The organism is Xanthomonas nasturtii, from assembly GCF_001660815.1.
In the GTDB taxonomy this organism is placed as follows: domain Bacteria; phylum Pseudomonadota; class Gammaproteobacteria; order Xanthomonadales; family Xanthomonadaceae; genus Xanthomonas; species Xanthomonas nasturtii.
Genome location: NZ_LYMI01000004.1, coordinates 57,672 through 115,342, shown reverse-complemented (window position 1 = coordinate 115,342; position 57,671 = coordinate 57,672). Strand labels below are relative to the sequence as shown.

Sequence of the window (57,671 nt, the reverse complement as noted above, 5' to 3'; positions counted from 1 at the left end):
GAGTTCGAGACCCAGCAGGGGCGCGCGGTGAATCTGGAGCCGCTCAAGCAGCAGCTCGCGCAGATGGAACAGGTGCTGCAGCAGATGTTGCGTCAGCTGCCCAGCAAGACCGAAATGCCGGATCTGATCATCGACATCTCGCAGACCGCGCTGTCCAGCGGCCTGTCCAACGAGCTGTTCCAGCCGGGACCGGAATCGCCCAAGGAGTTCTACGCCGAGAAGCCGATCGCCCTGCGCATGGTGGGCAGCTACCACCAGTTCGGCGCCTTCGTCAGCGGTGTGGCATCGCTGCCGCGCGTGGTGATCCTGACCATGCACGACATCAACCTCAAGCCCAAGGATCCCAAGGCCGGCATCACCCCGCGCGGTGCGCTGGAGCTGTCCGGCACGGTCAAGACCTATCGTTATCTGGACGATGAGGAAATGGCCGAGCAGGAGAAGGCTGCGGCCGACGCTGCGAAGAAGGGCGGCCAATGACCATGAAACTGCTCAAGATCCTGTCCTGCGTGGCGCTAATTGCAGTATTGCCGGCGTGCACGCGCGGTGTGACCAGCACCCCGGGCGATGCGCCGAATCTGGAAGCCTGGGTGGCCGAGGTGCGCGCGCGTCCTGCGCCGCCGCTGGAGCCGTTGCCGGTGATGCAGCAGTTCGAGACGTTCGAATATGCCGCGCAGGTGATGCGCGACCCGTTCAGCGATGCCTGGGTCACTGCCGAAGGTGGCAATGGCACACGTCCGGATCCGAACCGGCGCAAGGAACCGTTGGAAGCCTTTCCGCTCGACGCGCTCGACATGGTGGGGACCATTGGCGGCGGCTCGGGCCTGATCGCGCTGGTGATGGCGCCTGACAAGGTGACCTACCGGGTGCGGCCGGGTGTGTATCTGGGACAGAGCGATGGCCGGGTGACCGGGGTCTACGAAGACCGCATCGAGCTGATTGAACTTGTGCCGGACGGTGCGGGTGGATGGCTTGAACGGCCGGCAGCACTCGCATTGGATGATCAATAAAGTGATAGGGGATAGCACGATGACGTTTTCCAATGCCCAGCGGCTGCGTCCGGTTCGACGCCACGCGATCTTCCAGGCCTGCGCGTTGGGGTTCGCGCTGGCCCTGGCGAGCGGCGGCGCGTTCGCTGCGGCGGCGCTGACTCAGCCTGCGCAGGACCCGGCCAAGGTCGCTCCGGCGAGCCTGGCGGTGTCCAAGATCGATTTCAAACGCGGCCAAGACGGCGCTGGCCGTCTGATCCTGCAGTTCGACGGCCAGGGCGCGAGCCCGGACCTGCGCACGCAGGGCGACAACGTGGTGGTGGACATCAGCAACGCCAGGCTGCCGGCCGAGCTGCAACGCCCGCTCAATGTCACCGATTTCGCAACGCCGGTGCAGCGCGTGGAAGTGAAGCCGTCCGGCTCCGGTTCGCAGCTGGTGCTGTCGACCAAGGGCGCCTTCGACTCGCTGGCCTACCAGACCGGCAACGAATACGTGGTGGAAATCACCCCGCGCAAGGGCCAGCCGGCCGTTGGCGGCGTGAGTGCTGCAGCGGTCACGCAGGCCGCCGCGCAGATTGCGGCGCGCGGCTACGCCGGCCGCCCGGTGACGTTCAACTTCCAGGACGTGCCGGTGCGCACCGTGCTGCAGCTGATCGCCGAGGAATCCAACCTCAACATCGTCGCCTCCGACACCGTGCAGGGCAACGTCACGCTGCGCCTGATGAATGTGCCGTGGGACCAGGCGCTGGACATCGTGCTGCGTGCCAAGGGTCTGGACAAGCGCCGCGACGGCGGCGTGGTGTGGGTCGCCCCGCAACCGGAGCTGGCCAAGTTCGAGCAGGATAAAGAAGACGCGCGTATCGCGATCGAGAATCGCGAAGATCTGATCACCGATTACGTGCAGATCAATTACCACAATGCGGCGGTGATCTTTAAAGCGCTGACCGAGGCCAAGGGGATCGGCGGTGGTGGTGGTGGCGGTCAGGGCGGACAAGGTGGTGCCGGTCAGCAAGATAATGGCTTTTTGTCACCACGCGGACGTTTGGTTGCTGATGAACGCACCAACACTTTGATGATCAGCGATATTCCCAAGAAGGTCGCGCAGATGCGCGAGCTGATCTCGCATATCGATCGCCCGGTGGATCAGGTGCTGATCGAGAGCCGGATCGTGATTGCCACCGACACGTTTGCGCGGGATCTGGGTGCGCGGTTTGGTATCACCGGTGCGACTGGTCGAGGGATTTTGAGCGGTTCGCTAGAAAGTAACGTCAACTACCTCAATACTTCTGCGCAAGCCGGCCTGGAGCGCGCTAATGGCGGCACACAAACTACGTTGCCGGCGCATCTGTTTCCGTCCGGGCTGAACGTCGATCTTGGAGCGGGCGGCTTCACGAACAGTGGTGCAGCAGGTCTTGCATACACCCTATTGGGTTCCCACTTCAACCTGGATATCGAGCTGTCGGCGATGCAGGAAGAAGGTCGCGGCGAAGTCGTTTCCAACCCACGCATCGTGACCGCCAACCAACGTGAGGGTGTGATCAAGCAGGGACGTGAAATCGGCTATGTGACGATCAGCGGCGCGGGCGTTGCAGGCGGCGGTTCGCAAGCTAATGTGCAATTCAAGGAAGTTCTGCTTGAACTGAAGGTCACGCCGACGATTACGAACGACAATCGCGTCTTTCTTAACATGAATGTTAAAAAGGATGAGGTCGCGCGGTTTATCGACCTGCCGCAGTACGGCACCGTGCCGGAAATCAACCGTCGGGAAGTCAATACGGCAGTGTTGGTGGGTGATGGGGAGACCGTCGTGATCGGCGGCGTTTACGAATTCACGGACCGTGAGAGCGTGTCGAAGGTACCGTTCCTGGGCGACATCCCGTTCTTGGGTAATCTGTTCAAGAAGCGTGGGCGCAGTAAGGAAAAGGCTGAATTGTTGGTCTTCGTTACCCCGAAAGTGTTGCGGGTGGCGAGCGCAGCGCGGTAAGCGCGACGTTTGAAGAAGAGGCCGCGACAGCGGCCTTCTTCTTTTAAGGAGCAATGTAGGCGGCGCGCTTCTAGGGGCGCTTTCAAACCTCGTGTGTGTCAGGTGACATACTCGCCTCGCCTTCTTCGAAGATGTCTGCCTGCGCTGTCCATCGAACCGAATCGTTGTTGGTGTGAGGCTGGCAGAGTGGAGCATGAACCCGGTCACTCACTGAACCTCTAGCCATCGCCAAGTGAACCAATCGCGTCCGGATCGGTCACACTGGACCTATGAACGCACCGCCACTGCTACCCCCCGAAGCCGTTGCCGCGCCCGCCGAGGACCGGCTGCATCGTCAATTCACCTCGCTGCGCGAGTCGCTGGCGCAGCGCATCGTTGGGCAGTCGGCATTAGTCGAACGGCTGCTGATCGCCTTGCTGGCCGATGGTCATCTGCTGGTGGAGGGCGCGCCGGGCTTGGCCAAGACCACCGCGATCCGCGCGCTGGCCTCGCGGCTGGAAGCAGATTTCGCGCGGGTGCAGTTCACCCCGGATCTGTTGCCGGCCGACTTGACCGGTACCGAGATTTGGCGGCCGCAGGACAGCCGTTTCGAGTTCATGCCCGGGCCGATCTTCCACCCGATTCTGCTGGCCGACGAGATCAATCGCGCACCGGCCAAGGTGCAGTCGGCGTTGCTGGAAGCGATGGGCGAACGGCAAGTGACTGTGGGTCGTCATACCTATGCGCTGCCGCAGTTGTTCCTGGTGATGGCAACGCAGAACCCGATCGAGCAGGAGGGTACGTTCCCGTTGCCCGAAGCGCAGCTGGATCGCTTTCTGATGCATGTGCGCATCGGCTATCCGCAGGCCGACGCCGAGGCGGAAATCCTGCGTCTGGCACGTGAGGCTGCCCGCGACACGCTGGAAAAGCACGAGACCGTGCCCGACAAGATTCCGCTGGAAGATGTCTTTGCCGCACGGCGCGTGGTGCTGGACGTGCATCTGGCGCCGCAGCTGGAACGCTATCTGATCGAAATCGTGCTCGCCTCGCGCGACGCCCAGCGTTACGACCCCGCCTTGGCGCGGCGGATTGCCTGGGGCGCAAGCCCGCGCGGTTCGATCGCGCTGGAGCGTTGTGCGCGTGCGCGTGCGTGGCTTGCCGGGCGCGACTACGTGACCCCGGACGATATTCGCGCCATTGCCCCGGACGTGCTGCGGCACCGCGTGCTGCCCAGCTACGAGGCCACGGCCGAAGGCTGGGATGGCGAACGCCTGGTTGCTGCATTGCTCGAAAAGATTCCGCTGCCCTGATCGGGTAGCGTCGCTGAGGTATGCCGCCCTCCCGCCAGACACCGATGTCTTCGATGCCGTTCTCGCCCCCTTCCACCACGCCGTCGCCTGTTGCCGGCGATGGTCTGCGCCCGACGCTTGCAGAGTTGATTGCGTTGCGCGGCACCGCGGCTCATCGCGGCCAACCCGGGCGCGGTCGGCATGGGTTGGTGGGGCCGGTGCCTGCGGCCACGCGCGGGCGCGGCATGGAATACGCCGAGTCGCGTGAGTACGTGGCCGGCGACGATGCACGGCATATCGACTGGCGCGTGACTGCACGTACCGGACGTGCGCACACAAAGTTGTTTCAGGCCGAGCGCGAGCGCTTGAGTCTGATCGTGGCCGACACCTCGCCTGCGCTCTTCTTCGGCACGCGGGTGCGCTACAAGTCGGTACAGGCGGCGCGCGTCGGCGCAGTGGCGGCATGGCTGGCGCAGCGCCAGGGCGACCGGATTGCGGCATTGCGCGGCACCGCCAGCGAGGCGCCGATTGCGCCGCGTTCCGGCCAGCGTGGCGTGTTGCCGGTGCTGGATGCATTTGCGCGTTGGTACGCGCAACCGCCCTCCGGCGATGCCGGGTTGGATGTGGCGCTGGATCATGCAGCGCGCCTGTTGCGCCCCGGCGCACGACTGACCGTGCTGGCCGATGCGCGCAGTGCCGATGGAATTTCTGCCACGCGCTGGTCGGGGCTGGCCTTGCATCACGAGGTGGTGGTGATCGTGCTGGTGGATCCACTGGAGCTGGCCCCGCCTGCGCGTGCACTGACCTTCGATGTGCGCGGCGAGCGGGTCGCCATCGATCTCTCCAGCCAGGCCGGACGCGCGCGCTGGCATGCCGAATTCGTCGCGCCGCTGGAGCGGCTGAGCACGCTGCTGCAGGCGCGTGGCGTGCGTTTGCACCGATTGTCGACCGACGATGCCAGCGATGCCTGGTTGGGCGGCAGCCCCGTCGTGCAGAGGCGCTGACGATGACGCCGCAATCGCTGCCGCTGCGTGATGTCCATCTGCCGTCGTCGCCGTCGTGGTGGCCGCTGGCGCCTGGCTGGTGGCTGGTGATCGCGGTCATTGTGCTGGTGCTGGGCAGCGCGTGGGTCTGGTGGTGGCGACGCCGTCAGCGGCAGCACCGTTGGCTGGCTGCCTTCGATGCGCAATTGCAAAGTGCCGCCACGCCCGCGCAGCGTCTTGCGGCGGTGTCGATGCTGCTGCGGCGTGCGGCGCGCCGCGTCGATCCACAGGCCGACCGTTTGCAGGGCGATGCCTGGTTGCAGTTTCTGGATGGCCGCAAGAGCAAGGACCAGCTGTTTTCGCAGGGCCCTGGCCGTGCCGTGCTGGAAGGCGGCTTTCAACGCACCCCTGCAGTGAGCGATCTGCCTGCGGTGGAAGCGCTGGCGCGGCAGCGCTTCGTAGCGCTGATGCGGGGCCGGCGATGAACTGGCTGCAATGGTCGCAATGGCAGGACGCGCTGGCCCACTGCGCCTGGCCGTGGGCGTGGTGGTTGATGCCGTTGCCGTTGCTGATGTGGTTTTGGCCGCAACCTCGTGCCAATGCGGCCGCGCTACGCGTGCCGTATGCGGAGCAGCTGCAGGCGGTGGCGCAAGCGAAAAGCATGCCGGCGCTGCGGATGCCGCGGTGGCTGGCGTGGCTGGGCTGGTTCCTGTTGTGTGCGGCGCTTGCACGCCCGCAGCAGCTGGGCGAGGTGATCCAGCCACCGCGCGAGGCGCGCCAGATGATGCTGGCGGTGGATCTTTCGGGGAGCATGAGCGAGCCGGACATGGTGCTCGGCGGCAAGGTGGTGGATCGACTGACCGCTGCCAAAGCAGTGCTGTCGGATTTCCTGGATCGGCGCGATGGCGATCGCGTCGGCCTGCTGGTGTTCGGTCAACGCGCCTACGCGCTGACACCATTGACCGCCGATCTGACCTCCGTGCGCGATCAACTGGCCGATAGCGTGGTGGGCCTGGCCGGGCGCGAAACCGCGATTGGCGATGCGATCGCATTGTCGGTCAAGCGTCTGCGCGAACAAAAGCAGGGCCAACGCGTGGTGGTGTTGCTCACCGATGGCGTCAACACTGCCGGCGTGCTCAATCCGTTGAAAGCCGCCGAACTCGCCAAGGCCGAAGGCGTGCGCGTGCATACCATCGCGTTCGGCGGCAGCGGCGGCTATTCCTTGTTCGGCGTGCCGATTCCGGCCGGTGGCAACGACGATATCGATGAAGACGGGCTGCGCAAGATTGCCCAGCAGACCGGTGGGCGCTTCTTCCGCGCCCGCGATACCGAAGAACTGGCCGGCATCTATGCCGAGCTGGATCGGCTGGAACCGGTCAAGGGGCTTGGCCCGTCGGTGCAACCGCGCGTGGAGCGTTATTACTGGCCCTTGGGCGCGGCAATCGCGATTGCGTTGCTGGCCTATGTGCTGCCGCGGAGGTGGCGATGAATGCGCTGACCGAAGTGGCAGTGTCGCTGCAGTCGCTGCATTTGCTGCGCCCGACGCTGTTGTGGGCGTTGCTGGCGATCGTGCCGGCGGCGGCGCTGTGGCACTGGCGCCGACGCGATGCCGATGTCTGGCGGCAAAGCGTGGATGCGCACCTGCTGTCGACATTGCTGGTCTCCGGTGGTCGGCGCGGATGGCTGGGATTCGTGCTGGCCGCGCTGACCTACGCGCTGGCCGTGGTCGCCATGAGCGGGCCGAGTTGGCGCCAGACCGAGCGCCCGGTGTATCAATTCAGCATGCCGCTGGTGGTGGTGCTGGATCTGTCGTCCAGTGCCAACGCGACCGACCTGCCGCCATCGCGCCTGCTGCAGGCCCGTGCCAAGCTGGCGACGCTGCTGCGCAAACGTGCCGGTGGCGAAGTTGCATTGCTGGTCTATGCGGGTGAGAGCTTCACGGTTGCGCCATTGACAGAAGACAGCGCCAATGTGGCCTTGTTTCTGGATGCGCTGTCGCCGTCGGTCATGCCGGTCGACGGCAAGCGCGCGGACCGGGCCATCGATGCAGCCGTCCAGCTGCTGCAGCAAGCCGGTTTCAAGCAGGGCGAGATCCTGCTGGTCAGCGATAGTGCCGATCGTTCCGCCGAAAGCGCCGCACGGGTGGCGCGTTCGCGCGGATTCGCTGTCTCTGCGCTGGGCGTGGGCGGCGAGCGCGGCGCCGCGTATCGCACGGCCAGCGGCGAGATCATGCAGGCGAAGCTCGACGAAAGCAGCCTGCGCGACCTGGCCGGGCAGGGCGGTGGCCGGTATGCGCGCATCGCACCGGACGATGCGGATCTGCGCGCCTTGGGTGTGCTCGACCCGTCGCAACAGCCGCTGGCAGATGAAACCGCCGAGTCCGATGGTGGCAAGACCTGGCTCGACGAAGGCTATTGGCTGGTGATGCCGGTGATGCTGTTGGCTCTGCTGGCGTTTCGACGCCGCGCGGTGGTGGCGGTGCTGGCAATGGTCTGCGTGCTGCCGCTGGCGCAGCCCGCGCGCGCTGCGGAAGGCACCTTGTGGCAACGTGCCGACCAGGTGCAGCAACAGCGCCTGGATGCCGGCGTGCAGGCGTACCGCAAGGGCGATTTTGCGGCGGCGCAGAAGGCATTCGAAGCGGTGCCAACCGATGAGGGGCTGTACAACCTCGGCAACGCGCTGGCGCGACAAGGCCAATACGACGCGGCGATCGCAGCCTACGACCGTGCGCTCAAGCAACATCCGAATCAGCAAGACGCCATCGCCAACCGCGCGGCGGTCGATGCGGCGCGCAAGCGTCAGCAGCAGAACAATAAGGACGGCAAAGGCCAGTCCAAGGATCAGAAACAACCCGGCCAGGATGGGAAGGGGCAACAGCAATCGGGCCAGAATCAACAAGACAAGCAATCCGGCCAGGATGGGCAGAAGCCGCAGGACGGCAAGCAGCAGCCCTCCGACGCGCAGACGCCGCAGGACGGCAAGTCGCAGGATGCGCAATCCAAAAACGGGCAAGGCGAGCAGAGCAAGCAGAGCTCGCCACCGCAGTCTGCCGACGCCAAGGCGCAGCAGCAGGCCGATGAGGCGCAGCGTCGCAAGATGCAACAGGCCATGGCGCAGGCGGGCGACAAGCAGACGGGCCAAGGCGGCGAGCAGGAGGCCGCCGCCGCAAGCGAGACGCCGGAACAGCGCGAGCAACGCCAGGCGGTGGATGCGTGGCTGCGGCGGGTGCCGGACGATCCGGGCAGCCTGCTACGCACCAAATTCAGGCTGGAATACGAACGCAGGCAACGGGACGGACGATGATCGGCAGACACCATTTGCGTCGCGCGGCGATCGGCATGCTGGCCAGCATGATGCTGTTGGTTGGCGCACCAGCCGGTGCGGTCACACGCGCGTGGCTTGATCGCGATAGCGCCAGTGCTGGCGACGTGGTGATGTTGAACATCGAAACCGACCAACGCGGCGTCGATCCGGATTACACGCCGCTGCGCACCGATTTTTCGGTGGGCGCCAAGAGCGCCAATCAGCAGATGCAGGTGACCAACGGTTCGGTGACGGTGCGTGCCTTGTTCGGTGTGGTGCTGACGCCGCGCAAGAGTGGTGAACTGATCGTGCCGGCGATACGGGTGGGCAATGAGCGCACCGAACCCCTGCGCCTGCAGGTGGTTGGGGCGGCGAACGATGCCGCCAGCAATTCCAGCGGCGCTGCCGGCGGGCCGAGTGCGGCGCAGGGCAATGAAGAGGCTTTCGTCGAAACCCGGGTGGACGACCCCCAGCCTTACGTGCAGCAGAGCGTGGGCGTGGTGGTGCGGTTGTACTTCGCCAATCAGCTGGCATCGGGCGAGCTGGATCTTGAGGCTCCCGATGGTGCATCGATGCAGCGCGTCGGCGATGACGTCAGCTCGGTCAAGGTACTCAACGGACGCCAGTACAACGTGGTGGAGCGGCGCTATCTGTTGGTGCCCGAACGTAGTGGGCGTCTGCTGCTGCCGCCGGCCCGTTTCAATGGGCGTTCGGTTGGCGGGTTCTTCGACGATTACTTCGGTCGCGGCAACGGAGAGCTGAGTGCGCGCAGCGCCAGCATTCCGCTGCAGGTACGCGCGCAGCCGGCCAACGCACCACAGCCCTGGCTGCCGCTGCGCAGCCTGCAGTTGCGCTACACGACCACGCCGCAGCGGGCCACCGCCGGTGAGGCGGCGCAACTCGTGGTGGAAGCCAGTGCGCGCGGTGCCACGCAGGCGCAGTTCCCCGAATTGCCCACGCCAAGCGTGCCAGACGCACAGGTGTTCGCCGAGCCGGCGCAGTTCGAGGAACGCTTCGTGGACGGCTCGCCGCAACTGCGGTTGACCCGGCGCTATTCGATCGTGCCCAACCGCGCCGGTCCCTTGGTAGTCCCCGGTCTGCAGGTGGCGTGGTGGGATGTGGCCGCAGCGGCGGCCAAGACTGCGACGTTGCCGGATCTGACGTTGGATGTTGCAGCCGGCAGCGGGGCCTTTGCCGCGCCACCGCCAGCACCTGCGCCAACGGGTCGTCCGGCAATCAACGACGCGGCGCCTGCGCCAACAGCCGGTACGCTGACGTTGCAGCAGCAGTCCGCTGCTATGCAACGGCCGTGGGGATGGATTGCCGCGGCGACCGGCTTCGCACTGTTGTGGGTAGTGACGTTGGTATGGGCGTTGCGACGTCGGCGCGGCATGCCAAACAGTGTTGACGGCACAAGCGTTGGCGCCACGCCCATGCCCGGCAAGCGTGCAACCCATGGCGTGGCCGAGCTGCGCCGCGCGCTGGACACCGGCGGAATGGACGATGTGGCAGTCGTGCTCTGTGGCATGGCCGGTGTTGCCGATATCGACGCGGTGTTGGCGGCGTTGGCAGACCCGGCGCAGCGGGCAGCCGTGGCGCGCATGCAACGCGCGCGCTGGGGCGGCGACGGCGATGTGGCCGGCGCGCGCGCAGCCTTGCGGGAAGCGTTCGCCAAGGGCCCCCGCTGGCAACATGCAAGCGCAGCAGAACCCGAAGTGCTGGCGCCGCTGTATCCGCCGGTGTCTTGATCGGCTGCGATGAATCGACGTCGATCGATGGCGACGATGGTTATCACCTTTACGTCGCAGTGGTTTTTTGAGCTCCATGCGCCTGGTTTGAAAACCGTGTCGCCGAGAAAAAAGTTACTGCTGCGAGTCTGCTGCATGGCCCTTGCCCGCCCACCATCGCAGGACACGCCGTGAATCCGTCCCTGGAGGCTCTGGCGCGGCATCCATGCCGCTCAAGGTCCCGCGACGGTGGGCGGGCAAGGACCAGTCGGGATGGTCGGTGTGCATGGTTTTCAACGAGCAACCGGCAAGCCGCGACGCGCTCCTCGCTCTTCACAAAACCACCAGCCAACTATCTGGTGCGGTGTCCTCGCTGATTGCGGGACCGTTGGCGGCATGGATGCCGCCACCGAGCCCCATGGACGGGTTGACGGCGTGTCCCACGAGCGGTGAGGGCACCGCGCACTCGACGTCTTTGCGTTTGCTGCAAGGCCCTTGCCAGCCCACCATCGCAGGACACGCTGCAAGTACGTCCATGTAAGCTCCGTGGCGGCATCCATGCCGCCAAGGGTCCCGCGACGGTGAGCGGGCAAGGACCAGGGGAGTTGGTCGGTGCGCAACGTGTTCAACAAGCACCCAGTAGTTGTCTGGCGCGGCGCCCTCATGACTGAGAGGCGCACCTGCTGAGAGGGGCACCTACCCGTAGCAGGCGCGCAAGTGCACCCGGGTAGGTGGCCGCATCCATGGCGTTTGTTAAGCTCCGGTCTTTGTGTCCAGAACAAGGCCGACCAGATGACTGCATCCCCAGCCGCGCGCCGCCCGGGCCTGCCCCTGCATTGGAAGATGGGGATTGGCTTCGCCGTTGGCCTGTTGTTGGGTCTGGCCGTTTATTACCTGGCCGGCAGTGATGCCGAGTGGGTGGGCTTGGCCACCAAGTACGTGACCACGCCGTTCTCGCAGATCTTCCTCAATCTGATCTTCATGCTGATCGTGCCGCTGCTGTTTTCGGCGCTGGTGATGGGCATTTCCGAGATGGGCGACATCCGTGCGCTGGGCCGCGTGGGGTGGCGCACGCTGGGCTATACCGTGGTGCTGTCCGGCGTGGCGGTGTTGCTGGGCCTGGTGCTGGTCAATGTGCTCAAGCCCGGTGCCGGCGTGGACCCGCAGCTGGCCAATCAGCTGATCCAGGAAAACGCTGAGCGCACCCGCGAGATCATCTCCAGCTCCGGCACCCAGCCGCAGGGGATGGACATGCTGCTGTCGATCGTGCCCAACAACGTGATTGCCGCCGCGTCCAGCAATGGTGCGATCCTGTCGCTGATGTTCTTTGCGGTGATGTTCGGCGTGGGCATGGTGCTGACCGCCGATGAAAAGGTCGCCACGCTCAGGCGCGGCATCGAAGGCATCTTCGAAATTTCCATGACCTTGATCGGGCTGGTGATCCGCCTGGCGCCGTATGCGGTGGCCTGCTTCATGTTCAACCTGGCGGCGTTGTTTGGCTTTGATTTGTTGATCCGGCTGGGCGCCTACGTGGGCGTGGTGGTACTGGCGCTGGGCCTGCACATGGTGGTCAGCTACGGGTTGGCTGTGAAGTTTGCCGGGCGCTCGCCGCTGGGCTTCTTCAAGCAGACCCAGCAGGCAACCATGATGGCGTTCTCCACTGCGTCCAGTAACGCGACCCTGCCGACCGCGCTGCGCGTGGCCGACGAGATGGGCCTGCCGCCACGCGTTTCACGCTTCGTGCTGACCGTGGGTGCCACCGCCAACCAGAACGGCACCGCGCTGTTCGAGGGCGTGACGGTGATCTTCCTGGCGCAGTTCTTCAACGTGGACCTGAGTATCGGCCAGCAGTTCATGGTGATGCTGGTGTGCATCCTGGGCGGTATCGGCACCGCGGGCGTGCCGTCCGGCTCGCTACCGGTGGTGGCGCTGATCTGCGCCATGGTCGGGGTCAACCCGGTGGGTATCGGCATGATCCTGGGCGTCAATCACTTCCTGGACATGTGCCGCACGGCGTTGAACGTGACCGGGGATCTGGCGCTGACGACCTTGGTGGCCAAAGGGGAGCCGGGACCGGGGACCGGGGACCCGGGACCCGCGAATGCCTAAGCAGTGCGATGAGCGGCCGACGGCATCCGTATCTGAAATGTCTTGGCAGGGCCGAGAATCCAGGGATTGCCGTAACGCGTGTTGACATCCGCTAAATAGAGACGAGGCTTCCCGGGTCCCGGGTCCCGGGTCCCGGGTCCCGGGTCCCGGGTCCCGGCCCTAGTCACACACTGTGTGGGAGAATACGGGGCTCCGCTTCCAGCGGTGTTCCCTTCCGCTTCCATAGACGCCCATGACCCAGCCCACCCGCCGCCAGCTGGCCAACGCCATCCGTTTTCTCGCCGCAGACGCGGTCGAAGCCGCCAAGTCCGGCCATCCCGGCATGCCGATGGGCATGGCCGATATCGCCGAAGTGCTGTGGAACGATTATTTCCGGCACAACCCGAACAACCCGCAGTGGTTCAACCGCGACCGGTTTGTGCTGTCCAACGGCCACGGCTCGATGCTGCAGTACGCGCTGCTGCACCTGTCCGGCTACGACCTGCCGATCGAGCAGCTCAAGCAGTTCCGTCAGTTGCACAGCAAGACCGCCGGCCACCCCGAGCGCAGCGAAACCCCCGGCGTGGAGACCACCACCGGTCCGCTCGGGCAGGGCTTTGCCAATGCGGTCGGGTTTGCGCTGGCCGAGAAGTTGCTGGCGCAGCGCTACAACCGCCCGGAGCTGGAGATCGTCGATCACCGCACCTGGGTGTTCATGGGCGATGGCTGCCTGATGGAAGGCATTTCGCACGAAGCCGCCTCGCTGGCCGGCACCTGGGGCCTGGGCAAGCTGGTCGCGTTCTGGGACAACAACCAGATCTCTATCGACGGCAACACCGCCGGCTGGTTCAGCGACAACACCCCGGCACGCTTCGAGGCGTACGGCTGGCACGTCATCCGCGACGTGGACGGGCATGATGCCGACAAGATCAAGGCCGCCATCGAGGCCGCGCTGGAAAACAGCGACAAGCCCACGCTGATCTGCTGCCGCACCAAGATCGGTTTCGGTGCGCCCACCAAGGCCGGCAAGGAATCCTCGCACGGCGCGCCGCTGGGCAAGGAAGAACTGGAAGGCGCGCGCAAGGCACTCGAATGGCCGTATGGCCCGTTCGAAATTCCCGAAGAAATCTACGCCGGCTGGCGCGCCGGCGGCACCGGCACCCTGCGTCAGGCCGAGTGGGAGCAGCTGTTCGACAAGTACAGCAAGCAGTACGCCAGCGAAGCCGACGAGCTCACCCGTCGCTCGCACGGCGAGTTGCCGGCCGACTTCATCGCCCAGGCCGATGCCTACATCGCCAAGGCGCAGGAAGACGGCCAGACCATCGCCTCGCGCAAGGCCTCGCAGTTGGCGATCGAAGCGTTTGCGCCGTTGCTCCCCGAGTTGATCGGCGGCTCGGCCGATCTGGCGCATTCCAACCTGACCTTGTGGAAGGCCAGCAAGTCGGTGGCCACCGACGACCCGGACGCCAACTACGTGTATTACGGCGTGCGCGAGTTCGGCATGACCGCCATTGCCAATGGCCTGGCGCTGCATGGCGGCTTCATTCCGTTCGATGCCACCTTCCTGGTGTTCAGCGATTACGCGCGCAATGGCGTGCGCATGAGCGCATTGAACCCGGCACATGCCATCCACGTGTACACGCACGACTCGATCGGCCTGGGCGAAGACGGCCCGACCCATCAGCCGGTGGAACACCTGGCCTCGCTGCGCTACATCCCCAATAACGATGTGTGGCGCCCGGGCGATGCGGTGGAGTCGGCGGTGAGCTGGAAAGCGGCCATCACCCGCAAGGACGGCCCGAGCTGCCTGGTGTTCAGCCGCCAGAACCTGCAGCACCAGCCGCGCAGCGCCGAGCAGATCAAGTTGATCGAACGCGGTGGCTACGTGCTGGCCGATGCCGAAGGTGGCACGCCGGACGTGATCCTGATCGCCACCGGTTCGGAAGTCGGGCTGGCGGTGGAAGCCAAGCAGACCCTGGACGCCGCTGGTCTGAAGACGCGTGTGGTGTCGATGCCGTCCACCGACGTGTTCGACCGCCAGGATGCGGCGTATCGCGAATCGGTGTTGCCGAATGCAGTGCGCAAGCGTGTTGCGGTGGAAGCGGGCGTGACCGGCTTCTGGCGCAAGTACGTGGGCCTGGATGGCGATGTCGTCGGCATCGACACCTTCGGCGCCTCGGCGCCGGCCGACCAGTTGTATGCGTACTTCAAGATCACCGCCGAGCATGTGGTTGCGGCAGCCAAGGCGTTGTAAGGCCTTGCGTGGTGCTTGAAAGAAAAAGCCGGCGAAAGCCGGCTTTTTTGTTGAGCCTCGTGAGCGATGCGCGATGCGTCATCGTTCAACGGAAGCGTGGTGTGCTTCGGTGCGCGTCGTTGGCCAGCGCCGAGGCGCGGATTCTGGTCAGCGCCTTCAACTGTGCCTCCATCATCGGCGGGTTGGGATCGTGCCCGGTGCGTGGCAGCAGCAGGAATTGCTCGCTCGGGGCAGAAAGACCATCGAAGTAGGCCTTGCTGATCTCCGCTGGACCAGATCCTGCGAAATGCGCTCCCATCCAGGTAGCGCTTGCTTATGTCAAGAAAATGCTAAAAAAATGTCAACCCAGCTATTTAAAATGTGAATCATTCCCATTAAAATAGCGCGCTGCCGCTGGTACGGCACACCGCTTCCTCCCCCTTGTTGCCGGCGCGGCGTCTTCGCAGCGCGTGGTCTGATTCCGTCTGCGTTGGAGTTCCCGATGATCCGTAGTACCGAGTTGCGTCATGTTTCCATGGGCGCGCGTCGTCATGCCCTGCCGCGCGCGCTGTTCGCTGCGCTGTGCACGCTGGCCGCTGGCCAGGCATTGGCCGAGACGCCCGTTGTCGCCGCCGATGCCGAGGTCACCACGCTGGACCGGATGATCGTGCAGGGCGAACAGGCCAAGGGCTATACGGTGGAGAAGACCACCGCCGGCACGCGCATGAACCTGGCGCTGCGCGAGATTCCGCAGTCGGTCACCGTGATCACGCGCGACCGCATGGACGACCAGAACCTGCAGAGCATCACCGACGTGCTCAACAACGTTACCGGCATCTCGGTGGCGCAGAGCGACAGCGAGCGGCTGGAATTCTTCGCACGCGGGTTCTACATCGACAACTACCAGTTCGACGGTATCCCGGCCTATATGGAGCAGGCCTGGAGCTATGGCGATTCGGCGCTGGACGTGGCGCTGTACGACCGCGTCGAGGTGGTGCGCGGCGCCACCGGCCTGCTCACCGGCTCGGGCAATCCGTCGGCCTCGATCAATCTGGTGCGCAAGCACGCGCTCAGCCGCGACTTCACCGGCACCGTGTCGGTCGGCGGCGGTGATTTCAACAAGACCCGCAGTGTGGCCGATGTCACCGTGCCGCTGAGCCCAGAAGGCACCGTGCGCGCGCGTGATCGGCGTGTATCAGGATGGCGAGTCCGACATGGACCGCTACGGCCTGCGCAAGAAGATCGGCTCGGCGATCATCGATGCCGACCTCACCGACAGCACCTTGCTGAGCGTGGGCTACGAGTACCAGAAGAAGGAATCGAACGATGTCACCTGGGGCGGCTTCCCGCTGTTCTACAGCGATGGCACCCGCACCAACTACGACCGCTCGTTCAACCCGGCGGCCGACTGGACGTTCTGGGATACGCGTCTGCAGCGCACCTTCGCCAGCCTGCAGCAGAGCTTCGACAACGGTTGGAACCTCAAGGCCAATCTGAGCCATGAGAAGACCGAAGCGGCCAATCATCTGTTCTATCCGTTCTATACGATCTTCGGCTTCGACCGCGCCACCGGTGGCGGCGTGGTGCCGTATTCGGGCAACTACCTGACCGAGCGCAAGGCCGATGGCGCCGATGTCTATGCGGAGGGCCCGTTCCAGCTGTTCGGCCGCGAGCATCATCTGGTGGCCGGCGCCAGCTACAACCGCCGCGAATACGTCAACAACGGCACCTTCGATTTCCCGGCGCCGCTGGACAGCTACCTCGGCTGGAACGGCGCGTACGCGGAACCCAACTGGAGCCCGCGCACGGTGCAGAGCGATGGCACCATCAAGCAGAAGGCCGCCTACGTGGCTGCACGCTTCTCGCTGGCCGACCCGCTGACGCTGTTGGTGGGCGCACGCTATACCGATTGGCAGATCGATGGCCGCAATTTCGATGCGGTGCAGGGGCTCGTACCGTTCTCCGACACGCAGACCGAAGTGACTCCGTACGCCGGTCTGGTGTACGACATCGACGATGTGTGGTCGACCTACGTCAGCTACACCGAAATCTTCAACCCGCAGACCCTGCGCGATGCCAATGGCGGCTACCTGGACCCGTTGAGCGGCAAGGGCTACGAAGCCGGCGTCAAGGCCGCATGGTTCGACGATCAGCTCAATGCTTCGTTGGCCGTGTTCCGCATCGAGCAGGACAACCTTGGCGTGGCCACCGGCGGTTTCGTGCCGGGCAGCAGCGAGTCCGCGTTCGTGGCTGCCAGCGGTGTGGTCAGCGAAGGCTTCGACTTTGAGCTCTCCGGCCGCCTGACCCAGGGCTGGAACGCCACCTTTGGCGCCTCGCACTACACCGCGCGCGACGACAGCGGCACATCGATCAACACGCATCTGCCGCGCACCACCATCAAACTGTTCAGCAGCTACACCCCGCAGGGTGCATGGAGCGATCTGACCGTCGGCGGTGGCGTCAACTGGCAGAACCGGTCGTACTACGTGGACCCGGTGTACGGCACCTTCCAGCAGAGCGCCTATGCCTTGGTGAGCGCCTTCGCACGCTATCGCCTGTCGCCGCAGTTCTCGGTGCAACTCAACGTCGATAACCTGCTCGACAAGCGCTACTACGCGCAGTTCAACGGTGGTTACGGCGCGTGGGGCGCATCGCGCAACGGCATGCTGACCTTCAACTACACGTTCTGATTGGGAACGACATCGGGCGCTTGGCCGGCTCGATGTGGTTGGTACGTGGCACAGGCATCTTGCAGAGATGCCTGTGCTTTTTTATGTGCGCCCGATTTATATGTACCCGACTTGCTACGGCTTGCGGCTATCGCGCAGGAGGATTTTCTGCGCGATCACTGCACTCACCGACAGGCAGGTTTGCAGCACGCTGTGTCGTCGCAACAACAACCGCGCAAGACACTGGCCAGCAACGACGTTGCGGGTGCGCTGCGAGGCATGCACTACCGAGCTTGGCTGTGCATGACTCCATCGCTCGCTCGCGTCGGGCTGCGCTATGGCGCGTGCTGTTCACTGCATAAGCGGCTGCAGATGCGGTGCCATCACCTTTGCCACCCAATCCATGAAGGCGCGCACGCGTTGCGGCAGATGTCGGCGCTGTGCGTAGAACAGCGTCCCTGGCATCGGTTCGGCAGCCAGCTCGGGCAGGATGTCCACCAGTGGGCCGCTGTCCAGGTACGCGGGTAGCGGGCTGGCCGGTGCCTGGATGATGCCAAGCCCCGCGAGTGCGGCAGCAAGATAGCCATCGCCGTTGTTCACCGTTACCGGGCCGCGCATCGGCAGCAGTTGATACGCCTGCCCGTCGTAATACTCGAAGCTCGAGGAGTACTGGCCCAGCGTGGGCGCGTAATGCAGCAGATCGTGCCGGGCCAGATCGTCCGGGCAGTGCCGGCGTGCCGGGCTCGGCGAGGTACGCTGCGCTGGCGCAGCTGACGATGCGAAATGCGCCAAGCGGGCGCGCCACCAGACTGGTGTCTTCCAGCGTGCCGACCCGCAGCACGCAATCAAAGCCCTCGCGCACCACATCCACCTGCGGGTACTGCGCCAGAAATGCCGGCAAGACGGGGATCACGAAGTTGCGTGCGATGCCGGTGGACATGTCTACGCGCAGGCGCCCACGCAATTGGCTGCGTTCGCGCTGGAGCATGCCCTGCAATTGGTCCGTGTCGTCTAGCAGGTCGCGGCTGCGCTGATTAGAACGCGGTGCCGTCGCCGGTAAGCTGCACGCGTCGCGTGGTGCGATGCAGGAGCTGGGTACCGAGCGAGGCTTCCAGCCGTTGCACGGCGGTCGAGACGCTGGCCTTGGGGAGCCCCAGGGTGTCGGCGGCGCGAGTGAAGCTGCCCAGTTCGGCCACGCGCAGAAACGCCCGCAGCGACTCCAAGGTGTCCATCGATCGGTCGGTGATCTTGAACGGTGCAATCAGGGTGAGTCGATTTATGCGGCGTCGCAAGCGCAATAGCTTAGGTGCTCCTTCTTGGCGGAACACACGCATGTCGACCACTACCACTGCACCCATCGCTGTGATTACCGGCGGCAGCCGCGGCTTGGGCCGCAACGCGGCGCTTGCGCTCGCTGCCGATGGCAGCGACATTGCGTTGACCTACCGCAGCCAGGCCGATGAGACCGCCGCTGTGGTGGCAGAGATCCACAAGCACGGCCGGCGCGCGCACGCGTTGCAACTCGATGTTGCCGACGCCGATTCCTTTGCCGCCTTCGCGCAGCTGAAGCAGGTGCTGGCTGGTTGGGGACCCAGCCAGTTCGATGCGCTGGTCAACAACGCCGGGACCGGCCTGCACGCGTCCTTCGCCGACACCACGCCGGCGCAGTTCGATGGCTTGGTTGCCATCCATCTCAAGGGGCCGTCTTTCCTGCGCGACAACGCGCAGGTCGATGCAATGGTTTCCTCGGTCACCGCGTTGGGTCGCCCCGGGCTGCCGGACGACATCGGGCCGGCGGTGGCCGCATTGCTTGCACCGGGCATTGCCTGGATCAATGCGCAACGTATCGAAGTCTCTGGAGGGATGTTGATTTAAGCGACTTACGAACCGACTGCGCTTACCGACTTGCGGGCGCGGCCGATGTCAGTGCGGCATGTGCCACGCGTGCATGCCGGTTGTTGCGCGTCGGCCTCACTCATCCGGTGACTGCTCGCTACGTTCCTGTCAGCAGCGCTAAGAGTGGCGGTTCAACCGCAAAGGGCGCTACGTCGCTCACTGAGATCGCAGCGCTCGTATGCGGATGCCTTTTTGTGCGTTTCATGCGCTGCCTACAGCGTAGGCAAGCCGGATACATAGACAGATCGATCGGATCGACGCCGCTTCTTGCCGTTGGCAAGAACTGCCCATAAAAAAGGCCTGCGCAAACTACACAGGCCTTTGGCGACATCCACTCGGGCAATTGTCTCACTGCAAGGCCTGGTCGCCATGCAATACCGGGTAGGGATTCAACGGGTCTCCCTTCCACCATTGTTTTTCCGGCCCCAGCCGATGGATCTCGAAGTGCAGATGCGGTGCGGCGGGATTCGCGTTACCGGTGCTGCCGACGTAGCCGATGACCTGACCGCGCTTGATCGATTGTGTCTCCGCCAGGCCGTCGGCGTAGCGCTCCAGATGCGCGTAGTAATAGCAATAATTGCCGCCGGGCTCGAACTGGTACACGGTCAGGCCGCCGCGTTCGCTGTTGAAGAGTTTTTCCACCGTGCCGTCGGCCACTGCAACCACCGGGGTGCCGGTGGGCGCAAGAATGTCGATGGCATCGTGCACGCGGCCTTCGCTACGCGCATCGGTATAGGTGTCCTGCAGCTGGCTGGCGCCGATGCCTTGTACCGGGATCAGCAGGCCGCTGCCCGGTGCCGTGGTCTCGGCAGCAGGCGCCGGCGTTGCTGCCACGGGCATGCCGGTTGGCGCGGCATCGGGTGCTGGCGCAGCGGCAACCGCGGGGGCCGCCGTGGGCGCCGGAGCAGGCGATGCCGCCGATGCGGAACCTGCCGCAGTGGGGTCCTTGGCGATAGTGGCAGCGCTGGATGCCGGCGCTACGTTTGCCTCGGGTGCGGTGCGTTCCAGCCACCAATAGCCGGCTGCACCCAGCAGCATGCCGATCACCAAGATCATCAGCAGTTTCATGCTTACTCCTGCATCACCACCGGCAACGACGGGCCGACCACGCTGGCCAGGTTGACCACGTCCCAGTTGGTCAGGCGCACACAGCCATGCGATTCGGTCTTGCCGACGTGGCCGGGTTCCGGGGTGCCGTGCAGGCCGTAATGCGGCTTGGACAGATCGATCCAGACGCGGCCGACCGGGTTATTCGGGCCCGATGGCAAGGTGGCTTTCTGATCGCCTTTTTTCGCGTCCCAGAACAGTTTGGGGTTGTACTTGAACACCGGGTCGCGCGAGGTGCCCAGGATCTTCCAGCGGCCGATCGGCAGCGGATCGTGCTTGCTGCCGGAGGACACCGGGAATTGCGCATAGACCTTGCCGTCGGCATCGAACAGCCGCAGCGTCGAGTCGGATTTGTCCACGACCAGCTTGGCTGGCTTGGCCAGCGGGGCAACGCCGTCGATGTTGGGAACCTGGATCGCGTTGCCGGCCTTGCTCAGATCCACGCCGGGGTTGAGCTGGCGCAGCAACGCAGGGTCGGCATGAAAGCGCTCGCCCAGGGATTCATCCACCGAGGTGTAGCCGAGCGAAGGCAGCTTGGCTTGTTCGGCCGGGCCCTTGGGAATCGCCTGGAACGGGCCGGCAACATCGGCATCGGTGAGCGTGTAGTGCACCAGCGCCGGTGTGCTGTCGGCCTGCAAGGCCTGCCAGGTGGCATCGTCCAGTTCGCCGGTCACCTTGATGTTGTGTGCGGCCTGGACCCCGGAGACCGCACGCTTCTGATTGGAGCCACGTTCGCCATCGATCTGGCCTGGGGAAAAATGCGCGCGGTCCAGCAGCACCTGCGCATGCAGGTCCGAGCGTGGGCCGGTGGCGACGGCCTTTGCGGCAGGCGTCGCCGTCGGCGCAGGGGCGGCAGCAGGCGCAGCTTGCGGTGCTTGTGCCAGCGCAGACAACGAAGTGCTCAACGACAGGGCGAGCAAACAGACGCGAGCGTAAGAGCGAGGGGGCATGTGCAGGTCCGCAAAGAGGCAAGCGCGCACAGTGCCGTAGCGGCCTGCGTTTGCTGCGTGAAATGGCTGCACCCGGACTGACTGAGGCGCGATGGCGCTGCGGTCCTTGCTCGATGAGGGCGGTGCGGTTCCGGGTTGCGCGGCGGTCCTCACGACGCCACCGCGTTGCACGCGGGTCATGAAGGCTGGCTTGCGAGACCTCGCAGCATTGATCGGAGGCCGACCGCCTGCATCATGCGCAGACAATCGACCGATGACCTGTGCGCCCACGTGCAAGAGCACCCGCCTGGTCGCCTACCGCCCTGGCCCGATGGTCAGTAGGTATAGCCCACTGTCAGCAGGTACACCCGCCCGGTCTGCACGTAAGCGCCATCGGCGCTGGGGTCGTAGGCCATGTAGCGCTTGGACTTGCCCTGGGTTTCGTAGAACGTGGCGGCGTTGAGCAGGTTCTTGGCCGAGACACCGACATCGATAGGTGCGGCAAATGGTAGGTCGCATTGAAGTCCAACGACTTCACCGGTTGCAGGTAGTCGTTGAGCCGGTCGCTGGTCAAGCCCAGCAATTGCAGGCCGGTGTAGTTGTAGCTCAGGTCGGTGCGCAGATGCGTATCGTCGTAGAACAGGTCCAGGTTGTAGATGCGCTCGGGCGCACGCGGTAGCCAGGTCTTTTCCGGCTGATCTCTGCGTTTGCTGTCTGCCTGGCTGCGTTGCAGCGTGAGGTTGGCAGTGACGCCCAGATTGCTCCAGCGCCCCGGCAACTGCTGCAGCCGTTTGCTTGCTGCCAACTCCAGTCCGTAGAGCGTTGCGGTGCCGCCGTTCTGCGGCATGGTCACCGGTACGCCGTTTTCGAAGGTCGTGCCGGTCGGCACCAGCCCGCCCAGAGTGTTGTCGTTGCCAGTGGCCGATTGGGATGTATAGATGAAGCCGCTGATGCGCTTGTAGTACGTCGAGGCGCTGAGCACGCCGCCGGTGTGGTCGTAGAACTCGGCAGACAGGTCGGCGTTGTCGGCAGTGCTTGCCTGCAGGTTGGGGTTGGGCTTGGAGATGCCGACCACCCTTTGGGTGTCGTCGATCGAATACACCGTCTCGCCGGAAATCAGCCCGAACGCCGGCCGGCTGAAACTGCGCCGCAACGCCGCGCGATACACGGTGAGATCGTTCGGCCGATAGTTGATGCCGATGCCCGGCAAGACCTTGCCATAGGTGCTGCCGCTGCCGACCAAACTGCCGGCGCTGCCATCGCCGCTGGATTGCCAGGATTGGGCCGAGTAGCGCGTCAGCTCGTAACGCACACCAGGCAGCACGCTCACCGCGCCGATATGCAGCGCGGCCATTGCGTAACCGGAATAGATCGCCTCGGTGCTGGAGGTGGTGTTGGCGTTGTAGTCGTTGGCGGTGTAACTGCCTGCGCCGTTCGGATCGGCAATATATTTGTAAGGCAGCGCCTGCGCGCGCATCCAGCCGCGATCCAGCAGTTTGAACGGCCCGGCGTAGTAACCATCGAATGCGTTGTAGGTGATGCGGCCGGGAATCGCGCTCAGCGGCGGGCCCCCGGCGGCGGGAGTAGCCACCGCGCACCGCCGTGGGTTGGTTGCGATAGGTTTCCAGGCGCGCGCTGGACTGGTCCTGGGTGCCGGTGACGCCGTAACTGCCGTAGATGGCACGCGCATACAGCGCGCTGGTATCGCCTTGCCAATCCAGCGACAGATTGCCGCCGTGGCGTTCGATCTGGCTGGTGTACAGGCTGTAGTTGTAGCGGGCGCTGATCAATGGGCCCACATCACGCAGGTCGGTGGCTGCGGCGGGCGCAGGGTCTGCCGGCACATATGTGCTGTTGGGCGCCGGTGCCTGCGCCATAGTGTTGTTCTTGCCGTAATAGGCCGATGCGTGGATCCCGAAGGCGTCGCCTTCCCCCGAACTTCCAGGCCAGCTCCTGCTGGAAGGTACCGCCGCCGTGCTTGCCGCCCAGATGCTTGGCCAATGCGTTGAACTGGCCTTGCGCGGTGCTCTTGGCATACACATCGCGGTCGAAATCGAACGCATTGGGGGTGCGCATGTCGATCGCGCCACCGATCGAATCGCCGGGCATGTCGGGCATGGGCGATTTGGACACCTGCACCGACTGGATGCCGAACGGTACCAGCATGTTCAACGAAATGGCGCGTGTCGACGAATCGGTCTCCGGCATGCCGAAGCCGTTGAGCGTGTACGCGTTGTAGCTGGCATCCATGCCGCGAATGCTGACGTAGACGTTTTCGCCGGTGGTGGCCTGGCCAAGATGCATGTCGCTGTAGGCCGATAAACCCGGCATGTGCGCCACCACATCGGCAATGCCGCCGGAGGGGATCGCATCGATCTGCTGCTTGCTCATCACGCTGTTGACGCTGTTGGACAGGCGCTGCTCATTCAGCGATCCCGGTGCCGCGGCGTGGGTGGCTTGCACGGTGACCGAATCCAACGTGGTGGTGGTCAGCTCTGCAGCGTGTGCAAACGCTGGTGCGGAAAGCACCACGGCAATGGCACAGCTCAGGCGATGGAAGGGACGGGAAGACTGCATGCTCAGGGCTCGCGGAAGTGGGAAGGAGTGCCCGCATCCAGTGAACGGGCACTGGCCTGGGTCGCCGACGCCTTCCATTGCGACAGGTCTGATGCGTGGGGTTAGCCGGCGCGTGTATGCGCGGCGCTGCGCTCAGTGGCGCAGGTCGAGGCCGCTGCAGTGCACGCTTGGTCGCTGCGGATTGCAGCGCGCCACCGCAGCGTGATCGAAGCGCACCACGTAGCCGTTTTCGGCCGGCTCGTTGATCGGGAAATCGGTACTGAGCAATTGCGCGCCGCTGGCCAGCATGACATCGCCCCGGGAGGTGTCGCTGCGCTGCGCTTCTTTCAGATCGGCATCGGTACGCGCACGCACCAGATAACCGGCCTTGACCAACTGCGCGATGTCATCGGCAGGGCGTCGTTGCGCTCGATAAATGCCGCATCGTCCTCGCCCGGCACCGCATTGGTGAAACACACGCGGCCGTGCAGTGATGGATGGCCGGGCAGGTAGCTGGCGCCTGCAGCGCGTTGGTCGAGCAGAAACACCACCTTGCCGCGCGCTTGATCCAACGATGGCCAGCCATGCGCGAGCACGCCGGCATTGAGGGTGCGCGCGCTGCCCCGTACCTGATCGGGGCTGATGTACTCATCGGGCTGGAACACCTAGCGCAGTTCGGCATCCAGCGCATCCATCGCTTTCGTGTCGAACGGTTCGGGTTACACGGTGGGGAACGCCAGCGCTATCGGCGTCTGCTTGGTTCCCAGCAGGATGAAGATCGGCACATGGCCCGGGTGCTGCTTCGACCAGGTGCGGATGTCCTGCAGGCAGGCAATCAAGGGTTGGCAATTGCTGCGCTGGTCAAGATCCTGCACATGCATGACCTTGAAGCCCGGCGTCTCCATCACCCCGGCCGGCGCGCTTGCCGGTGCGGCCGGCAGTCCGGCCTTGGCGATCTGCGCGACGATGGCCGGGTGCGCATAGCGCCCGCCCTGTGCATCGGCGAAGATGTCCCGTTCGAGTTGGCGCACGCCAGCGTCGAGTTGCTGCGTCAATGCGGTATGGCGGTAATCCAGTGCAGCAAACAGTGCCGGGTCCAGTTGCTTCAACACAGCCGCTTCGCTGGGTGCAACGCCGGCGTGGTAGCTGTTGTGGCTGCCGATGTACTGCAGATCGGTGAGACGCGGCGCAGCTTGCGCGGCAACATTGCTCAGCACCAGCGCGGTGAAGAAGACGATACGCGTGGTGGTTCTTCGCTTCGTGCGCACCAGCTTCGGTTTGTGGGTGATGCCTGACGTGACAGCAGTAAAAGCGCCAAAAAAATGCATGCAGTACAGCCGGGAAGCGACGAGGCCGCCATCATCGCGGCCCAGCTTGACGCATGTCTTTCCGCAGTGTGTCCGTGATGCGTCAGGTCTTGCTGCAAGGGGTTCGTGTTGGTTGCAACATCGTGACATTGTTTCTCACGACGGGGCGGTCTGTTGCAGCGCATAGGTCAGCAACCGCGCCTGCACGCGGTCGCCCAGGCTGCGTGGTGCATCCAGCGCCATGCGCTGCAGGCAGGCAACATCATTCGCATCCAACGCTTTGCGTGCGAGCAGTGCGCGGCACACCGTGGCGATTTTTCCGCCGGTGCCAGCCGTTGCGCATTTGAGCCAGCTCAATGCACGCAGCAGACGGTGCTCGATCTCGGTGAAGTCGCTGCCGAGCGGGTACTCGGGCAGGCTGCCGTCGCGTCGAAACGGCGCCAGCGCCTGTTCCAGTGCCTGTGGTGTGTTGCGTTGCGCACGTGCCGGCAGCACCGGGGCGGTGCGCAGCTTGCGCGACTGTTTGGGCTGGGCAAGCAGCGCGTCCCGGAAGCGCGCATCGCAGATGGCGGCCATTTCCACCACGCAGTCCTGGTCGGTCTTGTGGCGCAGATCGGCGATGCCGTACTCGGTGATATAGAGGTCGCGCAGATGGCGTGGAATGGTGGTGTGGCCATAGTTCCAGCGCAGGTTGCTGGCGGTGTGCGCGCCAGTCTCGCGGGTGGCACGCAGCATCAAGCTGCTGCGCGCCTGCGGCAGGGCATGCGCCATCGCCACGAAGTTGTATTGCCCGCCCACGCCGGAGACCATGCGGCCATCTTCCAGCCCGTCGGACACCGCCGCCCCCAACGCAGTTGCCATCATGCAGGAGTTGAAGAAGCGTGCGTCCTTGCGCTGCAACCGCTCCAGCGCCTCGTTGCCGCCGTAAAGCTGATTGATCTCGCTGATGCGGCGCATGCCGATTGCCGCGCGTGTCGGCGCATCCAGATCGCGTAGCCATTGATAGAACGCCGGCGAGCCGAGATAGAACGCGCCATGCAGGAACTCGCCTTCGGCTGCCAGCCGTGCATGGTCTGCTGCATCGGCGCTGCCATCGCTGATGCGCTGCATCAGCGGCAGATCGTCATGCACCTTGCGGCGGATCACGCCGCTGTCCACCAGTTGCTTGAAGCCTTCGTTGAGCATTTCGCTGCAGCCGTACAAGCCGATGGCGAACGGCGCCAGGCCGCCGCTTGCCTGCACGGCCGGGTGCTGTTCCAGTGCCGGATCCAGTGCCTGCAGCACGCGGCGATAGGTCGCGTTATCGGTATGCCGCAGCACCAACGCATGGCTCAGTGCATCGGCGAGCGTGCCGATGCCGATCTGCAAGGTGCCGCCATCGCGCACCAGGGTGCTGGCATACAGGCCGATGGCGTAGTCGACGCTGCTCACCGCCTGCCGCGGTAAGCCGAACAAGCGTGGGGAAGCACCGGGCAGGTCGATGACCAGATCGAAGAACGCGGCATCCACGGCGGCAGTGCCCCCCATCCACGGCAGTTGCGGGTCCACTTCGGCCACCAGCATCGGGCGCGGCAAGCCCAATGCCTGCACCGCATCCAGGGTGTCCTGGGTGATGTCGTTGTTGCACGACAGCGACAGCCGCGTGCCGCCGGGTTCGCGCGCCACCTTCTGCACGATCAGGTTGGGCGCGCGTTGCGCGACCGCGGCGGCAGCATGCGTGTAGTTGAGACTCGTGTAATCGGCCTGGGCCTGGGTGGAATGCAGCAACCCGCCGGACTGCATGTAGAACTCTTCCACCTGCACATGCGCGGGCAGGGCGTCGCGCAGCATCGCATCGACATAGGCAAGGCGCGGAAAATCTTCGCCGAAGTGACGCGCGATGAACGGTGCGGCAAAGCGTGCCTCCAGCCCCGCGCCCGGCCTGGGCGGATTGAGCGACAACGCCGTGTACACCGCCAGGGGCCGCGACGGCGTGTCCTTGATGCGGGCATACAGCGCGTTCAACAGGCGATGCGGCTTGCCGATGCCCAGCGGTGCGCCGACGCGCAGCGGGCCATCGATACGTTGCAGGATATGCGAAACGGCAGTGCTCAACTCAGTGACATGCGTACTCATGCACGAGAGCGTAGCCGAAAGCGCTGTCGTGCTGGCACCGACAGCTGTCAGGTGATACCCGACGCCGTGCAACGAATTGCCACGGCAGAACTTACAACTCGATAACACATGGCTCATGGTCACTTAATCGAGCCGGCCCAGCATGCACTGCATGATCACCTCCTCGCCTTCGCGTTTGTATTCCCGCCGTGGATTTGCCAGTGCCAGCCTGATCGGGGTCGGGCATGCGCAGCGCCCGGAGGTGGAACGCTTCATCGCTGCGGTCTACCTGCAGCGTTACGGTGCGCAACTGCGCAGCTTTCTGCCGCAGTTGCTGGTCTACCGCGATGCCGAAGGTGCGCTGATGGCGGCAGTAGGCATGCGGCTCGGCAGCGCCGGTCGTCTGTTCGTGGAGCAGTATCTGGATGAGCCCGCCGAATCGGCGCTGGCCGCCTGCATGGCTGCGCCCGTGGCACGCTCGTGCCTGGCCGAGGTGGGTAATTTCGTGGCGATCAGTGCCGGCAGCGCACGTGCGCTGATCCCGCAGATGACCCACGCGCTGCACGATGCCGGTGTGCGCTGGGTCTTGTTCGCCGCAACGCGCGGGTTGCGCAATACCTTCGATCGGCTCCAACTGCGGCCGCTGGCACTGGCGCCCGCGTTGCAGTCGCGCCTTCGCGACGACGACAGCGACTGGGGCAGCTACTACGCAACGCAACCGCAGGTGGTATGCGGCGACGTCGCCGCCGGCCATGCCTTTTTGCTCGCGCGGCAATCACTGCATCCGCAGGCCGCACGCCTTGGCATCGAGACGATGCCGTACCAGATGGGAGTAGGTGCATGAGCGCACGTTTCGTCGAGTTGCTCGATCATTTGCACGGCCATGCACCGCGGGTGCTGACCGCCACCGCGAGCCTGGGCGCGCAGGCGTTGGCCGATGCGGTGGCGCGGTTGGCGGCGAGCATGCAGATCGCAGGGCTGACACGGGTTGCCAGCCGGCTCGACAACGGCCCGGACTGGTTGATCCTGGATCTGGCACTACGTCTGATCGACGCCGTCCACGTGCCATTGCCGACCTTCTTCTCCGACTCCCAGGTGCTGCACGCGCTGACCTCTAGCGGCGCGCAATGCGTGGTGACCGACCTTGCCGCCGCCGCGCCGGCCGGCAGCAGCGGCCCGCTCCCCGCAATGCATGGCGATTCGCTGCGGTTCTGGCGGGTGGCTGCAGTTGTCGGGCTGCCCACCTTGCCAGAAGCCACTGCGTGCATCACCTATACGTCCGGAACCACCGGCCGCCCCAAAGGCGTGTGCCTGTCCGCCGACAGCCTGCTCACGGTTGCCGACTCGCTGGTGGATGCTTCGTCTGCGATCGCACCGCGTCGGCATCTTTGCCTGATGCCGTTGTCCACCTTGCTGGAGAACGTGGCCGGGCTGTACGCAACCTTGTTGTCCGGCGCGCAGGTGGCGTTGCCGTCGCTGGCGCAGATCGGCTACACCGGCGCCAGCGGGCTGGATGTGCCGACGCTACTGCGCTGCCTGCACCAGTATCAACCCGAGAGCGTCATCCTGGTGCCGCAGTTGTTGCTGGCCTTGGTCAGCGCTGCCGAGCAGGGCGTTGCCCTGCCGGCATCGCTGCGCTACATCGCTGTCGGTGGCGGGCATATCGGCCCCAGTCTGCTCGCGCGTGCCGCGGCGTTGGGGCTGCCGGTGTTCGAAGGCTACGGCCTGACCGAATGCGGCTCGGTGGTTTGCCTCAACCGGCCCGGTGCCGTGCGTGCGGGTAGTGTCGGTCAGGTGCTGGCGCATGCACGGGTGCAGATCGTCGACGGCGAGATCCAGGTCGATGGCGTGCGCGCACTCGGCTATCTGGGCGAAGAAGCATTGCCGCCGGGGCCGGTACGCACCGGCGATCTGGGATATGTGGACCACGACGGTTTCGTGCATATCACCGGGCGCCGCAAGCATGTGTTCATCACTGCCTTCGGCCGCAACGTGTCGCCCGAATGGGTGGAAAGCGAATTGCTGCAACACCCGCTGCTTGCACAGGCGGTGGTGTGGGGCGAAGCGCAGGCCGACAACGTGGCGGTGCTATGGCCACGACGGCCCGACAGCGACGACGCGGCAATCGCCAAGGCGCTGGCCGAAGTCAACGCCGGCTTGCCGGATTACGCACGCGTGGCGCGCTTCGTGCGCGCAGATGCACCCTTCAGCGCACTCCAGGGCCTGCTCACGGCCAACGGGCGCCCCCGCCGCGACGCGATCCTCGCGCGCTATCAATCCGCCGTCGATCGCAGTTACCGGTCGCCGGCTACCGTCGTCTCTCAAGGAATTTCTCCATGACGTTTTACACATCCCTGCTGGCGCAGACCGAGGCCGAACGCGAGCGCATGACTCAGGTGCCGATCATCCAGGCGGCACTGGCCGGCAACATCGCCCGCGACGATTACGTGGCGTTTCTCGGCCAGGCCTATCACCACGTGCGGCACACCGTACCGCTGCTGATGGCCTGCGGCGCACGCCTGCCGGCGCGGCTGGAATGGCTGCGCGAAGCCATCGGCGAATACATCGAAGAGGAGATGGGCCATCAGGAATGGATCCTGGACGATCTGGTGGCGTGCGGGCAGGCGCGCGAAGCGACCGTGCTAGCGGGGCCATCGCTGGCCACCGAGCTATTGGTCAGCTACGCCTACGACACCATCCAGCGTGGCAACCCGGTGGGGTTCTTCGGCATGGTGCTGGTGCTGGAAGGCACCAGCGTGGCGTTGGCCACGCGTGCGGCCAACAGCATTGCGCAGTCGCTGGAATTGCCACGCAATGCCTTCAGTTACCTGTTGTCGCATGGCGATCTGGATATCGAACATGCCGGCTTTTTCGAGACGTTGATGAACCGGCTCGACGACCCGTTCGACCAGCAGGCGGTGGTGCATGCGGCCAAGCGTTTTTACGTGCTGTACGGCGATCTGTTTCGCACCTTGCGCAGCGAAGGCGTGCGTCTGGCGGAGGCGGCGTAATGGATCTGCATGGCAAGTGCGTCATCGTGACCGGCGCCACTGGTGGCATCGGCGCCGCACTGTGCGCCGGCTTGGTCGGGGCAGGCGCAACCGTTGTCGCGGTGGGGCGAACGGAGCAGACGTTGCAGCGGCTAGCTGCCGCACACGCGCCCGGTCGCGTGGTGCCGGTGGTCGCGGATCTGGCCAGCGACGCGGGCCGTGCGGTGTTGCTGGCACGTGCGCATGAGATGCGCCCGGCACCGTCGGTGCTGGTGCTTGCGCATGCGCAAAGCCACTTCGGATTACTGCAGGACCAAGACCCGGCGGATCTGGCCGCAGTGGTGCATCTGAATCTCACCGTACCGATGCTGCTGGTGCAGGCGCTGTTGCCGGCCTTCGCGCGCCAGCCGGATGCAGCGATGGTGGCGGTCGGCTCCACCTTCGGCAGTATCGGGTTTGCCGGTTTTGCCGGCTACAGCGCCAGCAAATTCGGTCTGCGTGGTCTGTTCGAAGCGCTGGCGCGCGAGCATGCCGGTGCCAGCGTGCGTTTCCAGTATCTGTCGCCGCGTGCCACCGCCACTGCGTTCAATCCTGCGGCGGTGGATGCGCTCAATGCGGAGCTGGGGACCGCGGTGGATCGTGCCGAGGACGTGGCCGCAGCGCTATTGCAATCAATCGTGCGCGGCGATGCACGGCGTCAGTTGGGGTGGCCGGAAAAGCTGTTTGCCCGGCTCAATGGGCTACTGCCCGAACTGGTGGACCGCGCCTTGCGCAAACAGCTTCACCTCATCCGTCGCCATGCGCGGCCCAGCGGTACCGCCGCCACACAGGAGTTTTCGCATGAACCGCAGTAGCCGTAAATCGCGCATCTTCAGTGCGCTGGGATTGTGCATGATCGCCGGCGCCGGCTGGGCGGCCGGTCTGTCGCCGCAGGTGGCGCAGCTGCAGGACCGCTGGGCGGTGATCACCTATCAACTTCCAAAACCGCAGCGGGTTGTCGCATTGGAAGCACTCGCACAGCAATCCGATCAGGTGTGCCATGCCTTGCCGGACGATGCAGAGGCATTGATCTGGGACGGCATCGTGCGCTCGAGTCTGGCTGGGGAAAAAGGCGGTCTGGGCGCATTGGCGCAGGTCAAACGCGCGCGTACGGATTTCGAACAGGCCATCAAGCGCGCACCGCGCGCGCTCGACGGTGCGGCCTACACCAGTCTGGGCGCGCTGTATTACCAGGTGCCCGGCTGGCCGATCGGTTTCGGTGACGACGCCAGGGCGCGCACATTGCTCTATCAGGGCCTGGCGATCGATCCAGACGGACTGGACAGCAATTACTTCGTCGGTGACTTCCTGCGCGACCAGAAGGACTGGGCTGGGGCGGCAAAAGCGTTCGAAAAGGCCGCTGCCGCACCACCACGTCAGGGCCGGCAGGTTGCCGACGCTGGCCGACGCAAGGAAATTGCCGCCAAGCTGGCAGATGTGCGGGCGCAGCTTGCCAAGCAGTGAGCAGACTTACAGACTGGCGCACATGCGCATTCTGCTGGTTGAAGACGATCTCTCACTGGGCGAGGGCATTCGCACTGCATTGCGGCGCGCCGCCTATGCAGTGGACTGGGTGCATGACGGCGTCAGTGCGTTGATGGCGCTACAGGAGGAGACCATGGATCTGGTCATCCTGGATTTGGGCTTGCCGCGCATGGATGGCATCGAGGTCATCCGCACCGCACGCGCTCGTGCGCTGGACACGCCGATTCTGGTACTCAGCGCACGTGAGCGTGCAGCCGACCGCGCGCTTGGGCTGGATATCGGTGCAGACGATTATCTGGGCAAGCCCTTCGACACCAATGAACTGTTGGCGCGCACGCGGGCCCTGCTGCGCCGCTCGGCCGGGCGCGCACAGCCGGCATTGCAGGCCGGCGCACTGCGGCTGGACCCGGCCGGCATGTCGGTGCGCTGGCACGGCCGCGACCTGGATCTGACCCGGCGCGAGTTTGCCCTGTTGTGGCTGTTGATGGAGCAGCGTGGCCGGCCGATCGGGCGCGAGCGTATCCAGCAACATCTCTATGGATGGGACGAGGACGTGGCCAGCAATGCGGTGGACGTGCATGTGCACCAGTTGCGTCGCAAGCTGTCGGCAGCCGTGATCCGCACCGTTCGCGGCATTGGTTACGCACTGGACGAACAGGCCGCACAGGCCGCCGCGACCCCGCCGCAGGCGCCGCAATGAATTCGATTCGGCGTGTGTTGTTGCTGGCCTTGCTGGGCGTGTTGTCGTTGCTGATGCTGGCCGCAGCCGGGTTCAGTTATCGCGCAGGGCTGCAGGAAGCCGGTGAGATGTTCGATGCACGCCTCGTGCAGTCGGCACGCGTACTGCTGTCGTTGGTGGATCGACCCCTGGACGATCTGCGAGCAGGCGAGCCGATCGTGATCCGTGGATGGCATGGGCAAGCGCAAGGCGTGGGCGAAGCGTTGGCGTTCAACGACGGCCATGCCTACGAAACCAAACTGGCATTCCAGGTGCGCAACGCTGCCGGTGCGCTGCTATTGCGTTCTGACAGCGCACCGGCGCAACCACTGGCACCGCTACGTGCCGGCTATGCAGACGTACACCTTGCCGATGGCCAGTGGCGCACATTCACCCTGCGCTCGCCGGGCGGGCGCTGGTTTCAATCGGCCGAACGCGCCGATATTCGTGAGGAGCTTGCCGAAGACATCGCGCTGGGAACGTTGTTGCCGCTGCTGATGGCGTTGCCATTGATGGGGCTGCTGATCTGGGCCGTGGTGAATTGGGCAATGCGCTCGCTGGTACGTGTCTCCGACGAGATCGGCGAGCGCGACCCAAAGCGCTTGCAGCCGCTGCAGCCACAGCATATGCCACGCGAGGTGCATGGCCTGGTGCGCGCAGTCAACGGATTGATGGGCCGTGTTCAGGACGGATTGGAACGCGAACGCCGCTTTATCGCCGACGCCGCGCATGAACTGCGGACACCGATCGCCGCGCTCAAAGTGCACGCGGCCAACCTGCGCCTGGCCACCAACGCACAGGAACGCGATGAATCGCAGCAGCAACTCGATGCCAATGTGCTGCGCATCGAACGCATGATTGCGCAGCTGCTGGCCTTGAGCAGGGTCGAAGCGGTCGCTGCGCTACCACAGCGCAGCGTGAGCCTGGATACCTTGGTGCGGAGCGAGTCCGAAGATGTGCTGGCGCTGGCGGTGCAACGCCAGCAGAGCGTGGAGCTGGCACTGCAACCGGTGATGGTCATCGCCGATGAAACCGCGTTGTCGTTGCTGCTGCGCAACCTGTTGGAAAACGCCGTGCGCTACACCCCGGCGGGTGGCCGCATCCGGGTCAGCACGCACAACGCACCGCAGCCGACACTGGTGGTGGAGGATTCCGGTCCCGGCATCCCCGAAGCGGCGCGCGCCCGCGTGTTTCATCGCTTCCATCGCGAACTAGGCACCGGTGTAGAAGGCAGCGGGCTGGGTTTGTCGATTGTGCACGACATCGCTGTGGTACATGCAGCACGCGTGCAGCTGGATGAAGCGCCCACATTGGGCGGCTTACGTGTCAGTGTGCAATTTGCCGGTAACCCGATCCGCTGACAGACGATCCGTCGGCGAGGGTGGCACCGCACCGACAAACGGTGCTTGACAGCGGATTCGTTTACGCGCGTAATCGAAAAAAATTACGGGTGTAATCGTATGCCGATCAGTGATGCCGAAGCGGTGGTGATGCAGGTGCTCTGGGACGGCGCTCCGCGCGCGGCCGAAGAGGTGATTGCCGCGCTGGCACACACCGGCTGGGCCGAGCCGACCATCAAGACCTTGCTCAACCGGCTGCTCACCAAAGGGGCCGTTGCAGCAGAAAAGCATGGTCGCAAATACCACTACACACCGCTGCTGGCGCGTGAGCACTGGGTGCAGCAGCAGAGCGAAGGATTGCTGCAGCGGCTGTTCGGCGGGCGGGTTGCGCCACTGGTGGCCCACTTCAGCGCACGCGGGCAACTCAGCCGGGCCGACATCGCGGAATTGAAGCGTCTGCTCAAGGAGTTGGACGATGCACCTTGACCTGCCATCGCTGTTGCGCGTCACGCTGTACAGCAGCGCAGCGCTACTGACATGCCTGCTGCTGCGTCGTGCGCTGCGTGCCTGGCTTGGCGCAACAGCGGCGTACGCGATCTGGGCCGCCGTGCCGCTCGCGGTGTTGGCAGCGTTGCTGCCGGGGCCGCCGCCAGCGACAGCGTTGCCGAAGATGCCGGCGTTGGTTGCATTGCCGCTCACCCTGGAAAGCAGCCAGCCCGCATGGGCGGGTGAGTTGCTGGCTGCCTGGTTGGCCGGTGCCGTTGCGATGGCCGTTGCGCTTTGCTGGCGACAACGGCAATACGTGCACAGCCTGGGCGCGTTGCATGCGCTGGGCAGCGGGCTGTGGGCGGCAACGCACGATGTGGGGCTGCCGGTGTCGCTGGGCATCTGGCGCCCGCGCATCGTGGTGCCGATGGATTTCCACACGCGCTACACCGCCGCCGAGCGCACCCTGATCCTGGCGCATGAGCGCCTGCATCTGCGTCGCGGCGATCTGCACGCCAATCTGCTGGCCGCAACGTTGCTGTGCCTCGGCTGGTGCCATCCGTTGATGCATCTGGCATGGCGTGCGTTCCGGCTGGATCAGGAACTGGCCTGCGATGCTGCCGTGCTGGCGCGCTTCCCGGGCCAGCGCCGCAGCTACGCCACGGCGATGCTGAAGACCCAGTGTGGCGCAGGCTGGATGCCGACGACCGCCTGCCATTGGGCCGCGCCGCATGCCATCACGCAACGCGTGGCTGCATTGCTGAGCCCTGCGGTGGAAGTACCGCGTGCGCGTTGGAATCTACGCATGGTGGTCGCGATGGCGTTGATGCTCAGCGGCGCCTGCTGGGCTTTGCAGCCTGCGCAACTGCAGGGCATGCCCGTGCCCGGCAATGCGCCCGATTTTCGCAGCATGCAGCCGCCCAGGTATCCAGCGCATGCGGTTGCCGAGCAGCTTGCCGGATTTGTCGAACTACAGATCGCGGTGAGCCCAACTGGAACACCCGACAACATCGCCATCGTGCACAGCGTGCCGGCTGGTGTGTTCGATCAAGCCGTGCTCGACGCAGCACGCACCTGGCGCTTCAAGCCTGCGCTCAGGCAGGGCCACGCAGTGGCGTCCGACGTGCGCGTGCCGGTGAAATTCGAACTGGATCCACCAGACCCGGCGCCCGCAGTCACGCATCGAAATGCCGGTGCCGATCACAATGCCGAAACGCAGCACGCTGCAGCGCAGTCCGAGCGCGTTGCCAGCTGCGCAAAGACGCAATGCATTGAACGCGGAACGCTGCGATGAACTCCCTCAAGGTCTGCAGCGTCTTCCTGACGCTGGCTGTAAGCGGTTGCGCCACCCGGCAGGGCGTGGAGCAGGAACGTCGCCAGCGCGAGGATTCAGTGGATCAACGCCTGCTGCCATCGCGCCCGGATGACGGGGGCACCGCGAGGATCGAGCCCTATAAGCTGGCGCCAACCCAGCGCTTTCGCATGCCGCGTGCGCTGCGCAGCGAGGCACCGGTACTGCCTGCCGATTCGCCGCGCCAGACCCTGGCGCCGACCACCGTCTGTGCCCATCTCATCCTCGCTGCCGACGGTAGCGTGCAGCGCGTCGATGCGATGTCCGACCGCGAAGAATGCGTGGCAGGGCTGCTGCCGGACAATGCCGATCTGCTGCAGGCGGTGCGCACCAACGCGCAGCGATGGCAGTTCGTCCCGGCCGCGATGTGCACGTATGCACCCGGGGTTGCGCAACCGGCAGCACCGGACGATTGCACCGGCGCCTCCCAGATCGAGCCGGTACCGGTGACGCTGTCGTTCGCGTTCACCTTCGAGGTGCGGCAAGGCAAGGTGAGCGTGCGTAGCGGGAAGGTCGCGCGATAGGGATTGCAGCGGTTGCTACGTTTAGTCGCCGCTTTCAATCCAGCACATGCACGCTATCGGCAATGCGCTGCACCTCATCGGGGTTGTGGCTGACGTAGAGCATCGGCAGGCGAATCTCGTCGCGCACGCGCTGCAGGTACGGGATCAACTCCTCGCGGCGCGCCTGGTCCAAAGCAGACAGCGGTTCGTCGAACAGCAGGATCGCCGGTTGTGCCAACAAGGCGCGGCCGATCGCCACGCGCTGCGCCTCGCCCCCGGAGAGGTTGCGCGGCCGGCGTTGCAGTAACGGCGCGATGCCAAGCAGTCCCACCACATCCTCGAAGCCGAACGGCGCCGTGCCGCGCGCATGCCGGCCGTAGCGCAGGTTGCCGCGCACATCCAGGTGCGGGAACAGCCGCGCATCTTGAAACACGTAACCGATCCGGCGCTTGTGCGTGAGCAGGTCGATGCCTTGCCCGGCGTCGAACAGGCAGCGCCCGTCGATGCGGATATGCCCGGCATGCGGGCGCACCAGTCCGGCAATCGCGTTGAGCACCGTGGTCTTGCCGGCACCGGATGGGCCCACCAGCGCCACCACGCGCGCATCGTCGTGGATGCGGATACGCCGTTCGAAGGTGCCGCGTTGCAGCTGCAGATCGATATCCAGCATCAGTCCTCCTCGCGCGGATGCGGCCTGCGCACCAGCCATTCGGACAGCAGCAACGCTGCCAGCGAAATCGCCAGCGCCACGCCGGCCAGTCGCCAGATGCCCGATTCCATGCCCGGCACCTGCATCAGGCCATAGATGGCCGACGACAAGGTCTGCGTTTCGCCAGGGATATTCGACACGAAGGTGATGGTGGCGCCGAACTCGCCCAGTGCCTTGGCGAACGCAAGCACCACGCCGGCGACCAGGCCCGGCCAGGCCAGCGGCAAGGTGATGCTGAAGAACACTCGCCACGGCCCGGCGCCCAGGGTGGCGGCGGCCGCTTCCAGGCGACGGTCGGTGGCTTCGATGGATAGACGGATCGCGCGCACCATCAGCGGAAATCCCATCACCGCGCACGCCAGCGCCGCGCCGGTCCAGCGGAAGGCGAACTGGATGCCCAGGTGTTCCAGCAACCAGCTGCCCACCGGCCCCTGCGTGCCCAGCACCACCAGCAGCGCATAGCCGGTGACCACCGGCGGCATCACCAACGGCAGATGCAGCAGCGCATCCAGCAGCGCCTTGCCCGGAAAGCGGCGCCGCGCCAGCAACCAGCCGCAGGCGATACCCGGCGGCAGGCTGGCAAGCGCCGCCACGATCGCAACCTTGAGACTCAAGCCGATCGCGGTCAGCTCTTCCGGGGTGAACATCGACAAGCGGCGTGCCTCAATCCTTCAGCGAAAAACCATGGCGCGCGAAGATCGTCCTGGCCGGCTTGCTCGCCAGCCAGGTCACGAAAGCGGCGGTGGCGGGATTGCTGCTGTTTTTCAATGCGGCAACCGGATAGACAATGGCCTCATGGCTGTCGTCGGGAAAGGTCGCCACCACGCGGACCTTGGCATCGGCGCGTGCGTCCGAGCCGTACACGATGCCCAGCGGCGCTTCGCCACGCGAGACCAGCATCAATGCCGCGCGCACGCTTTCCGATTCGGCAAGGCGGTCGCTGACGCTGTCCCATTGGCCGAGCTTGCGCAGCGCAGCGGCGGCGTATTTGCCGGCCGGCACGCTGGCGGTCTGGCCAACGGCCAGGCGGCCGTTCTCGCCAAGCGCCTTGGCAATGGCGCCGGGCGTGCGCGGGTCCACGCGCAGCTTGCTGTTGGCCGGCGCGATCAACACCAGCGTGTTGCCGAGCAGGCTGTGACGCTGCGCCGGCAGCACCAGGCCACGTTGCTGCAGGTAATCCATCCACTCCAGGTCGGCCGAAAAGAACACGTCCGCCGGTGCGCCCTGTTCGATCTGGCGTGCCAGTGCGGAGCTCGCTGCATACGACACCCGCACCGGCGTGCCGGCCGCTTTCTCGTATGCAGCCGTGGCCTCGTCCATCGATTCTTTCAGGCTGGCCGCTGCGAATACGGTGACCGGTGCGGTCTGCGCACTCGCCAGCATGGGCAGCGCCAACATCAGCACGCACAACGCGCGTTGCCAGAAACCGATCATGCGCATGGGGGAACTCCTCACCGGGTAGTCCCCGATCATAACGGCTGGGCGATGCGCCCCGCGTGGCGAGCCCGCCCGCGCTACGGAACCAGTCCGGCGCAGCGGCCCGCCTGCAGATTGGTCTGCAAGGCCGGCCGGATCAGCTTGGGTTCGGGCAAGCTGGCATCGCGCGCTTGTCGCTGCGCCACGAAGGCCTCGACATCGACGCCGTCGCGCACGTGAATATTGCTGCGCCGCTGTGCGCCGATACTGGTCTGGTACGCCACCGCGCGCCCACCGGGGCCGTAGTCGTGGCAGACGAACACGCGGGTGCGCTCCGGCAGCGTATACATGCGCTGGATCGACGCAAACAGCTGGCGCGCATCGCCGCCGGGAAAGTCGCAACGCGCGGTGCCCGCATCGGGCATGAACAACGAATCGCCCGGAAACAGCGCATCGCCGATCAGGTACGCAATGCTGTCGCTGGTGTGGCCGGGTACTGCGATGACGCGTGCGGCGATGCCGCCGAGCAGGAAACGCTCGTCATCGGCAAACAGATGATCGAACTGCGAACCATCGGCACGGAAGTCTTCCGGCAATGCGTACTGCGGTGCCAGCGTCTGTTGCACATGACGAATGCCTTCGCCGATGCCGATGCGCGCCTGCGGCCAGTGCTGTTTCAGCCACTGCGCAGCAGACAGGTGATCGGCATGCGCATGGGTTTCCAGCAGCCACTGCAGCTGCCATCCGCGTTGCTCGATGGCATCGAGGATGGCTTGCGCCGCATGCGTCTGGATGATGCCGGTAGCGGCCACATAATCCAGCGCCGGGTCGATCACCGCCGCCGCACCGGAGGCAGCATCGGCGACCACATAGGTGAAGGTGTTGCTGGCGGCATGAAAGAACGCAAGGACCTGGGGCTGCATCGGCGTCTCCACGTCAGGGGCTGGCCAGCGCCGCATTGAGTACGGCGGCGAGCCGGTCGCCGGCCAGGCGCAACTGCGTTTCGGCGACCGGGCGATAGGTGGCGATGTAGGTCTGCGGCAACACATGTGCGCTGGGGTACACGCCGGGCGTGATGGCGATCTTGCACGAGGCCTGTGCCCACGCCGCAGCCGGTGGTGGCAATGCCGCAGACACCGCTGTGGCAGCAGGTAATGCCAGCAGGCGTTGCAGGTAGGCATCGTCGCTCAGATGGCGGTCGTTGAGCATGCCGCTGTCCCATAGCGCATGCAGGTTGCTGCCCTTGCCATCGACCTGCAGCTGGAAGTCGTTGCCGCCCTTGTCGTGCGCGTAGCCGGCATGCATCGGTTGATGGATGTCGCCGACAAAATGCACCACGAACTTCAGGGCCTGGCGACGCACGTCCAGCGGCCGGTTGCGATCTGCAAGCAACGCGGTTTGTTGATCCAGCGCGGCGATCACGCAATTGCCGTCCGGGCAGTCGCGCGGCGGCGAATACGCGCAGTCGTGTTCGCCCAGATTGACGTAGTGCCACGGCCCGGAGCGCTTGCCCAGGTCCGGGTCGTGCTCGCGCAGCGCGTCGGCCCAGCTGGCCACGCCATGCAGCGTCGGGTCCGGCTCGCCGGCCAGCAATTGCGCCACCTGCGCACGTGCCTGCGGGCTCAGTTCGGTTTCGGCGATGCGCGCCACCAGGCGGTGACCCTGTGGGCCCCAGGCCAGCGCGGTGGTGGGGTGGATCGCGGCGGCCATTGCCGTCGCAACGACGATTGCAGAGAGGGGGAATGTCTTCATCCGCTGATTGTACGCATCGGTCCGGGACGGTTTGATGGCCACCCCGGGCAGGCAACAGCCACGCCTCAGTGTGGCACCAGCACCGCTTGGAGCGGCGACTACAACCTGGCGAGCAGTGGTCAGGCAGATGTGGACAGCACGCTCAGGACCCGGTGCACGAGCGGTATATGCCGCACCGAACACTGACTGCGCCCGCCTGGTGGTGAGCGCAGTCGTTTTGCTGGCAGCGCTCAGTAATAAACCAGATACGACACGCCAAAGGTCAGCGGATCGATCCGCGCCTTGCCCAGCCGCGCGCCGTTGAGATCGACGTTGCTGCGCGAATCGGTCCAGCGCGCATCCACGCGCAGCCCGCTGCGCTCGTTGAAGATGAAATCCACGCCGACATGTGCGGTGGCACCGACCGAATCGTCGAAGCGCAGATCGCCGCTGCCGATGGTCGGCTCGGTGTCTTCGCCCAGAAAGGTGGTGTAGTTGATGCCCACGCCCACGAAGGGCGACACCGTGCCATAGCCGTTGATGTGGTACTGCAACAACACGCTCGGTGGCACCGACCAGTAACTGCCCACCTTGCCGATGCCCTGCAGTTCCAGGTCGTGCTTGCCCGCCACTGCGGCATGCACTTCGATGCCGAGGTTGTTGCGGATGAAGTATTCGTAGGTAAACGACAGTGCCGGCGCGCCCTTGATCTCGGCCTGCGTGCCGCCGAAAGTGCCGCTGTCGGACTTGGGCGACACATAGCCGGCACCGTAACCGGTCGTCCAGTGGCTGGCCGACTGTGCGAAAGCGGGGGCGGCCGAGGCGGCCAGGGCAATGGCGAGGGCGGTGTGAATCAGCGTGTTCATGGAATCCCCGGTAGGTCGGACAGGCGGTCGACGTGACCGACCTGTCCGCAACTCCGGCGGTGGATGGATTCACGTCCCTGGACCGCAAGTGTGCCAGAGAAGCGCCGCCCACGCCGCCAAGGGTCAGAACCGGTGCACGTAGGCCACGCCGTAGACCAGCGGGTCGATGTTGACCGTGCCGATGCGGTTGCCATCCAGGCGCGCTTCGGTATCGATGTCGATCCAGCGCAGGTTGACGCGCAACGCGCCACGGTCGCTGAGCTTGTAGTCCACGCCGGCATGCAGGGCCAGGCCCCAGGAATCGTCCAGCTCCAGCTCGCTGCCGGCCAGTGCGCCGCGGGTGTCGGTGCTGAAGAAGCGCGTGTAGTTGATGCCGGCGCCAACGAACGGCGACAGCTTGCCCTGGCTGTTGAAGTGGTATTGCAGCGAAATCACCGGCGGCAGATGCTTGGTGCTGCCAACGCGGCCCAGCCCGCGCAATGCGATGTCGTGTTCGAACGGCAGCGCGGCCAGTACTTCGATGCCCAGGTTGTCGGCAATGAAATATTCCGCGGTAAAGGTCGGCTTGATGGCCTTGCCCACCTCCGCTTCGAGCGTGCCGCCGACCAAGCGCCCATTATCGGATTTGGGAGCGACCTGGTGGGCGCCGACGGCAACGGTCCAGTCGCCTTTGGATTGAGCCAGTGCGGGGACGCTGGCGAAAGCGGCGGCCAGGCCGGCGAGCAGGAGGGTAGAGCGCATGCGCATAGGAATTCTCGTTGGGTGCAATGAATGGAGGAAGTCTTGGGGCTTGGCGCCGCCGCTGCCTTGATCCTGATCAATCCGGCAGCGTGCTCAGGCGCCCGGCGTTGCGCTGGCTGCAGCAGCAACCCGCATTGACGGCAGTGGTGCGGGTGGTCGCAGCGGTGCAGCGCACCGCCAGTAGCACGTGATGTGCCTGGCACAACCGTCGGCGGAGGAGGGACGCAGACGGTTGCATGGGTGCTGGCGGCGACAGCCAATCGATGGCCTGTGCGATCCACCACTTACTTGGCCTTGGCGACCTTGGGTGCATCCACTTCCGGCATCGCCGAGCTGTGGTGGTTGATGATCAGCCACTTGCCGTCGCGCTTTTCGTACACGAAGGTGTAGCGCGCCTGCACGTTGCTCTTCTTGCCCTCTTTATCGGTCAGGGTGAAGGTATAGACGCCGGCATCCACTGCACTGTCGTCATCGAGCACACGCACGGTGCGGTAGTTGATCACGCCCTGCGGCTTCTTGGTCAGGAACATCTCGAAGTACTTTTCGATCTGCTCGCGCGAGGCGCGCACTTCGTTGGAGACCGTCGGCAGCAGCACGCCGTCCGGGGCATACAGATCGGCCACCTTGTCGGGGTTGCCAGTGGCCAGTGCGGCGTTCCAGGTATCGAACAGCGCGGCGACTTCGCGCGCTTCGCCATCGGCGGGCAGGGTGGCCTTTGCGTTGTAATGCATCACGCCAGCGGCCAGCGCCGGGGTGGCAGCAAGGGCCAGAACCAGAGAGAACAGGGTGCGACGCATGGGGAATCTCCGTGTGATGAATGGGTGCCTCAGCAGGCATGGCCAGTATCGAAATCCACGGAGTGCCGAAATTCTGCTGTTCGGCATAGTGTTGAATATGCTTTTCAGCCTATCGAATATAAATTTAAGTGACTGAAATATATGGGGTGTAGCGGTTTTGACTGGTGTCGGATCGTGTTGGCGCTAGCGCCGATTGGCGCGATGTCGTCGGCAATTGACCGACACGATTGCTGCGACGCGTGGCGTGGCCGCTCATGTACGCTCACTCCGTGGGCCGGGGGCAGCTGCGGGTCAATTCCCCGCAAAGCGTGACGCGTAGAGCTCCGCCCGTCACCCCATTCCCCCCGGCGCCTGCAACAACACGGCTGCACACAAGTGACGCTGCTAGAATGGTCGCCCCTTTCCATCCGCCGCGCTGTCGCGGCCGCAGGAGCTAGTGAACATGGCAATCAAGGTCGGCATCAACGGATTCGGTCGCATCGGCCGCAACGTGCTGCGCTCTGCGGTGCAGAACTTCGCCAATGACATCGAGATCGTGGCCATCAATGACCTGCTCGAGCCGGACTACCTGGCCTACATGCTGCAGTACGACTCGGTGCATGGCCGCTTCAAGGCCGACGTTTCGGTCGACGGCAACACGCTGATCGTCAACGGCAAGAAGATCCGCCTGACCCAGGAACGCGACCCGGCCAACCTCAAGTGGGACGCCGTCGGCGCCGACGTGGTGATCGAGTCCACCGGCCTGTTCCTGACCAAGGAAACCGCACAGAAGCACATCGACGCCGGCGCCAAGAAGGTGATCCTGTCGGCACCGTCCAAGGACGACACCCCGATGTTCGTGTTCGGCGTCAACGACAAGACCTACAAGGGCGAAGCGATCGTCTCCAACGCCTCGTGCACCACCAACTGCCTGGCGCCGTTGGCCAAGGTGATCAACGACAAGTGGGGCATCAAGCGCGGCCTGATGACCACCGTGCACGCGGCCACTGCAACGCAGAAGACCGTGGACGGCCCGTCGAACAAGGACTGGCGTGGCGGTCGCGGCATCCTGGAGAACATCATTCCGTCCTCCACCGGCGCTGCCAAGGCCGTGGGTGTGGTGATTCCCGAACTCAACAAGAAGCTCACCGGCATGAGCTTCCGCGTACCCACCTCGGACGTCTCGGTGGTCGACCTCACCGTCGAACTCGAAAAGCCGGCCACTTATGCCGAAATCTGCGCCGAAGTGAAGGCGCAGAGCGAAGGCGCGCTGAAGGGCATCTTGGGTTACACCGAAGACAAGGTTGTGGCGACCGACTTCCGCGGTGAAACCTGCACCTCGGTGTTCGACGCCGACGCCGGCATCGCGCTGGACTCCACCTTCGTCAAGCTGGTGTCCTGGTACGACAACGAGTGGGGCTACTCCAACAAGTGCCTGGAAATGGTGCGGGTTGTGGCGAAGTAAATCGCGCGCTTACGCGACGCTTTGAGGGCCCCGGCATGCCGGGGCCTTTGTTTTTTGTAGGTCGGAGTGTGATGTGGACATGCGCCGTCACCGCTTCGTCGCCAGTACGAGATGTGGACTTTGAGAGGCTCACGTGCGCTAATTTGCGCGCACGGCGGCCGTTCCCGTGTCGTGTACGAAGGATCGGGGAACTCCATGGATCGAGAGAACATAACGATGAGTAAATTTCTGGCGGGCGCATTGGCGCTCGGTGTGGTGATTGCGTTTTCGGCTCCGTTGAACAGTTGGGCGGCGAAAAAGCAGAGCGGTACGCCGGCGTGGATGAATGCCGATGGTGAAGTGATCAAGTCGTCCGACGTCGAGGCCGGCTATGGCGAGACCGTCAAGGGCGTCAACGATTACGAAGGCGAGATCACCGGCAAGCCTGCGCCGGGCAGCAAGTTCACCCAGTTGCAGATCGGCATGCCGATGAAGCAGGTGACCGATCTGATCGGGCAGCCGAATGACCAGGGTTCGTACGTGACTGGCAAGGCGTTCATTCCGTTCTTCTTCGGCGGCGACCGTTACCGGTACGAGATGGCCTACAAGGGCCAGGGCCGTCTGGTCTTCGCTGGCAAGTCGATGGATACCGGCGGCAACTTGATCTGGATCATCCATAACAAGAACGACAGCGGCTACCGCGAATAAGTTTAAAAACGCCCGGTTCTCCGGGCGTTTTTTTGGGCGCGCTTGTGTACGTGCAGCCATTGCGTCCCGGAGCTGCTGACGTCATCGCGTCGCAGAGCTTTCCCCCCGGCTTGGCTGCCCAGACGCGTCCTGAGCCTGTATGGTTCGCGCATTCGGCCGGATGCCGACTCAGGGGGTTGCTGCGTTGGAAACGATGGTCGGGCTGGTAGTGCTGTTTCTGCTTGCGTTGCCGGTGGGATTGGTGATCGCACTGGTGTGGATTGCCGGGTTGCGGCGACGCGTGGATTCACTGGAGCATCGGCTTGCGCAGTGGCAGGCCAGTGGGGCGGGGGCCGCAGATGCGGCGGCGGTGCATTCGCCAACGCCAACGCCTTTCAGGGCGTGGGAGCCGCAGCAAGACGCATCTGACGTCGGTGTGTCTGTATTTGGCGAGCCCGACTCGCCTCGCGCAGCAGACCTGCAAGCTGCACCGGTGTCTGTCGTGACGATGCCGCCATCATTGCCCGCCGATGCGTTCGCGTCTTCGGCAGCGCGTAGCGCTGGCGATGTGCCGACTTCGTCCACTGCGCCTGCGCAGGCTGAGCCGCAGCCGCAGCCGCAGCCACAGTCACAGCAGCAACCGCACTACATCCCGTCCGAACCCGGCCCGATCGCGCGCGCGGCCAGTGCAGTGAAGCGCTGGTTCACCGAAGGCAATGTGCCCGTCAAGATCGGCATGCTGGTGTTGTTGGCCGGTGTGGCCTCGTTGTTGAAGTACGCCAGCGACCAGGGCTGGATGCGCATGCCGATCGAGCTGCGGTTGGCCGGCATCAGCGTTTTCGCCTTGGCCGGTCTGGTCTTCGGCTGGAAGCAACGCGAGCAGCGGCCGGGCTTTGCGTTGGCCTTGCAGGGCGGCGCCATCGGCGCCTTGTTGTTGACCGTGTTCGCTGCCTTCAAGTTGTATGGATTGCTCGGCGCCGGTCTGGCGATGGGTATCAGCGTGGTGCTGATTGCCGGCATGTGTGTGCTGGCGGTGGTGCAGGATTCGCGCACGTTGGCGGTGTTGGGCGTGCTGGCCGGATTTCTTGCGCCGATCTGGTTGTCCACCGGCAGCGGCAATCATGTTGGGCTGTTTTCGTACTACGCCGTGCTCAACGCAGGCATCGTGGCGATTGCGTGGATGCGTCCGTGGCGCGTGTTGAACCTGCTGGGTTTCGCCTTCACCTTCGGCATCGGCACGTTGTGGGGCGCGCTGCAGTACACGCCTGCGAAATTCGCCTCGACCGAGCCGTTCCTGTTGCTGTTCTTCGCCATGTATGTGGCCATCCCGGTATTGCACGCGCGCCGCGGCGACGGCAGTGCAGGCAAGCTCATCGATGGCAGCCTGTTGTTCGGGACGCCGCTGGTGGCCTTCGCGTTGCAGGCGCGTCTGCTGGAAGGCGATCGGTTGCCGCTGGCCTTGTGCGCGGTGGCGGTGGCTGCGTTGTACGCAGGCCTGGCCAGTTGGTTGCTGCGCCGCGCCTCCACGCGCTTGTTGGGCCAGGCACACGCGATGCTGGCGGTCGGCTTCGCAACCCTGGCGATACCGCTGGCATTGTCGGCACGTGCCACCGCAAGCGTGTTCGCACTCGAAGGTGTGGGCTTGTTGTGGTTGGGCTTGCGGCAGCAGCGACGCATCCCGCAAATCAGCGGCGTGGCGCTGCAGTTGCTCGCGGCAGTGGGTGTCGCCTTCGGCGTGGATGCATGGGGCGACGACACGGTAGCGGTGGCCAATGCCACCTGCATGAGCACCTTGCTGCTTGCCATTGCCGGCTGCGCCAGTGCCTGGTTCCTGCGCGATGCCGGGCATCCGCGACGCGCGCTGGGGGCGTATCTGTGGGGGCTGGGCTGGTGGACGCTGTGCGGTGTGCACGAGATCTTGCGCTTTGCCGATCTACGCAGCGAACCCGATCTGCTGCTGGGCTTTACCGCACTCAGTCTATGGCTGGCGGCCGAGGAGCATCGCCGCCGTCCCGCAACGGCGCGGGTATGGACGGTGATGTCGGGTCTGGCGCTGGCAGCACCGCTGGCGGTGTGGCAGGGCGAGGCGCACACCCAGCCGTTCGCGCATTGGGGGGCGCTGGCCTGGGGTGTGTTTGCGGTGGCCGGTGCGCGTGCGCTGTGGTGCCTGCGCCTGCAGCAGGGCGCTGGCGCGATGGCCGCACAGTTCATCTGGTGGTTGCTGTGGCCGTTGGTGGTGTCGTTGGGTGCGGCCTGGTTGGCCGATGCGTTCTTGCTGGCCAATGGCTGGCGGTGCGCCCTGCTGGCTGCGCCGTGGCTGCTGGTGGCGATGCTGGGGTTGTTGCGTTGGCCGTGGCTGGCCTGGCCGCAGGGCGCCGGCTTCGACCCTGCACGCAGCGCGTTGCTGAGCTGCGTGTTCGCCGTGCTGGGCATCGGTTGGCTGGCGGTGTTGCTGGACCCGGTGAGCGCTGCGCCGTTGCCATGGCTGCCGCTGCTGAATCCGGCCGAGCTGACGCAACTGGCGGTGCTCGCATTGCTCGCGCGCTGGGCCTGGTCGGCATCGGCGCCGGCATTGCTGCAGCGTTGGCGCGTGACCGCGCTGGGTGTGCTGGGCTGGGCGTTGATCACCGGCAGCACCTTGCACAGCGTGCATCACTGGGGTGGCGTGGCGTGGGATTCCGCGTTGATCGGCGCCACCTTGTCGCAGACCAGCCTCACCATCGTGTGGAGCGTATTGGGCGTGCTGGGCTGGGTGATCGGCTCGCGTCGCGGGCAGCGTGGGCTATGGCTGGGCGGGGCGTTGCTGATGGGCCTGGTGCTGGCAAAGTTGGTGCTGGTCGACCGCCAGCATCTGGGTAATCTGCTGGGCATCGGCTCGTTCATGGCCTATGGCCTGTTGTGCACCGTGGTGGGCTACCTGGCGCCGGCGCCGCCGCGTCCGCTGGCAACCGAAGGCACTGCCGTCGAAGACGACGGCGTCGAAAAGGATCAGGCATGAAAGCGATGCGATGGGCGCTGCTGGTGATGGTGCCGCTGCTGGCGCAGGCCGCCGATGTGCGGCAGGACTACCGCCAGCAATGGCCGCTGCAGGTGACCGGGTCCGATGCCGGCATCTATCAGCTGACCTTGAACGCGGCGGTGTACCGCAGCGCGCATGACGCCGCGCTGCGCGATGTCACGGTGATCGATGCGCGTGGCGAAGAACTGCCCACCGCCTGGTTACCGCTGGATGCCGCACCGGCGGCTGCGGTGCGTCGGCAGCGCCTGCCCCTGTTTGCCTTGCCGGCCGGTGCGGCGCCGGCCAACGGCGATCTGCAACTGATTGCCGAGCGCGATGCCAGTGGTGCGGTGCGCCGTCTGGAAGGCCGCTTTGCGACCGGTGCCGCCGCCGCTGCAGGCGGCGGTGGGAGCTGGTTGATCGATGCCAGCGCATTGCGCGATCGCCCGCGGGCGCTGCTGCTGGATTGGGACGGCGACATGCCGGTGCAGGCGCAACTGCGCGTGGAAGGCAGCGACGATCTGCGCGATTGGCGCGTGCTTGCGGCCGAGGCCACGGTCATCGCGCTGGACAACCAGGCGCAGCGCTTGCAGCAACGCCGCATCGCACTCGACGACGGCGCACGCTATCTGCGCATCGTGCCGGTGTCGGGCCAGTTGCCGGCCCTGCGCGTAGTCGAGGCGGAGCTGGACGGCATCGCGGCGTCCGCACCGTTGCAATGGCTGGAATTGCCAGGCACCGCGCAGGACGCAGTGGTGCTGTATGCGTTGCCGGGGCGCTTTCCGATCACCCAACTCGATGTCGGCGGCGGTCAGGCCGAAGCGGTCGAATGGATCGCGGCAAGTCGCGATGCCGACGATGCGCTGTGGTTGCAGCGTGCCGGGCCCTGGTTGGCATACCGGCTGGGCAAGGGCGCGGCCGCGGCATCGCCGCCGCAACTGCTGTCCGCCCCGGTGCGCGATCGCCAGTGGCGGCTGGTGGCCGCGCAAGGGCGCAGCACCGCGGTGCCGACGCTACGCGCCGGTTATCAACCGGAACGGCTGATGTTTCTGGCCCAGGGCCAGCCGCCGTATGCGCTGGTCGCCGGCAGTGCGCGCGCGCAACGTACCGACGCACCGCTGGCCTCGATGCTGCAGGCACTGCGACGCGAACGCGGCGCGCAATGGCAACCGGCGCAGGCCCGTGTGGCCACGCAGGCACAGCCGCTGGCCGGCGAGGCCGCGCTGGAGCCGGCGGCCACGCCGCGCGACTGGAAGCGTTGGCTGCTGTGGGGCCTGTTGGTCGGTGGCGCCTTGCTGGTCGGTGGTTTCGCGGTGAGTCTGCTGCGTAACGCGTCGGCCAATCGCAGCGGCTGAGTGCACCCGCCTCGCACCGCGGTTTGCCGCTGCGGCGCGAAGGTCCGACAATGGGCGTCCCCCGTCGCCAAGGCAGCCGCATTGCCCGTCGTGTTCGACCAAGCATCCCCCGCGTTGCCAACCGTAGTGGCAGCGACAGAGGTGACAGGCAAGGTGCGATCCCCGCGATCTGCATGCGGTTGCAACAACCGCGTGAGACGTCTGCCTCAAAGCATCTGCCCGTCTAGCGCTCGGAGCGTGGCAGTTCGCGCACCGGTTGCTGCTTCGATTCCCCATTCCCGATTCCCCATTCCCCATTCCCCCAGACTTAGCGAGCTGAGCCCATGTCCATTGTCCGCATGACCGACCTCGATCTCTCCGGCAAGCGCGTGCTGATCCGCCAGGATCTCAACGTGCCGATCGACAACGGCCAGATCACCTCCGAACAGCGCATCACCGCTTCGGTGCCCACCATCAAGCTGGCGCTGGAAAAAGGCGCTGCAGTGATGGTGACTTCGCACCTGGGCCGGCCCAAGGAAGGCAGCTGGAGCGAAGAAGATTCGCTGGCGCCGGTGGCCGCGCGCCTGACCGCGCTGCTCGGCGTGGACGTGCCGCTGGTGCGCGACTGGGTCGACGGGGTGGAGGTGGCGCCGGGCCAGGTGGTGCTGCTGGAAAACTGCCGCATGAATGTGGGCGAGGGCAAGGACGACGAGACCCTGGCGCGCAAGTACGCCGCGCTGTGCGATGTATTCGTGATGGATGCCTTCGGCACCGCGCATCGCGCGCAGGCCTCCACCCATGGCGTGATCCGCTTCGCGCCGGTTGCCGCCGGTGGCCCGCTGCTGATGGCCGAACTGGACGCGCTGGCCAAGGCGCTGGACAACCCGGCCAAGCCGCTGCTGGCGATCGTGGCCGGCAGCAAGGTCTCCACCAAGCTGGAGTTGTTGTCCAACCTGGTCAACAAGGTCGACCAGTTGATCGTCGGCGGCGGCATCGCCAACACCTTCATCGCCGCGGCCGGGCATGACGTGGGTAAGTCGTTGAACGAGCCGGATCTGATTCCCACCGCCAACCAGATCGTGGCCGATGCCAAGACGCGTGGTGCAGAGATTCCGCTGCCCACCGACGTGGTGGTCGCCAAGCAGTTCCTGCCCGATGCGCAGGCCACCGTGAAGTCGCTCGATGCGGTGGATGCGGACGATCTGATTCTGGATATCGGCCCGCAGACCGCCAAGCGCTACGCCGAGCTGATCGCCAATGCCGGCACGGTGGTGTGGAACGGGCCGGTCGGCGTGTTCGAATTCGAGCCCTTCAGCCACGGCACCGAAACGCTGGCACGTGCGATCGCCAGCTCCAAGGCGTTTTCGATCGCCGGCGGTGGCGACACCCTGGCGGCCGTGGACAAGTACGACATCGCCAGTGACGTGACCTACATTTCCACCGGCGGCGGTGCGTTCCTTGAATTCCTGGAAGGCAAGACCCTGCCGGCGGTGGCCGCGCTCGAGGCACGTGGCAAGTGAGTGCAGCCACGCTGTTCTTCGATCTGGACGGCACCCTGGTCGATTCGGAGCCGGGCATCGTCGCCAGCATCGTGCATGCCTTCGACGAGATCGGGCAGCCGCGTCCATCGGCGCAGACCTTGCGTGCCTGGATCGGCCCGCCGCTGCGCGACAGTTTCACCGAATGTTTTCCGGATGATCCCGAGCTGGTGCAGCGTGCGCTCGGGCTCTATCGCGCACGCTACGACGCGGTGGGCTGGACCGAACTCAGCGTGTTCGATGCCATCGGCGAGGTGGTCACCGGCCTGCACCGCGCCGGTCATCGGCTGGCCGTGGTGACCTCCAAGAACGAACGCTACGCGCGACGCATCGTGGAGCATCTGCCGTTCGGTGCGTGCTTCGAAGAGGTGATCGGTGCCAGCGAAGACGGTGAGCGTCGCTTCAAGCCGGACCTCATCGCCGAAGCGCTGCGCCGCCTGCAGATCGAAAAAACCGGCTGCGTGATGATCGGCGACCGGCGCATGGATATCGATGGCGCCAATCACCACGGCATCCACAGCGTCGGCGTGTTGTGGGGCTTTGGCGACGAGGCCGAATTGCGCGATGCCGGCGCCGGCGCCATTGCGCGCACGCCTTCCGAGTTGACGCAGTTGATCCATGCATGAGTGATGGGGTCGGCTGTGGCGTTCGCTTGGCCGATACCGTTGCAGTGCGCAGCGCGACCGCGCCGATGTGTCTTCACTGCCACCGGGTTAGGGTGGCGACCGCATTGCGTTGCCAGATGTAACGCATGCGCAAGCGTACGTACTGTCCCGCACTGTCTTTAGGACATGCCGGAATACGAGGGTGGCTATGCCGCAATGCCATCCTTGGGACGTGACGCGTGTGTTAAGTTTCGCGGCTTTTACAGGGAGGCCATCATGAAAGAACGTCAACGCCGCACCAAGATCCTCGCCACCCTCGGACCGGCAACGGACCCGCCCGGTGTGCTGGACGCTTTGTTCAAGGCGGGCGTCAACGTGGTGCGTCTCAACTTCAGCCATGGCGACCCGTCCGGCCAGGCCAAGCGTGCTGCCGAAGTGCGTGCCGCCGCGGCGCGTGCCGGTGCCGAAGTCGGCATCCTGGCCGACCTGCCGGGCCCGAAGATCCGCATCGAACGTTTCGCCGAAGGCAAGATCAAGCTGACCATGGGCGAGCGCTTCGACCTGGTGGCCGATGCCAATGCGCCGGCCGGCGATCAGCATCAGGTGGGCGTCAGCTACCTGGGCCTGCCGCAGGACGTGACCGCAGGCGACGTGCTGCTGCTGGACGATGGCCTGGTGCAGTTGCAGGTCACCGACGTGCAGGGCGCGCGCATCGTCACCACCGTGCTCAACGATGGCGTGCTGTCCGATCGCAAGGGCCTCAACAAGCAGGGCGGCGGCTTGTCGCTGGGCGCGTTGACCGAGCGCGACAAGGAACTGATCGGCATCGTCGCCAAGATCGGCGTGGACTTTATCGCAGTGTCGTTCTGCCGTAACGCGCAGGACATGCACGACGCGCGGCAGATCGCCCAGCAGCACGGCTGCGATGCGCAGCTGGTGTCCAAGATCGAGCGCACCGAAGCGATCGAAAACCTGGTCGAAATCGTCGAAGCCTCCGATGTGGTGATGGTGGCGCGTGGCGATCTGGGCGTGGAAATCGGCGATGCCGAATTGCCGGGCCTGCAGAAGAAGATCATTCGCGAGTCGCTGGCGCAGAACAAGGTGGTGATCACTGCCACGCAGATGCTGCAGTCGATGGTCGAAAGCCCGATCCCGACCCGTGCCGAAGTGCTGGACGTGGCCAACGCGGTCATCGACGGCACCGACGCGGTGATGCTCTCGGCCGAGACCGCCGCCGGCGCCTACCCGGTGCGTGCGGTGGAAGCGATGGCGCGCATCTGCCTGGGCGCCGAGCACCAGTTCGAGTTCGATACCGACTTCGAAGCGGCGCAACGCAACCTGCAGCGCGCCGATCAGGCGATCGCCATGGCGACCATGTTCCTGTCCGAGCACATCGGCCTGGGCGGCGTGGTGGCATTGACCGAATCCGGCGGCACCCCGCGCTTCCTGTCGCGCTTCCGTTCCAACATGCCGATCTACGCCTTCACCCGTCACGACGGCGCGCGTCGCCAGATGGCGATGATGCGCGGCGTGTTCCCGATCAGCTTCGACAGCCGCGGCCTGACCCCGCGCGAAGCCGCGCGTGCGGCGATCCGCCTGCTGGTGGAAAACGAGCGCATGGGCCCCGGCGACCGCGTGGTGTTCACCAGCGGCGAGCACATGGAAATGCACGGCGCCACCAACACGCTGCGTCTGCTGGAAGTGGGCGAAGACGGCCGCGCGACCGGCCTGGGCGAGCTGTAACGCCTGCTGACGCCATCCGGCGCATGATCTGAGCCGGAAGCGACGTAACACGCAACGGCGACCCCAGGGTCGCCGTTGTGTTGTGTGGCAGCTGGTGCGTGCGGTGTGCCGGTGAAACATCCCTCGCGACGCATTGCGTGCCGCAAGCGCAATGCGTACGCAGCACGCAACAGGCCAAGCAACCCACCTCCGCACACGCCGACCAACCAAACGTGCCCTTGCTGCAACCGCGCCGCCGCACGTCGTTGCAGGCACACGGCACAGCATCGCTACAACACTCCGCGCGCATGCTCAGCTCTGCCGATTCCCGATTCCCGATTCCCGATTCCCAATTCCCAATTCCCACACATGCGATGCGAGCAGCACCACATATCCTGTCACGCGGACAAGGTGTAATCGGTTGCAGGCATTCCGTGAAGGAATGTCTGCGACTTTCGTCGCTATACTTTCGTTCTCCCCCGCAGCTGCCACAGGAACTACATGAGCATCGAACAGCTTGCCGAAACCGCCCAGGCCATGGTCGCCCCGGGTAAGGGCATCATCGCCATCGACGAATCGACCAGCACGATCGCCAAGCGTTTTGCCAGCGTCGGCATCGAGAACATCGAAGAAAACCGTCGCGCCTACCGCGAACTGTTGCTGACCACGCCCAAGCTGAGCGACTACATCTCCGGCGCCATCCTGTTCGACGAGACCATCCGTCAGAAGACCAAGGATGGCGTGCCGTTCGCCGAGTACATGACCGCCCACGGCATCATCCCGGGCATCAAGGTCGACAAGGGCGCGCAGCCGCTGGCCGGCATGCCGGGCGAGCTGGTCACCGAAGGCCTGGACGGCCTGCGTGCACGCCTGGAGGAGTACTACACCCTGGGCGCGCGCTTCGCCAAGTGGCGTGCGGTCATCAATATCGGCGAAGACATTCCGTCCGGCACCTGCATCGAGGCCAACTCGCATGCGCTGGCACGCTACGCGGCGCTGTGTCAGGAACAGGGCCTGGTGCCGATGGTCGAGCCGGAAGTGATCATGGACGGCAACCACGATATCGAAACCTGCTACGAAGTCACCGAAGCCACGCTGCGTTCGCTGTTCGGCGCACTGTATGAGCAGAATGTCGTGCTCGAAGGCACCATCCTGAAGGCCTCGATGGTCATCTCCGGCAAGGGCTGCGAAGAGCAGGCCGGCATCGAAGAAGTGGCCGAGTCCACCGTGATGTGCCTGAAGTCGACCGTGCCGGCGATCCTGCCGGGCATCGTGTTCCTGTCCGGCGGCCAGACCGACGAGCAGTCCACCGCGCACCTCAACGAGATGCACCAGCTCGGCAACCTGCCGTGGCCGCTGAGCTTCTCCTACGGCCGCGCCATGCAGCAGGCCGCACTGAAGTTGTGGGCCAAGGACATGACCGGCAACTTCGCCAAGGCGCAGCAGGTCATCTACGAGCGCGCCAAGGAAAACGGCCTGGCCGCGCTGGGGAAGTGGAAGGGCTGATCGGTTGATGGCGGCCGCAAGGCCGTCGCACCAATAAGCCAAAAACGCCGGCAGATGCCGGCGTTTTTTATGGATCCACAAGCGTTGACTGAGCCGGGATGAGCATGGAGGCAGAGCAACTCGCACAACTGCTGCATAGCCGAGACGGGGTATGCAGACGCGCCGAATCGGCAGGTTACGCATGTCCAGCGCCCTTCAGGACAGACCTGATGACTGTTGGCTGCGTTCGCTCCGCTGCTCCTGGTACAAGCACACGCGTTTGCGCTCAGCCTCACAACCACCACGCGTAGATCGTTCGAGTCGAAAACAACAACGGAACTTCGACGACCCAAACGCAACGAGCGCCTTGCGGCGCTCGTGATGGCGATCTGTGCATGGCGCCGAGATCAGGCGGCCGCGGAGTCCTGCATGGCCAGCGCCTGCTGATACGCCTTGTAGGTCGCTTCGTTGTAGGCCACCAGCACGATGTGCTTGGGCACCTTGTGCGAGCGCTGCCAATCGCGTGTTTCGGTCACGGCGATGCGCGCGGCCTGGTACAACGGGTAGCCGTAAATGCCGCAGCTGATCGCCGGGAACGCGATCGAATGCAGCATCATCTGTTCGGCCAGTTTCAGCGATTGCCAATAGCAGTTGGCCAGCTGTTCCGGCTCGTTGTGCTTGCCGTCGCGCCAGACCGGACCTACGGTATGAAACACATGCCGCGCCTTCAGATCGAACCCGTCGGTGATGCGGATTTCGCCGGTGGGGCAGCGCACGCCCGGGCGCACTTGCGGTAATGCTTCGCAGGCTTCCAGCAGACGCGGGCCGGCGGCACGGTGGATGGCGCCATCCACGCCACCACCGCCCAGCAGTGATTCGTTGGCGGCGTTGACGATGACGTCAACGTCGAGTTCGGTGATGTCGCCTTGCCAGACTTCGATTCTCATAGCGCGATAATTATGGGATTTGCATGATGAGCGTGTGATGGGGCGCACGCTGCGGAAGTCGCACGCTATCGCCCATTCATCTCATCGGCTGCGACGGTGGCGCGGGTCCGATTCCATACCGTTCGAGGCGTCCGAAACCCTTGACGCCGATCGCTTGCATCAATCGCCGGACACGCTGCTGCACGTCGGCTGTTACACCCAGCGGCGGACACGCGCGCAGTAGTCGGTGTAATGGCGGCCGAATTCTGCGCGCAGGCGTGCCTCTTCGAAGGGAATGACATACAGCCGCAGGGCCAGCCACGGCAGCGGAACCAGCGCGACTGCCCACAACAGCCCAAGCTGCAGGCACAGGCCGACGTAGCTCAGCACCAGCGCCAGGTACATCGGGTTGCGGGTGAAGCGATATGGGCCGTCCAGCACCAGACGCGACGGATGGCCGCTTGGCATGATGGTGGTGCGCCGACGTGCGAACAGGATGAAGCAGCTCACCGCCAGCGCCAGGCCAAGACAGGCGAGGCCGCCGCCAGCCAATTGGATCCATGCCAACGGCGTGGGAGCGGGCAGGGGGAGCTCCAGGGCGTCCTGCAGCCACGCGCCAAGACCCAGGGCGAGCGCGAAGTGCACCGGCGAGGTCATCTTCACCAGCCATGGCGCCCGCGAGGCGCGGGTGTCACTGTGTCCATACGGCTGGTTGCTCACGCTTTTCTCCTGCATCACGGCCGCCATCCTAACGTTTCCTTGACATGGGCGGGAGTGCGGGCGCCCCAAGCTGTGACTCAAGAAGCCAGCAGGCAGCCGGCGAGCATGCGTGGCGGCCTTGACCGTCAGGTGCAAGTGCAAATTGCGTAGCGCTACAAGGCACTCGGTCCACCCCAAGCCTGTGCGCTTCAACGCTCTTCCGGATGCGGTTCCGAATCGATACGACCATCCGCATCCAGGCGACAGCCTCGCTCCATCGGCAAGCCAAGCGATCGACCCAACGACCAGATCGTAGGCGTCGAGGCCTTTGCTCTTCCGGTTCCCCGGTCCCCGGTCCCCGGTTCCCGGTTCCCAGCGCCTTGAAAAAAGAAGGCCGCGCATCCGCACGGCCTCCGCATCGTCGCCCCTCGTGACCGCTCAGGGCAGGCCAGCCAGCCAGTCGTCGTCGGAGCCTTCGTTGATGTCGGCAAACAGCGGCGTAGAGAAGTAGCGTTCGCCGGTGTCGGGCACCATCGCCAGGATTACCGCGCCGGGCTCAGCACCCTCCGCCACGCGCAATGCAGTGGCGACGGTGGCGCCGCCGGAGATGCCGGTGAAGATGCCTTCTTCGGCGGCCAGGCGGCGCGCCACGGTGATGGCGTCGGTGTCTTCCACGCTCAGCACCTCATGGGCGACATCGCGGTTGAGTACCTCGGGCACGAAGTCCGGGGTCCAGCCCTGGATCTTGTGCGGCTTCCAGTCCTGGCCTTGCAGCAAGGCGGCGCCGGCCGGTTCGCTTGCGGTGATGCGCACGTCCGGGCGCGCCACGCGCAGGACTTCGCCCACGCCGGTCAGCGTTCCGCCGGTGCCCCAACCGGTGACGAAGTGGTCGAGCCGGTGGCCGGCGAAGTCGCGCAGGATTTCCGCGGCGGTGGTGTTGCGGTGGTAGGCCGGGTTGGCCGGATTGGCGAACTGGCTGGCCAGGAACCAGCCGTGCTGTTCGGCCAGCTCCCTGGCCTTGCGCACCATGCCGCTGCCGCGCTCGGCGGCCGGGGTCAGGATGACCTTGGCGCCATAGGCGCGCATGAGCTTGCGGCGTTCGATGGAGAAGGTTTCCACCATGGTGGCGACGAACTTGTAGCCGCGCGCGGCCGCGACCATGGCCAGTGCCACGCCGGTGTTGCCGGAGGTGGCTTCGACGATGGTGTCGCCGGGCTTGAGCAGGCCGCGCTGTTCGGCATCCAGGATGATCGCCAGCGCCAGCCGGTCCTTGACCGAGCCGCCTGGATTGAACGATTCCACCTTGACGTACAAGGTCACGTGCTTGGGGGCGAGGCGATGGAGTTTGACCACCGGGGTGCGGCCGATGGTGTCGAGGATGTTGTCGTACAGGGCCATGGGGTCTCCGTCGGAATCAGGCTGCGTGGGCCAGTGTGGGCGTGTCGGGCGTTGCGATAGGTGAGTGCGGCAGTGTCGCGGTGCTGAGGGGCGCGCTGCCGAACCAGTGCAGCGTCTGCGCCAGCGACGCCACCTCGCCCAGGATCAGCAGCGCCGGTGCAGCCACGGCGTGCTGCCGCGCAGTGGAGGCCAGGCTGGCGAGCGTGCCGGTAATCACGCGTTGCTGCGGGCGCGAGCCGTTTTCGACCAGCGCAAACGGGGTGGACGCTGCGCGCCCGGCCTGCAGCAGCCGCTGCTGGATGGCGTCCAGGCCGGCCACGCCCATATAGAAGGCCAGCGTCTGGCGTTCCTGGCCGAGCGCGTGCCAATCCAGCGTGTCCAGCGAATCCTTGCAGTGCGCGGTGATCAGCCGCAGCGATTGCGCGTGGTCGCGATGGGTGAGCGGGATGCCGGCATATGCAGCGCAGGCGATGGCGGCGGTGATGCCGGGAATCACCTGAAAGCCGATGCCGTGCGCACGCAGGAATTCCAGCTCTTCGCCGCCGCGGCCGAAC

The 57,671-nt window shown here is 65.2% G+C and carries 45 protein-coding genes, 1 other RNA gene and 5 pseudogenes (2 of these 51 cut by a window edge); 32 read left to right on the top strand and 19 right to left on the bottom strand.

Translation table 11 applies throughout. From position 1 onward, the window contains the following. The 11 genes from A7D16_RS02340 to tkt all read left to right on the top strand — a co-directional run. A protein-coding gene (locus A7D16_RS02340; RefSeq protein WP_006451354.1) for a type IV pilus inner membrane component PilO crosses the window boundary here: on the top strand, window positions 1-477 show its 3' portion. Its footprint begins 189 nt before the window's first position; the window shows 477 of its 666 coding nt (coding positions 190-666); its start codon lies off the left edge, out of view; it ends in the stop codon at window positions 475-477. Further along, entirely contained in the window at window positions 474-1,007 is a 534-nt protein-coding gene (locus A7D16_RS02335) for a pilus assembly protein PilP (RefSeq protein ID WP_047695636.1), read from the top strand. Before A7D16_RS02340 ends, A7D16_RS02335 begins: the two co-directional genes overlap by 4 nt. A 19-nt stretch (window positions 1,008-1,026) precedes the next feature. Next, window positions 1,027-2,970 (top strand): type IV pilus secretin PilQ, encoded by a 1,944-nt coding sequence (locus A7D16_RS02330; protein ID WP_064629445.1) that lies wholly within the window; start codon window positions 1,027-1,029, stop codon window positions 2,968-2,970. A gap of 269 nt (window positions 2,971-3,239) precedes the next feature. Beyond that, the gene (locus A7D16_RS02325) at window positions 3,240-4,259 is read left to right on the top strand and encodes an AAA family ATPase (protein WP_064629444.1); all 1,020 of its coding nucleotides are present in this window, start codon (window positions 3,240-3,242) and stop codon (window positions 4,257-4,259) included. 20 nt (window positions 4,260-4,279) lie between these two features. After that, complete coding sequence (locus A7D16_RS02320; RefSeq protein ID WP_064629441.1) at window positions 4,280-5,242, top strand: DUF58 domain-containing protein; 963 nt, start codon at window positions 4,280-4,282, stop codon at window positions 5,240-5,242. A gap of 2 nt (window positions 5,243-5,244) precedes the next feature. Continuing rightward, window positions 5,245-5,706, top strand: a complete 462-nt coding sequence (locus A7D16_RS02315) for a DUF4381 domain-containing protein (RefSeq protein WP_064629440.1) — start codon at window positions 5,245-5,247, stop codon at window positions 5,704-5,706. Continuing rightward, window positions 5,703-6,710: a vWA domain-containing protein gene (locus tag A7D16_RS02310; protein ID WP_064629438.1), complete on the top strand. Its 1,008-nt coding sequence runs from the start codon at window positions 5,703-5,705 to the stop codon at window positions 6,708-6,710. Before A7D16_RS02315 ends, A7D16_RS02310 begins: the two co-directional genes overlap by 4 nt. After that, the gene (locus A7D16_RS02305; RefSeq protein ID WP_064629436.1) at window positions 6,707-8,524 is read left to right on the top strand and encodes a VWA domain-containing protein; all 1,818 of its coding nucleotides are present in this window, start codon (window positions 6,707-6,709) and stop codon (window positions 8,522-8,524) included. Before A7D16_RS02310 ends, A7D16_RS02305 begins: the two co-directional genes overlap by 4 nt. Next, on the top strand, window positions 8,521-10,272 hold the full coding sequence (locus A7D16_RS02300) for a BatD family protein (protein ID WP_064629434.1): 1,752 nt from the start codon (window positions 8,521-8,523) through the stop codon (window positions 10,270-10,272). Before A7D16_RS02305 ends, A7D16_RS02300 begins: the two co-directional genes overlap by 4 nt. A 771-nt stretch (window positions 10,273-11,043) precedes the next feature. Beyond that, a complete protein-coding gene (locus A7D16_RS02295; protein WP_095522230.1) occupies window positions 11,044-12,360 on the top strand; it encodes a dicarboxylate/amino acid:cation symporter in 1,317 nt (438 codons plus the stop codon). A 232-nt stretch (window positions 12,361-12,592) separates the two neighbouring features. Continuing rightward, window positions 12,593-14,593: a transketolase gene (gene tkt / locus A7D16_RS02290; protein ID WP_064629430.1), complete on the top strand. Its 2,001-nt coding sequence runs from the start codon at window positions 12,593-12,595 to the stop codon at window positions 14,591-14,593. 85 nt (window positions 14,594-14,678) lie between these two features. On the opposite strand, the pseudogene A7D16_RS21055 reads toward tkt, so the two are convergent. Then, window positions 14,679-14,864 (bottom strand): annotated as a pseudogene (locus A7D16_RS21055) (hypothetical protein); the annotation flags it as partial. A 210-nt stretch (window positions 14,865-15,074) separates the two neighbouring features. On the opposite strand from A7D16_RS21055, the pseudogene fhuE reads away from it, so the two are divergent. Further along, window positions 15,075-17,262: pseudogene (gene fhuE / locus A7D16_RS02280) on the top strand (ferric-rhodotorulic acid/ferric-coprogen receptor FhuE). Between the two features lie 330 nt (window positions 17,263-17,592). Here the strand turns inward: fhuE and A7D16_RS24270 are convergent. Further along, a pseudogene (locus A7D16_RS24270) lies at window positions 17,593-18,539 on the bottom strand (LysR family transcriptional regulator). A 34-nt stretch (window positions 18,540-18,573) separates the two neighbouring features. Here A7D16_RS24270 and A7D16_RS02270 point away from each other — a divergent pair. Next, the gene (locus tag A7D16_RS02270; RefSeq protein WP_064629427.1) at window positions 18,574-19,116 is read left to right on the top strand and encodes an SDR family NAD(P)-dependent oxidoreductase; all 543 of its coding nucleotides are present in this window, start codon (window positions 18,574-18,576) and stop codon (window positions 19,114-19,116) included. 58 nt (window positions 19,117-19,174) lie between these two features. After that, window positions 19,175-19,251, top strand: a non-coding RNA gene (locus A7D16_RS02265) — sX9 sRNA. A gap of 234 nt (window positions 19,252-19,485) precedes the next feature. Here the strand turns inward: A7D16_RS02265 and A7D16_RS02260 are convergent. The 5 genes and pseudogenes from A7D16_RS02260 to A7D16_RS02240 form a co-directional block, all read right to left on the bottom strand. Next, a complete protein-coding gene (locus A7D16_RS02260; RefSeq protein ID WP_064629425.1) occupies window positions 19,486-20,205 on the bottom strand; it encodes a M23 family metallopeptidase in 720 nt (239 codons plus the stop codon). Window positions 20,206-20,207: 2 nt separating this feature from the next. Further along, window positions 20,208-21,137, bottom strand: a complete 930-nt coding sequence (locus tag A7D16_RS02255) for a L,D-transpeptidase family protein (RefSeq protein WP_193395427.1) — start codon at window positions 21,135-21,137, stop codon at window positions 20,208-20,210. A gap of 371 nt (window positions 21,138-21,508) precedes the next feature. Further along, window positions 21,509-23,750: pseudogene (locus tag A7D16_RS02250) on the bottom strand (TonB-dependent receptor). 132 nt (window positions 23,751-23,882) lie between these two features. Continuing rightward, window positions 23,883-24,946: pseudogene (locus A7D16_RS02245) on the bottom strand (phosphatidylinositol-specific phospholipase C1-like protein). Between the two features lie 246 nt (window positions 24,947-25,192). Beyond that, window positions 25,193-27,151 (bottom strand): acetyl-CoA hydrolase/transferase C-terminal domain-containing protein, encoded by a 1,959-nt coding sequence (locus A7D16_RS02240; protein WP_064629422.1) that lies wholly within the window; start codon window positions 27,149-27,151, stop codon window positions 25,193-25,195. Between the two features lie 175 nt (window positions 27,152-27,326). Between A7D16_RS02240 and A7D16_RS02235 the strand changes: the two genes are divergently transcribed. The 10 genes from A7D16_RS02235 (at window position 27,327) to A7D16_RS02190 (ending at window position 36,063) form a co-directional block, all read left to right on the top strand. Beyond that, window positions 27,327-27,974, top strand: coding sequence for a thermostable hemolysin (locus A7D16_RS02235; RefSeq protein WP_064629483.1), 648 nt, complete (start codon window positions 27,327-27,329; stop codon window positions 27,972-27,974). Beyond that, a complete protein-coding gene (locus A7D16_RS02230; protein WP_064629420.1) occupies window positions 27,971-29,470 on the top strand; it encodes an AMP-binding protein in 1,500 nt (499 codons plus the stop codon). The genes A7D16_RS02235 and A7D16_RS02230 overlap by 4 nt, the downstream gene beginning before the upstream one ends. Next, window positions 29,467-30,141 (top strand): TenA family transcriptional regulator, encoded by a 675-nt coding sequence (locus A7D16_RS02225; RefSeq protein ID WP_064629418.1) that lies wholly within the window; start codon window positions 29,467-29,469, stop codon window positions 30,139-30,141. Before A7D16_RS02230 ends, A7D16_RS02225 begins: the two co-directional genes overlap by 4 nt. Beyond that, the gene (locus tag A7D16_RS02220) at window positions 30,141-30,974 is read left to right on the top strand and encodes an SDR family oxidoreductase (RefSeq protein ID WP_064629416.1); all 834 of its coding nucleotides are present in this window, start codon (window positions 30,141-30,143) and stop codon (window positions 30,972-30,974) included. The genes A7D16_RS02225 and A7D16_RS02220 overlap by 1 nt, the downstream gene beginning before the upstream one ends. Then, complete coding sequence (locus A7D16_RS02215; protein ID WP_064629414.1) at window positions 30,961-31,623, top strand: hypothetical protein; 663 nt, start codon at window positions 30,961-30,963, stop codon at window positions 31,621-31,623. Before A7D16_RS02220 ends, A7D16_RS02215 begins: the two co-directional genes overlap by 14 nt. A 22-nt stretch (window positions 31,624-31,645) precedes the next feature. Next, on the top strand, window positions 31,646-32,344 hold the full coding sequence (locus A7D16_RS02210) for a response regulator transcription factor (protein WP_064629412.1): 699 nt from the start codon (window positions 31,646-31,648) through the stop codon (window positions 32,342-32,344). 17 nt (window positions 32,345-32,361) lie between these two features. Further along, the gene (locus A7D16_RS02205) at window positions 32,362-33,723 is read left to right on the top strand and encodes an ATP-binding protein (protein WP_064629481.1); all 1,362 of its coding nucleotides are present in this window, start codon (window positions 32,362-32,364) and stop codon (window positions 33,721-33,723) included. Between the two features lie 99 nt (window positions 33,724-33,822). Continuing rightward, on the top strand, window positions 33,823-34,188 hold the full coding sequence (locus A7D16_RS02200) for a BlaI/MecI/CopY family transcriptional regulator (RefSeq protein ID WP_064629410.1): 366 nt from the start codon (window positions 33,823-33,825) through the stop codon (window positions 34,186-34,188). Further along, window positions 34,178-35,482, top strand: coding sequence for a TonB family protein (locus A7D16_RS02195; RefSeq protein ID WP_064629408.1), 1,305 nt, complete (start codon window positions 34,178-34,180; stop codon window positions 35,480-35,482). The genes A7D16_RS02200 and A7D16_RS02195 overlap by 11 nt, the downstream gene beginning before the upstream one ends. Next, a complete protein-coding gene (locus A7D16_RS02190) occupies window positions 35,479-36,063 on the top strand; it encodes a hypothetical protein (RefSeq protein ID WP_064629406.1) in 585 nt (194 codons plus the stop codon). Before A7D16_RS02195 ends, A7D16_RS02190 begins: the two co-directional genes overlap by 4 nt. Window positions 36,064-36,097: 34 nt before the next feature. Here A7D16_RS02190 and modC read toward each other — a convergent pair whose 3' ends face one another. From modC to A7D16_RS02150, 8 genes are all read right to left on the bottom strand, one after another. Continuing rightward, on the bottom strand, window positions 36,098-36,712 hold the full coding sequence (gene modC, locus A7D16_RS02185) for a molybdenum ABC transporter ATP-binding protein (RefSeq protein ID WP_064629404.1): 615 nt from the start codon (window positions 36,710-36,712) through the stop codon (window positions 36,098-36,100). After that, complete coding sequence (modB, locus tag A7D16_RS02180) at window positions 36,712-37,398, bottom strand: molybdate ABC transporter permease subunit (protein WP_015472643.1); 687 nt, start codon at window positions 37,396-37,398, stop codon at window positions 36,712-36,714. Before modB ends, modC begins: the two co-directional genes overlap by 1 nt. Window positions 37,399-37,414: 16 nt before the next feature. Further along, a complete protein-coding gene (gene modA, locus A7D16_RS02175; protein ID WP_064629402.1) occupies window positions 37,415-38,191 on the bottom strand; it encodes a molybdate ABC transporter substrate-binding protein in 777 nt (258 codons plus the stop codon). 74 nt (window positions 38,192-38,265) lie between these two features. Further along, window positions 38,266-39,090: an MBL fold metallo-hydrolase gene (locus A7D16_RS02170; RefSeq protein ID WP_064629479.1), complete on the bottom strand. Its 825-nt coding sequence runs from the start codon at window positions 39,088-39,090 to the stop codon at window positions 38,266-38,268. A gap of 13 nt (window positions 39,091-39,103) precedes the next feature. Further along, window positions 39,104-39,877: a S1/P1 nuclease gene (locus tag A7D16_RS02165; RefSeq protein WP_064629401.1), complete on the bottom strand. Its 774-nt coding sequence runs from the start codon at window positions 39,875-39,877 to the stop codon at window positions 39,104-39,106. A gap of 272 nt (window positions 39,878-40,149) precedes the next feature. Next, a complete protein-coding gene (locus A7D16_RS02160) occupies window positions 40,150-40,764 on the bottom strand; it encodes an OmpW/AlkL family protein (RefSeq protein WP_064629399.1) in 615 nt (204 codons plus the stop codon). A gap of 123 nt (window positions 40,765-40,887) precedes the next feature. After that, window positions 40,888-41,511 (bottom strand): OmpW/AlkL family protein, encoded by a 624-nt coding sequence (locus A7D16_RS02155; RefSeq protein WP_064629396.1) that lies wholly within the window; start codon window positions 41,509-41,511, stop codon window positions 40,888-40,890. A gap of 278 nt (window positions 41,512-41,789) precedes the next feature. Then, on the bottom strand, window positions 41,790-42,302 hold the full coding sequence (locus tag A7D16_RS02150) for an SgcJ/EcaC family oxidoreductase (RefSeq protein WP_064629395.1): 513 nt from the start codon (window positions 42,300-42,302) through the stop codon (window positions 41,790-41,792). A gap of 442 nt (window positions 42,303-42,744) precedes the next feature. On the opposite strand from A7D16_RS02150, the gene gap reads away from it, so the two are divergent. The 8 genes from gap (at window position 42,745) to A7D16_RS02110 (ending at window position 54,115) form a co-directional block, all read left to right on the top strand. Further along, on the top strand, window positions 42,745-43,746 hold the full coding sequence (gene gap / locus A7D16_RS02145) for a type I glyceraldehyde-3-phosphate dehydrogenase (protein WP_064629478.1): 1,002 nt from the start codon (window positions 42,745-42,747) through the stop codon (window positions 43,744-43,746). Between the two features lie 216 nt (window positions 43,747-43,962). Continuing rightward, the gene (locus tag A7D16_RS02140; protein WP_064629393.1) at window positions 43,963-44,433 is read left to right on the top strand and encodes a hypothetical protein; all 471 of its coding nucleotides are present in this window, start codon (window positions 43,963-43,965) and stop codon (window positions 44,431-44,433) included. 193 nt (window positions 44,434-44,626) lie between these two features. Next, window positions 44,627-47,410: a DUF2339 domain-containing protein gene (locus A7D16_RS02135; protein ID WP_374053781.1), complete on the top strand. Its 2,784-nt coding sequence runs from the start codon at window positions 44,627-44,629 to the stop codon at window positions 47,408-47,410. Further along, window positions 47,407-48,765, top strand: coding sequence for a DUF3999 domain-containing protein (locus A7D16_RS02130; RefSeq protein WP_064629389.1), 1,359 nt, complete (start codon window positions 47,407-47,409; stop codon window positions 48,763-48,765). Before A7D16_RS02135 ends, A7D16_RS02130 begins: the two co-directional genes overlap by 4 nt. 323 nt (window positions 48,766-49,088) lie before the next feature. Then, complete coding sequence (locus tag A7D16_RS02125; protein ID WP_064629387.1) at window positions 49,089-50,264, top strand: phosphoglycerate kinase; 1,176 nt, start codon at window positions 49,089-49,091, stop codon at window positions 50,262-50,264. Continuing rightward, on the top strand, window positions 50,261-50,908 hold the full coding sequence (locus tag A7D16_RS02120) for an HAD family hydrolase (protein ID WP_064629385.1): 648 nt from the start codon (window positions 50,261-50,263) through the stop codon (window positions 50,906-50,908). The genes A7D16_RS02125 and A7D16_RS02120 overlap by 4 nt, the downstream gene beginning before the upstream one ends. A 255-nt stretch (window positions 50,909-51,163) precedes the next feature. After that, window positions 51,164-52,630 (top strand): pyruvate kinase, encoded by a 1,467-nt coding sequence (gene pyk / locus A7D16_RS02115; protein ID WP_064629383.1) that lies wholly within the window; start codon window positions 51,164-51,166, stop codon window positions 52,628-52,630. A gap of 480 nt (window positions 52,631-53,110) precedes the next feature. Beyond that, window positions 53,111-54,115 (top strand): class I fructose-bisphosphate aldolase, encoded by a 1,005-nt coding sequence (locus A7D16_RS02110; protein WP_064629381.1) that lies wholly within the window; start codon window positions 53,111-53,113, stop codon window positions 54,113-54,115. 386 nt (window positions 54,116-54,501) lie between these two features. On the opposite strand, the gene A7D16_RS02105 is transcribed toward A7D16_RS02110, so the two are convergent. The 4 genes from A7D16_RS02105 to cobA form a co-directional block, all read right to left on the bottom strand. Continuing rightward, window positions 54,502-55,041 carry an O-acetyl-ADP-ribose deacetylase gene (locus tag A7D16_RS02105; RefSeq protein WP_064629378.1) on the bottom strand — a complete coding sequence of 180 codons (540 nt, stop codon included), beginning with the start codon at window positions 55,039-55,041 and terminating at the stop codon, window positions 54,502-54,504. A 192-nt stretch (window positions 55,042-55,233) separates the two neighbouring features. After that, a complete protein-coding gene (locus tag A7D16_RS02100; protein ID WP_064629476.1) occupies window positions 55,234-55,740 on the bottom strand; it encodes a methyltransferase family protein in 507 nt (168 codons plus the stop codon). Between the two features lie 417 nt (window positions 55,741-56,157). Next, entirely contained in the window at window positions 56,158-57,117 is a 960-nt protein-coding gene (gene cysK / locus A7D16_RS02095; RefSeq protein ID WP_064629376.1) for a cysteine synthase A, read from the bottom strand. 16 nt (window positions 57,118-57,133) lie between these two features. Further along, on the bottom strand, window positions 57,134-57,671 hold the 3' portion of the coding sequence (gene cobA, locus A7D16_RS02090; protein ID WP_082925693.1) for a uroporphyrinogen-III C-methyltransferase. It continues 668 nt past the right edge of the window; 538 of the gene's 1,206 nt are visible here — the last part of the coding sequence; the start codon falls outside the window, past its right edge — the gene reads right to left on this strand; it ends in the stop codon at window positions 57,134-57,136.

Coding starts and splice junctions, on each gene's coding strand:
- A7D16_RS02155 (WP_064629396.1), bottom strand. CDS start 41,511: ATGCGCATGCGCTCTACCCTCCTGCTCGCCGGCCTGGCCGCCGCTTTC.
- A7D16_RS02330 (WP_064629445.1), top strand. CDS start 1,027: ATGACGTTTTCCAATGCCCAGCGGCTGCGTCCGGTTCGACGCCACGCG.
- A7D16_RS02305 (WP_064629436.1), top strand. CDS start 6,707: ATGAATGCGCTGACCGAAGTGGCAGTGTCGCTGCAGTCGCTGCATTTG.
- A7D16_RS02195 (WP_064629408.1), top strand. CDS start 34,178: ATGCACCTTGACCTGCCATCGCTGTTGCGCGTCACGCTGTACAGCAGC.
- A7D16_RS02105 (WP_064629378.1), bottom strand. CDS start 55,041: ATGAGAATCGAAGTCTGGCAAGGCGACATCACCGAACTCGACGTTGAC.
- gap (WP_064629478.1), top strand. CDS start 42,745: ATGGCAATCAAGGTCGGCATCAACGGATTCGGTCGCATCGGCCGCAAC.
- A7D16_RS02260 (WP_064629425.1), bottom strand. CDS start 20,205: ATGAAACTGCTGATGATCTTGGTGATCGGCATGCTGCTGGGTGCAGCC.
- A7D16_RS02125 (WP_064629387.1), top strand. CDS start 49,089: ATGTCCATTGTCCGCATGACCGACCTCGATCTCTCCGGCAAGCGCGTG.
- pyk (WP_064629383.1), top strand. CDS start 51,164: ATGAAAGAACGTCAACGCCGCACCAAGATCCTCGCCACCCTCGGACCG.
- A7D16_RS02140 (WP_064629393.1), top strand. CDS start 43,963: ATGAGTAAATTTCTGGCGGGCGCATTGGCGCTCGGTGTGGTGATTGCG.
- A7D16_RS02165 (WP_064629401.1), bottom strand. CDS start 39,877: ATGGCCGCCGCGATCCACCCCACCACCGCGCTGGCCTGGGGCCCACAG.
- A7D16_RS02200 (WP_064629410.1), top strand. CDS start 33,823: ATGCCGATCAGTGATGCCGAAGCGGTGGTGATGCAGGTGCTCTGGGAC.
- A7D16_RS02220 (WP_064629416.1), top strand. CDS start 30,141: ATGGATCTGCATGGCAAGTGCGTCATCGTGACCGGCGCCACTGGTGGC.
- A7D16_RS02215 (WP_064629414.1), top strand. CDS start 30,961: ATGAACCGCAGTAGCCGTAAATCGCGCATCTTCAGTGCGCTGGGATTG.
- A7D16_RS02270 (WP_064629427.1), top strand. CDS start 18,574: ATGTCGACCACTACCACTGCACCCATCGCTGTGATTACCGGCGGCAGC.
- A7D16_RS02225 (WP_064629418.1), top strand. CDS start 29,467: ATGACGTTTTACACATCCCTGCTGGCGCAGACCGAGGCCGAACGCGAG.
- A7D16_RS02335 (WP_047695636.1), top strand. CDS start 474: ATGACCATGAAACTGCTCAAGATCCTGTCCTGCGTGGCGCTAATTGCA.
- A7D16_RS02160 (WP_064629399.1), bottom strand. CDS start 40,764: ATGAACACGCTGATTCACACCGCCCTCGCCATTGCCCTGGCCGCCTCG.
- A7D16_RS02300 (WP_064629434.1), top strand. CDS start 8,521: ATGATCGGCAGACACCATTTGCGTCGCGCGGCGATCGGCATGCTGGCC.
- tkt (WP_064629430.1), top strand. CDS start 12,593: ATGACCCAGCCCACCCGCCGCCAGCTGGCCAACGCCATCCGTTTTCTC.
- A7D16_RS02150 (WP_064629395.1), bottom strand. CDS start 42,302: ATGCGTCGCACCCTGTTCTCTCTGGTTCTGGCCCTTGCTGCCACCCCG.
- A7D16_RS02320 (WP_064629441.1), top strand. CDS start 4,280: ATGCCGCCCTCCCGCCAGACACCGATGTCTTCGATGCCGTTCTCGCCC.
- A7D16_RS02110 (WP_064629381.1), top strand. CDS start 53,111: ATGAGCATCGAACAGCTTGCCGAAACCGCCCAGGCCATGGTCGCCCCG.
- A7D16_RS02315 (WP_064629440.1), top strand. CDS start 5,245: ATGACGCCGCAATCGCTGCCGCTGCGTGATGTCCATCTGCCGTCGTCG.
- modC (WP_064629404.1), bottom strand. CDS start 36,712: ATGCTGGATATCGATCTGCAGCTGCAACGCGGCACCTTCGAACGGCGT.
- A7D16_RS02325 (WP_064629444.1), top strand. CDS start 3,240: ATGAACGCACCGCCACTGCTACCCCCCGAAGCCGTTGCCGCGCCCGCC.
- A7D16_RS02170 (WP_064629479.1), bottom strand. CDS start 39,090: ATGCAGCCCCAGGTCCTTGCGTTCTTTCATGCCGCCAGCAACACCTTC.
- modB (WP_015472643.1), bottom strand. CDS start 37,398: ATGTTCACCCCGGAAGAGCTGACCGCGATCGGCTTGAGTCTCAAGGTT.
- A7D16_RS02230 (WP_064629420.1), top strand. CDS start 27,971: ATGAGCGCACGTTTCGTCGAGTTGCTCGATCATTTGCACGGCCATGCA.
- A7D16_RS02210 (WP_064629412.1), top strand. CDS start 31,646: ATGCGCATTCTGCTGGTTGAAGACGATCTCTCACTGGGCGAGGGCATT.
- A7D16_RS02295 (WP_095522230.1), top strand. CDS start 11,044: ATGACTGCATCCCCAGCCGCGCGCCGCCCGGGCCTGCCCCTGCATTGG.
- A7D16_RS02240 (WP_064629422.1), bottom strand. CDS start 27,151: ATGAGTACGCATGTCACTGAGTTGAGCACTGCCGTTTCGCATATCCTG.
- A7D16_RS02190 (WP_064629406.1), top strand. CDS start 35,479: ATGAACTCCCTCAAGGTCTGCAGCGTCTTCCTGACGCTGGCTGTAAGC.
- modA (WP_064629402.1), bottom strand. CDS start 38,191: ATGCGCATGATCGGTTTCTGGCAACGCGCGTTGTGCGTGCTGATGTTG.
- A7D16_RS02130 (WP_064629389.1), top strand. CDS start 47,407: ATGAAAGCGATGCGATGGGCGCTGCTGGTGATGGTGCCGCTGCTGGCG.
- cysK (WP_064629376.1), bottom strand. CDS start 57,117: ATGGCCCTGTACGACAACATCCTCGACACCATCGGCCGCACCCCGGTG.
- A7D16_RS02135 (WP_374053781.1), top strand. CDS start 44,627: ATGGTCGGGCTGGTAGTGCTGTTTCTGCTTGCGTTGCCGGTGGGATTG.
- A7D16_RS02310 (WP_064629438.1), top strand. CDS start 5,703: ATGAACTGGCTGCAATGGTCGCAATGGCAGGACGCGCTGGCCCACTGC.